This is a genomic window from Filimonas effusa, from assembly GCF_004118675.1.
In the GTDB taxonomy this organism is placed as follows: Bacteria; Bacteroidota; Bacteroidia; order Chitinophagales; family Chitinophagaceae; genus Filimonas; species Filimonas effusa.
This window is the reverse complement of sequence record NZ_SDHZ01000005.1, coordinates 115,344-173,014: the sequence shown is the minus strand read 5'-3', so window position 1 is coordinate 173,014 and position 57,671 is coordinate 115,344. Positions and strand designations below refer to the sequence as shown.

At 44.5% G+C, this 57,671-nt stretch carries 51 protein-coding genes (2 of these 51 cut by a window edge); 36 read left to right on the top strand and 15 right to left on the bottom strand.

Going from position 1 to position 57,671, the window contains the following annotated elements:
• The 3 genes from ESB13_RS22185 to ESB13_RS22175 all read right to left on the bottom strand — a co-directional run.
• Positions 1-930: the 5' portion of a Kelch repeat-containing protein gene (locus tag ESB13_RS22185; RefSeq protein ID WP_129005981.1), read on the bottom strand. Its footprint begins 144 nt before the window's first position; only the first 930 of its 1,074 coding nucleotides appear in the window; its start codon is at positions 928-930; its stop codon lies off the left edge, out of view.
• 87 nt (positions 931-1,017) lie between these two features.
• Positions 1,018-1,713 (bottom strand): LytR/AlgR family response regulator transcription factor, encoded by a 696-nt coding sequence (locus tag ESB13_RS22180; protein WP_129005979.1) that lies wholly within the window; start codon positions 1,711-1,713, stop codon positions 1,018-1,020.
• Positions 1,706-2,929, bottom strand: coding sequence for a sensor histidine kinase (locus ESB13_RS22175; protein ID WP_164974316.1), 1,224 nt, complete (start codon positions 2,927-2,929; stop codon positions 1,706-1,708). The genes ESB13_RS22180 and ESB13_RS22175 overlap by 8 nt, the downstream gene beginning before the upstream one ends.
• A gap of 222 nt (positions 2,930-3,151) precedes the next feature.
• On the opposite strand from ESB13_RS22175, the gene ESB13_RS22170 reads away from it, so the two are divergent.
• From ESB13_RS22170 to yidD, 5 genes are all read left to right on the top strand, one after another.
• A complete protein-coding gene (locus ESB13_RS22170; RefSeq protein ID WP_164974315.1) occupies positions 3,152-4,531 on the top strand; it encodes a DUF4270 family protein in 1,380 nt (459 codons plus the stop codon).
• A 14-nt stretch (positions 4,532-4,545) separates the two neighbouring features.
• The gene (locus ESB13_RS22165; protein ID WP_129005974.1) at positions 4,546-5,799 is read left to right on the top strand and encodes a hypothetical protein; all 1,254 of its coding nucleotides are present in this window, start codon (positions 4,546-4,548) and stop codon (positions 5,797-5,799) included.
• Between the two features lie 105 nt (positions 5,800-5,904).
• Positions 5,905-6,060 carry a 50S ribosomal protein L34 gene (gene rpmH / locus ESB13_RS22160; RefSeq protein ID WP_129005972.1) on the top strand — a complete coding sequence of 52 codons (156 nt, stop codon included), beginning with the start codon at positions 5,905-5,907 and terminating at the stop codon, positions 6,058-6,060.
• A gap of 116 nt (positions 6,061-6,176) precedes the next feature.
• Positions 6,177-6,638 carry a ribonuclease P protein component gene (locus ESB13_RS22155; protein WP_281275065.1) on the top strand — a complete coding sequence of 154 codons (462 nt, stop codon included), beginning with the start codon at positions 6,177-6,179 and terminating at the stop codon, positions 6,636-6,638.
• Positions 6,639-6,650: 12 nt separating this feature from the next.
• Complete coding sequence (gene yidD / locus ESB13_RS22150; RefSeq protein WP_129005968.1) at positions 6,651-6,893, top strand: membrane protein insertion efficiency factor YidD; 243 nt, start codon at positions 6,651-6,653, stop codon at positions 6,891-6,893.
• A gap of 102 nt (positions 6,894-6,995) precedes the next feature.
• Here the strand turns inward: yidD and ESB13_RS22145 are convergent, their stop codons facing one another.
• From ESB13_RS22145 to ESB13_RS22130, 4 genes are all read right to left on the bottom strand, one after another.
• Positions 6,996-7,604 (bottom strand): hypothetical protein, encoded by a 609-nt coding sequence (locus ESB13_RS22145; RefSeq protein ID WP_129005966.1) that lies wholly within the window; start codon positions 7,602-7,604, stop codon positions 6,996-6,998.
• Between the two features lie 103 nt (positions 7,605-7,707).
• Positions 7,708-8,313, bottom strand: a complete 606-nt coding sequence (locus ESB13_RS22140) for a superoxide dismutase (protein ID WP_129005964.1) — start codon at positions 8,311-8,313, stop codon at positions 7,708-7,710.
• A 139-nt stretch (positions 8,314-8,452) separates the two neighbouring features.
• Complete coding sequence (locus tag ESB13_RS22135; protein ID WP_220399747.1) at positions 8,453-8,899, bottom strand: nucleoside deaminase; 447 nt, start codon at positions 8,897-8,899, stop codon at positions 8,453-8,455.
• Between the two features lie 33 nt (positions 8,900-8,932).
• Positions 8,933-9,439, bottom strand: a complete 507-nt coding sequence (locus ESB13_RS22130) for a hypothetical protein (protein WP_129005962.1) — start codon at positions 9,437-9,439, stop codon at positions 8,933-8,935.
• Positions 9,440-9,581: 142 nt separating this feature from the next.
• Between ESB13_RS22130 and ESB13_RS22125 the strand changes: the two genes are divergently transcribed.
• Positions 9,582-9,977 carry a c-type cytochrome gene (locus ESB13_RS22125; RefSeq protein ID WP_164974314.1) on the top strand — a complete coding sequence of 132 codons (396 nt, stop codon included), beginning with the start codon at positions 9,582-9,584 and terminating at the stop codon, positions 9,975-9,977.
• A gap of 81 nt (positions 9,978-10,058) precedes the next feature.
• Here the strand turns inward: ESB13_RS22125 and dusB are convergent, their stop codons facing one another.
• Complete coding sequence (gene dusB / locus ESB13_RS22120) at positions 10,059-11,096, bottom strand: tRNA dihydrouridine synthase DusB (RefSeq protein ID WP_129005958.1); 1,038 nt, start codon at positions 11,094-11,096, stop codon at positions 10,059-10,061.
• A gap of 33 nt (positions 11,097-11,129) precedes the next feature.
• Between dusB and ESB13_RS22115 the strand changes: the two genes are divergently transcribed.
• Both ESB13_RS22115 and ESB13_RS22110 read left to right on the top strand, forming a co-directional pair.
• Entirely contained in the window at positions 11,130-12,074 is a 945-nt protein-coding gene (locus ESB13_RS22115; protein ID WP_129005956.1) for a CPBP family intramembrane glutamic endopeptidase, read from the top strand.
• On the top strand, positions 12,071-12,280 hold the full coding sequence (locus tag ESB13_RS22110; protein WP_129005954.1) for a putative signal transducing protein: 210 nt from the start codon (positions 12,071-12,073) through the stop codon (positions 12,278-12,280). Before ESB13_RS22115 ends, ESB13_RS22110 begins: the two co-directional genes overlap by 4 nt.
• Positions 12,281-12,319: 39 nt before the next feature.
• On the opposite strand, the gene ESB13_RS22105 is transcribed toward ESB13_RS22110, so the two are convergent.
• From ESB13_RS22105 to ESB13_RS22085, 5 genes are all read right to left on the bottom strand, one after another.
• Positions 12,320-12,781 (bottom strand): cytochrome d ubiquinol oxidase subunit II, encoded by a 462-nt coding sequence (locus ESB13_RS22105; RefSeq protein ID WP_129005952.1) that lies wholly within the window; start codon positions 12,779-12,781, stop codon positions 12,320-12,322.
• Between the two features lie 113 nt (positions 12,782-12,894).
• A complete protein-coding gene (locus tag ESB13_RS22100; protein ID WP_164974313.1) occupies positions 12,895-14,298 on the bottom strand; it encodes a TolC family protein in 1,404 nt (467 codons plus the stop codon).
• A gap of 10 nt (positions 14,299-14,308) precedes the next feature.
• Positions 14,309-15,667, bottom strand: a complete 1,359-nt coding sequence (locus ESB13_RS22095; RefSeq protein WP_129005948.1) for an HlyD family secretion protein — start codon at positions 15,665-15,667, stop codon at positions 14,309-14,311.
• Positions 15,668-15,669: 2 nt separating this feature from the next.
• Positions 15,670-17,268 carry a peptidase domain-containing ABC transporter gene (locus ESB13_RS22090; protein ID WP_164974312.1) on the bottom strand — a complete coding sequence of 533 codons (1,599 nt, stop codon included), beginning with the start codon at positions 17,266-17,268 and terminating at the stop codon, positions 15,670-15,672.
• A gap of 502 nt (positions 17,269-17,770) precedes the next feature.
• Positions 17,771-19,078, bottom strand: a complete 1,308-nt coding sequence (locus ESB13_RS22085) for an MFS transporter (RefSeq protein ID WP_129005945.1) — start codon at positions 19,076-19,078, stop codon at positions 17,771-17,773.
• A 102-nt stretch (positions 19,079-19,180) separates the two neighbouring features.
• Here ESB13_RS22085 and ESB13_RS22080 point away from each other — a divergent pair, with 102 nt between their 5' ends.
• The 6 genes from ESB13_RS22080 to ESB13_RS22055 all read left to right on the top strand — a co-directional run bounded on the left by ESB13_RS22080 (position 19,181) and on the right by ESB13_RS22055 (position 23,151).
• Positions 19,181-20,077: a LysR substrate-binding domain-containing protein gene (locus tag ESB13_RS22080; RefSeq protein ID WP_129005943.1), complete on the top strand. Its 897-nt coding sequence runs from the start codon at positions 19,181-19,183 to the stop codon at positions 20,075-20,077.
• A 292-nt stretch (positions 20,078-20,369) separates the two neighbouring features.
• Positions 20,370-20,993, top strand: coding sequence for a Crp/Fnr family transcriptional regulator (locus ESB13_RS22075; RefSeq protein WP_129005941.1), 624 nt, complete (start codon positions 20,370-20,372; stop codon positions 20,991-20,993).
• Positions 20,994-21,051: 58 nt separating this feature from the next.
• Positions 21,052-21,486, top strand: a complete 435-nt coding sequence (locus ESB13_RS22070) for an OsmC family protein (protein WP_129005939.1) — start codon at positions 21,052-21,054, stop codon at positions 21,484-21,486.
• 103 nt (positions 21,487-21,589) lie between these two features.
• On the top strand, positions 21,590-22,153 hold the full coding sequence (locus ESB13_RS22065) for a YeeE/YedE family protein (RefSeq protein WP_129005937.1): 564 nt from the start codon (positions 21,590-21,592) through the stop codon (positions 22,151-22,153).
• Between the two features lie 9 nt (positions 22,154-22,162).
• On the top strand, positions 22,163-22,663 hold the full coding sequence (locus tag ESB13_RS22060) for a DUF6691 family protein (RefSeq protein WP_129005935.1): 501 nt from the start codon (positions 22,163-22,165) through the stop codon (positions 22,661-22,663).
• A 44-nt stretch (positions 22,664-22,707) separates the two neighbouring features.
• Positions 22,708-23,151: a YqgE/AlgH family protein gene (locus ESB13_RS22055; protein ID WP_129005933.1), complete on the top strand. Its 444-nt coding sequence runs from the start codon at positions 22,708-22,710 to the stop codon at positions 23,149-23,151.
• 4 nt (positions 23,152-23,155) lie between these two features.
• On the opposite strand, the gene ESB13_RS22050 is transcribed toward ESB13_RS22055, so the two are convergent.
• Positions 23,156-23,887 (bottom strand): phosphopantetheine-binding protein, encoded by a 732-nt coding sequence (locus ESB13_RS22050; RefSeq protein ID WP_246022657.1) that lies wholly within the window; start codon positions 23,885-23,887, stop codon positions 23,156-23,158.
• Between ESB13_RS22050 and ESB13_RS22045 the strand changes: the two genes are divergently transcribed.
• The 18 genes from ESB13_RS22045 to ESB13_RS21960 all read left to right on the top strand — a co-directional run bounded on the left by ESB13_RS22045 (position 23,881) and on the right by ESB13_RS21960 (position 50,607).
• A complete protein-coding gene (locus tag ESB13_RS22045; protein WP_246022656.1) occupies positions 23,881-24,534 on the top strand; it encodes a trimeric intracellular cation channel family protein in 654 nt (217 codons plus the stop codon). The two genes, ESB13_RS22050 and ESB13_RS22045, sit on opposite strands and share 7 nt — an antisense overlap.
• Positions 24,535-24,801: 267 nt before the next feature.
• A complete protein-coding gene (locus ESB13_RS22040; protein WP_164974311.1) occupies positions 24,802-25,410 on the top strand; it encodes an RNA polymerase sigma factor in 609 nt (202 codons plus the stop codon).
• A gap of 78 nt (positions 25,411-25,488) precedes the next feature.
• On the top strand, positions 25,489-26,694 hold the full coding sequence (locus tag ESB13_RS22035) for a FecR family protein (RefSeq protein WP_129005929.1): 1,206 nt from the start codon (positions 25,489-25,491) through the stop codon (positions 26,692-26,694).
• A gap of 44 nt (positions 26,695-26,738) precedes the next feature.
• On the top strand, positions 26,739-30,056 hold the full coding sequence (locus ESB13_RS22030; RefSeq protein ID WP_129005927.1) for a SusC/RagA family TonB-linked outer membrane protein: 3,318 nt from the start codon (positions 26,739-26,741) through the stop codon (positions 30,054-30,056).
• A 12-nt stretch (positions 30,057-30,068) separates the two neighbouring features.
• On the top strand, positions 30,069-31,514 hold the full coding sequence (locus ESB13_RS22025; RefSeq protein WP_129005925.1) for a RagB/SusD family nutrient uptake outer membrane protein: 1,446 nt from the start codon (positions 30,069-30,071) through the stop codon (positions 31,512-31,514).
• A 19-nt stretch (positions 31,515-31,533) separates the two neighbouring features.
• Entirely contained in the window at positions 31,534-32,304 is a 771-nt protein-coding gene (locus tag ESB13_RS22020) for a DUF4843 domain-containing protein (protein WP_129005923.1), read from the top strand.
• Between the two features lie 9 nt (positions 32,305-32,313).
• Entirely contained in the window at positions 32,314-33,858 is a 1,545-nt protein-coding gene (locus ESB13_RS22015) for a PKD-like family lipoprotein (protein ID WP_129005921.1), read from the top strand.
• A gap of 529 nt (positions 33,859-34,387) precedes the next feature.
• Positions 34,388-35,140, top strand: coding sequence for a helix-turn-helix domain-containing protein (locus ESB13_RS22010; RefSeq protein ID WP_164974310.1), 753 nt, complete (start codon positions 34,388-34,390; stop codon positions 35,138-35,140).
• Positions 35,141-35,173: 33 nt separating this feature from the next.
• Complete coding sequence (locus ESB13_RS22005) at positions 35,174-36,142, top strand: hypothetical protein (protein ID WP_129005917.1); 969 nt, start codon at positions 35,174-35,176, stop codon at positions 36,140-36,142.
• Positions 36,143-36,263: 121 nt separating this feature from the next.
• Positions 36,264-37,571 carry a hypothetical protein gene (locus tag ESB13_RS22000; protein WP_129005915.1) on the top strand — a complete coding sequence of 436 codons (1,308 nt, stop codon included), beginning with the start codon at positions 36,264-36,266 and terminating at the stop codon, positions 37,569-37,571.
• Between the two features lie 46 nt (positions 37,572-37,617).
• Complete coding sequence (locus tag ESB13_RS21995) at positions 37,618-38,916, top strand: hypothetical protein (protein ID WP_129005913.1); 1,299 nt, start codon at positions 37,618-37,620, stop codon at positions 38,914-38,916.
• Between the two features lie 74 nt (positions 38,917-38,990).
• Positions 38,991-40,556, top strand: coding sequence for a T9SS type A sorting domain-containing protein (locus ESB13_RS21990; protein ID WP_164974309.1), 1,566 nt, complete (start codon positions 38,991-38,993; stop codon positions 40,554-40,556).
• A gap of 16 nt (positions 40,557-40,572) precedes the next feature.
• On the top strand, positions 40,573-42,549 hold the full coding sequence (locus ESB13_RS21985; protein WP_164974308.1) for a tail fiber domain-containing protein: 1,977 nt from the start codon (positions 40,573-40,575) through the stop codon (positions 42,547-42,549).
• Between the two features lie 31 nt (positions 42,550-42,580).
• Complete coding sequence (locus ESB13_RS21980; RefSeq protein ID WP_129005907.1) at positions 42,581-44,566, top strand: tail fiber domain-containing protein; 1,986 nt, start codon at positions 42,581-42,583, stop codon at positions 44,564-44,566.
• A 13-nt stretch (positions 44,567-44,579) separates the two neighbouring features.
• On the top strand, positions 44,580-46,538 hold the full coding sequence (locus ESB13_RS21975) for a tail fiber domain-containing protein (RefSeq protein WP_164974307.1): 1,959 nt from the start codon (positions 44,580-44,582) through the stop codon (positions 46,536-46,538).
• Between the two features lie 6 nt (positions 46,539-46,544).
• Positions 46,545-47,663: a type IX secretion system outer membrane channel protein PorV gene (gene porV / locus ESB13_RS21970; RefSeq protein WP_129005903.1), complete on the top strand. Its 1,119-nt coding sequence runs from the start codon at positions 46,545-46,547 to the stop codon at positions 47,661-47,663.
• 595 nt (positions 47,664-48,258) lie between these two features.
• Positions 48,259-48,798, top strand: a complete 540-nt coding sequence (locus ESB13_RS21965; protein ID WP_129005901.1) for a hypothetical protein — start codon at positions 48,259-48,261, stop codon at positions 48,796-48,798.
• Between the two features lie 234 nt (positions 48,799-49,032).
• Positions 49,033-50,607, top strand: a complete 1,575-nt coding sequence (locus tag ESB13_RS21960) for a Na+/H+ antiporter (protein ID WP_129005899.1) — start codon at positions 49,033-49,035, stop codon at positions 50,605-50,607.
• Positions 50,608-50,657: 50 nt separating this feature from the next.
• Here ESB13_RS21960 and ESB13_RS21955 read toward each other — a convergent pair whose 3' ends face one another.
• Complete coding sequence (locus tag ESB13_RS21955) at positions 50,658-51,629, bottom strand: SAM-dependent methyltransferase (RefSeq protein ID WP_129005898.1); 972 nt, start codon at positions 51,627-51,629, stop codon at positions 50,658-50,660.
• 249 nt (positions 51,630-51,878) lie between these two features.
• Here ESB13_RS21955 and ESB13_RS21950 point away from each other — a divergent pair, with 249 nt between their 5' ends.
• From ESB13_RS21950 to ESB13_RS21935, 4 genes are all read left to right on the top strand, one after another.
• On the top strand, positions 51,879-52,457 hold the full coding sequence (locus ESB13_RS21950) for an RNA polymerase sigma-70 factor (protein WP_129005896.1): 579 nt from the start codon (positions 51,879-51,881) through the stop codon (positions 52,455-52,457).
• An 88-nt stretch (positions 52,458-52,545) separates the two neighbouring features.
• Positions 52,546-53,628, top strand: a complete 1,083-nt coding sequence (locus tag ESB13_RS21945; RefSeq protein ID WP_164974306.1) for a FecR family protein — start codon at positions 52,546-52,548, stop codon at positions 53,626-53,628.
• A gap of 134 nt (positions 53,629-53,762) precedes the next feature.
• On the top strand, positions 53,763-57,113 hold the full coding sequence (locus tag ESB13_RS21940) for a TonB-dependent receptor (protein WP_164974305.1): 3,351 nt from the start codon (positions 53,763-53,765) through the stop codon (positions 57,111-57,113).
• Positions 57,114-57,124: 11 nt separating this feature from the next.
• Positions 57,125-57,671: the beginning of a RagB/SusD family nutrient uptake outer membrane protein gene (locus ESB13_RS21935; RefSeq protein ID WP_220399746.1), read on the top strand. It continues 902 nt past the right edge of the window; only the first 547 of its 1,449 coding nucleotides appear in the window; it begins with the start codon at positions 57,125-57,127; its stop codon lies beyond the right edge, outside the window.

The window sequence follows — 57,671 nt, the reverse complement described above, 5'->3', positions numbered from 1 at the left end:
TGTACGGATGACCCACCTGTCTAAAGCAAAGTCGTAGCGCCATGTTTGTGAGTTATAAGCACCTACAGATCCTGTAGTAACATAACCATAATCACCGATCACGAAACCTACGCCGAAAGTACGCGCGATACCAGTGCTTGATCCTGCGCTGCCGTAATCATCATCAAATGAATCGTCTTTCGCATTGTAGACCTTTTCTTTTTCAGTCCATTTTGTACCGTCAAACTCAAACATATCGGTAGATACGGAGCCGCCGGCGGAACCTCCCAAGATATAAGCTTTATTACCATGAACAAGGGCAATAGCGCCGGAACGTTTGTCGCCTCCTAAAGTAGGAAGATTGTTAGTCCATGTTTTGGTAGTGGTATCATACATGGCGAGGTCTTTCTGGTAAGCGCCGTTTTCGTCTAAACCGGTGGTGATATAACCTTTTCCGTTCAAACCAAATCCAACTGCGTTTTTACGGGCTGTGTTGGGATAGTCGGCACGTTGTGTCCAGGTCTGTCCATCAAATTCCCAGAAATCGCGGAGCAGGGTCGTTTTATTTGAGGATACGCCGGTTCCAACGAAACCTTTGTTACCGATGTTGAATCCAACGGCGTCTGAACGGTGTACACCCGGGAAGGTAGCTACCTGTGTCCAGTAATAGTTACCGCTTCCGTCGGTAGGTATATTGAATTTCCAGAAATCTTTCATGAACCCTTTTTCTACAAGGCCTGCAGCGTCTTTGGCATTGACATTGTAACCAGTACCAACATAGGCAGTCTCATTGATAACAAATGATACGGCAGCAGTTCTTGCAGCGCCGTCAAATTGTCCTCTTTTCACCCAGTTGCCTTCTTCAGAATCAGGGTTGGAAGAGCTTTTACTGCAAGAGCTCAACGCAAGCACCACACAGGCAGAACCTGCAATAAGCAATGAATTCTTCATACGAATCATATCTAGTTTTGAAATTTTGCGATTAAACACACTTTCACAAGTATAATGGGGCCAAAATAAAGGCTTTTTTGTTTAGCACTACGAGTTTTGATGTATAATTTCCTGTAAATTATTCTTAAAACCTATGCTGACAGGAATGTCTGTTTGCCCGATCACCACCCGGTTTTTACAAATTACATTGATCTTACTTACCGACACTATGTACGAGCGGTGAATGCGCGCAAACCGTTCCGGCGAGAACTTTGCTTCAAACGATTTCAGATTCTGCAGGGTATAAATAGGCTTGGGATTATCTTTCAGGTATATCTTGGAGTAGTCTTTCAGTCCTTCTATATACAATATATCTTCCAGGTCCACCTTTACTATTTTATATTCCGTTTTAATGAAAATGAACTCCTGGGCAGGTTTACCCTTCAGTGCTGCAAGATAGGTATGGGCTTTATTTACAGCCTGAAGAAAGCGGTTAAACGGTATGGGTTTTAACAGGTAGTCGAGTATATTCAAGTGATAGCCTTCAAGCGCATATTCCTGGTAAGCGGTTGTAAATATAACGGCAGGACGCTTGTTCAGGCTGCGCAGGAAATCTATTCCCGATATATCAGGCATTCTGATATCGAGGAACATGAGGTCTACTTCCTCATTCTCTACATACTGCAAAGCTTCCAGTGCATTGGTGAAGGAAGCCTTTAGTTGCAGGAATGGCACTTTATCTATAAAATCCTGCAGGATCTCGACCGCAAGCGGCTCATCGTCGATAATAATACACTTAATCATACAAGCCTTCTTTTAACTGAATAGTTAGTGATACACTATAAATATTATTCTCCTCCGTAATGTATAAGCTGTGCATTGGCTGAGGATAAAGTAATGCAAGCCGCTTTTTTACATTCTCCAGCCCTATACCGCCTACTTCCGCATGGTGCTGGTGAAATATTTTGTTAGATACCGCCAGTATTAGTTTTTGCTGCATCACCGTGATTTTTATTTCCACATAGCAGTTCTGGCTGTAACTGATGCCGTGTTTAAAAGCGTTTTCTACAAACGGGATCAGTAACATAGGCTCTATTGCATGTCCGGAGGGAGATCCTTCTATCGTGTAGTTAATGTTTACCGTAGCGGGTAGCCGCAACTTTTTGAGATCGATATAATTCTGCAGGTAATCGAGCTCCTTTTCCAGCGCCACCGTGTTGGTATTCGACTCATAGATCATATACCGCATCATCTGCGACAACTGTAATATTGCTTCCTGCGTTTCATCGGCTTTTCTGCGTGCCAGCGCATAAATGCTATTCAGGGAGTTAAAAAGGAAATGGGGATTTACCTGCGATTTTAAAAAGCCCAGTTCTGCATTCAACTTCTCCTTTTCTAATTCTTCACGCCGCTTTTCTGCTTTAAACCATTCAAGCGCTATTTTAATGAACCCGCTGGCCAGCAGTATTAACAGGGCCGAAAACAGGGCTTTCCGCAACGTCATGGAAAAGATAAATCCCGGTAACCCGGCAATGACAAATCTGGGACCCTCTCGTTCCCCGGGTGGTGGTGGATGGTTAAAACGCCCGGGCGGCATGCCTTCCCTGCGCTGCATGCGACTGTAGCGTTCCGCAAACCGGCGTGCTTCCTCTTTCGATTGTAACCTGTGTGGCGGCATGATAACAGGCCGGAAGCCACTTTCAGGTATACGCCTGAACGTATATAATTCTACAGTATGCTGCTCGGTAATAATCGTTAGCAGCCCCAGCAACGCCAGCAATATATAAGTTGTGATCCGCCCTTTCACAAAAAAACGCGGAATCAGGAAGTTCATGTGAAAATAAAACAGGCCTACCAGGAAGGTATTATTAATGCATTCCTTTACATAAAAGGCGGGATCAAGTACTCTTATATTGTACGACAGCAGCGGCAGCAGGAATACGATACACCAGATAATAACCTGGAAAATAATCCGCCAGTAAGGCATCTGTCTTATGCTTCGTAGAAATTTTTCTCGCATTGCGCATAAAATTAATGGCGAAGCCGCCGCCATTTTGCAACTTTATCAATGTATTAACGGCAATATTCTGTATCATGCAGCCCGAAAAAGACGTATTTGAGCCGAAAATCCTAATATTGTGCCCTATTTGTCGGAGGTTAACGGCATTTTAATATATTCTAACAATTCACTAACATGCGCAATAGTTATTATTGCCAACCCTTTCTAAAAAGGTGCAATCATATGCAGAAAAAAAGGCAATATGTTCCCGTTCTCTCAACATTACTGGCTGTTGGCGTATTATTCGCGGCTTCGTCGTGTAAAAAAGTGGATATTGATTTTGGCGGACAATATGTCCCTAATGAAAGCTCCAGGGTGGTAAAGGTTGATACCATCACTCCCGTGGTTTCTACTGTATATGCCGACTCGTTCTCTACTGCTGCAACAGGAACAATGTTGCTGGGCGCACATACCGATCCCTATTTTGGAAGATCTGTAGCTTCCAGCTATTTTGAATTTGCACCGCCAACAGGAACTACCTACGACGTGAATGCTGAATACGATTCTATCATCCTGGTGATAAAACCTGCATCCACAAGAGCTTATTATGGCGATACACTTACCGATCTGCATATAGGTGTACAGGAGCTTAATGAAGAGATCGTACCTGTAAGGCCCGGATCCACTACGTACAGCACTTTGTTCAATACTACTTCGTTCACGAAGAAAAGCGGTTTCCTTAATATTGGAAATACGCGTACAGCTGTTCGGGTGCAACCTTCTATTACCGATACCATTGTAGTACGTCTTAATGATCAGTTTGGTGCCAATTTGTTCAACTTATTAAAAACGAACAGCCAGAACATACAAAACAGTACCGCATTTATTAATGAAGTGCTGAAGGGAGTTTATATATCGGCAGGTGCGAATGATAACGTTATCCTGAACCTGAAAGATAGTGTGGATATGAGGCTCTACTATACCACACCCGGTCGTGAATCAATACATAGTTATGTTACCTTCACCCTCGCTAATAACGCGCATCATTTCAATCATATAGATATAGACCGCACCGGAACACCGCTGGGGAATGCCGGCTTTGGCAAAAACAAACAGGTGATTTCTTCTGAAGACCTTGGTAACAGGGCCTTTATGCAATATATCACAGGCTCTATGGTGAAAATTCAGTTTCCCACTGCAAAAGCATCCATCCTTAATGCGCCTGACTTCACGAGTATTTTGTCGGCTCACCTGGTCATACGCCCGTTAATCGGCTCGTATGAAAATACCTACAAGAAGCTGCCTGCATCTATAAGGCTTTCGACAACGAATATAAATAACCTGATTGGTTCCGATCTTACCTCCTCAAGCGGAAGCAGTATGCAAGTGCAAACAGGTAACCTGGTAGTCGACGACCGCAATCCTAAATCAACGGCCTACACCTACGATGTTACGAGTTATCTGTTGCAACAGATAAATCTCACGACCATAGACAATGGAAATGGGTTACTTATGTCGCCGCCTGCCAATACTACCAGCTTCGACAGGCTTGTTGTTGGAAATGCCAATAACACTGATGCCCGCATGGTGCTCACGATCTATTATCTGGCTGTAAACAAATAATGAGACTACTGTAAATGAAATACGTATCTAAAATATTATTGAGCGTACTGTTAATAAAGGCTGCTGCAGCATCTGCACAGAACAACAACTCTCCCTACTCCATTCTTGGTATAGGTGATATAGAGAACAGCTCCTTCGACAGGTCTACTGGTATGGGAGGCGCTGGTATAAGTCTTTATAGCGGCAGATCAATGTTCCATGCGAACCCGGCTTCTTACGGCAAGCTCGACGACCACTTTTTCTCTATGGAAATAAGCGGGCGTTTTAAAGCTACCAGTTACAGGGGTAATACGCTTGATGCCAATACAGAAGTTTCTACCGATATGCAAATGGGCAAACTTGCCCTCGCTATAAAAGTAAAACCATGGTGGGGATCAAGTGTTGGTCTCCTGCCTTATAGCAACAGCAGCTATTCCTTTTATGCCATTAAAGATATCGAAGGCAGTGGTGGTGAGGCTATGGACAGCTATAACAAAGGTTCAGGAGGTTTGAGAAAAGCTTACTGGGCCAATGGTTTCAGGCTTAACAGGAATTTCTCAGTGGGACTTGAAGCATCATTCCTCTTTGGATCGCTGACCCGCGAAGAAACCGTAAGTACCGCCAACATCAACGGTTCTACCATTACAACCAAGGTCGACAACTATATGAACGGCGGACAGGTTAAATTCGGTGCGCAATACGCAGCTAAACTGTCTGATAAATGGAGGTTGGGACTGGGTGGTATACTTACCAACAAATCGTCTCTGAATACAGAACAATATGTAAGCGTTACAGCGGGTACGTCTGCAATTGTGACCGACCGGATGAAAACAACAGCTCCTTTCGATCTGCCCCTTGCCTATGGCGGTGGCCTTTCGCTGAACTATAACCAGAAGTTTACAATAGCGGCTGATTATCAACGTCAAAACTGGGGAGAACTGAACCATACAGGGCTTAGCTACAAGCTGCAGAACAGCGACAGGTTCGCAATGGGTTTCGAATTTTCTCACAGGCTTCGTAATTCACCCATCGAAAGATTTTTTGTTCAGGCTGGCGCCTACATGGGCAACTCCTACCTGCAAATGTATTCTGAGCACCTTAAGAGCTACGGGGGTACCTTCGGCGTAGGACTTGCCAACAATAAAGGCAATCTTTTCTACCAACTTAGCGGCGAATATGGTATTCTGGGTACTACCAACCGTAACCTGATCAAGCAAAATGTGTCGATCCTCAATTTCACGATTATTTATCGTGATTTATGGTACACAAAAGTGAAAAAATACGATTAATATAAAATAATTGCCTTACCTTTGCCGTCCTTTCACCGGGTGGCAGTATGGTGACTGTCGCCGGAGTGTTGATATTACATTTTTGGGTTAGTAAAAAATTATTGCATGAAACGTACATTTCAACCACATACACGTCGTCGTAAAACTGTTCACGGTTTTCGTAAGCGTATGGAAACAGCTAACGGTCGCAAAGTATTAGCGAGCCGTCGCGCGAAAGGTCGTAAGAAACTGACAGTTTCCGACGAAAGAAAATTAAAATAAGCACCCACCGGAGCCGTTTATAACGGTGGCCGCAAAAGGTGTCTAAAACTGATAATTAAAGCTCCATCTTTGCAGGTGGGGCTTTTTTACATTGCAGTAAATAAAAAAGGTCAAATATTCAACAACGTTATACATATCGCAGAAACGACAAGCTGAAGAGCAGGAAGCTCATGGATGCTGTTTTTAAAGAAGGGCGTTCTTTCCTGGTGTTTCCTGTAAAAGTGTTTTTCTTTCAGCCAGGTCCTGAGATCCAGATGGCTGCACCTCTTCAGACCGGCGTTGGCGCCGGTTCCCGGCATTTCAAAAGAGCTGTTCACCGCAACCGTATCAAACGCTTGTTGCGCGAGGCTTACAGGCTTCAAAAGCCTGTGCTGGAGCAGTATCTGGTAGACCAAGGCCGGCAGTTGTCTGTTTTTATGCTGTATATCGACAAAACTTTACCTACCCAGGAGCAGCTGCACCAAAAAATGCCCCTGATAATGAAGCGTCTCATAAAAGAACTGAATACCGGACCTAAGGATGAAAGCCCCAATGCACAATCAGATAAAGGTGAGGATGGAAAGCAATTGCAAAGCTAAAAGTAAAGTCCAATGAAAGTATTGCTGAAATCTATTAGTCGTATTCTTGTTTACCCGTTCCTTTTCCTGATCCGTATTTATCAATATGTGATCTCCCCGGCTTTGGGGCCTAAATGCCGTTTTACTCCTACCTGTTCACAATATGCAGCCGAGGCGCTGAAAAAGCATGGTATTGTTAAGGGGATGGCGCTTTCTATCCGTCGTATTTCCCGTTGCCGTCCGGGCGGGGGAAGCGGTTACGATCCTGTTCCCTGAAGCTGTCTGCTTTTTGCTGTACCACTTAATTAAATTCATTCTCCCGCTATAGCGCTATCCGTCATTTGCGATAAAAAAAAGGAAGCATTGCTTCCCGTTTTTCTATTGAGTCATTTTTTTCAGTTTTTCAATTGTTTCCCTCACCTCGTTATTGGTAGAGAACTTATAGATCTCCAGTGGCTTGCCGTTAGCTGGCGGTTCAACGCCGGCGGCAGGAATACGACGGAAAGGTCCGAAAATACGGGCTCCGGCATTATCGGTTACTTTAACTAACTGATTGGGAGCTACCAGGTAATTATGGTTAGCAGCAGATACATTGGCGCCTTTTGTCAGTTGATCAAGGCTGTCTATCTTTTGTTTCAGGCTTTCCTGAGATATCACCTGTCCGCCGGCACTTTCTGTACCAGACTGCTGGAAGCTGCCAACAACTGTATCGGAACGCAAACTCAGGATGTAGTAACCTGGTTCAGCCGGTACATCGATGGTAGTTGATTTGCCGTCAGAAGTTTTTGCTGTGAGTGTGGTGGGCTTATTTCCTTTTAATTCTATTTCCTCTTCCGAATAGCCTGTGCCTTCCTTAACGGTGATGGTGTTATCCGTCTTTGCCACAGAAACAGAGCCCTTGACCATTACCAGTACTTTCTTTTCCGCTCCACCTCCACAGGCAGCAAGCAGTGCCAGTGGCAAGAGACCGAACAATGTTTTTTTCATCTTGAATCGTTATTTGTTAAGTATTAAGATTGAAATTAAAGAGCCTGGCATTCCACTGCCAGGCTCACAAATTAAAACCTATTTGAATATTAAGCCAATTTTTTTATTTGGCTGCTTCAAAACGTTCGGCGACTTTATTCCAGTTGATTACATTCCAGAATGCGGCCAGGTATTCGGGACGACGGTTCTGATATTTCAGGTAATAAGCGTGTTCCCAAACGTCAACACCCAGAACAGGCGTACCTTTTACTTCTGCAACATCCATTAAAGGATTGTCCTGGTTAGGTGTGGAAGAGACTTCCAGTTTGCCGTCTTTTACCAGTAACCATGCCCAGCCACTGCCGAAGCGGGTAGTACCTGCAGCATTGAACTTTTCTTTGAACGCGTCGAAAGAGCCAAAGGCTGCATCGATAGCATCAGCTAAGGCACCGCTGGGTTTACCACCTGCATTAGGAGCCAGGCTTTCCCAGAAGAAAGTGTGGTTCCAGTGACCACCGCCGTTGTTACGTACAGCAGGTGAAATTGAACCGGCATTTTTTACCAGTTCTTCAAGGCTCTTACTTTCATGCTCAGTGCCTGCAATTGCTTTATTCAGATTGTCGACATAAGCCTGATGATGTTTGCCATGGTGTATTTGCATGGTAGTGGTATCGATATGAGGTTCCAGAGCTTCATGCGCATAAGGAAGCGCGGGTAATGTGAAAGCCATAAGTGATCGTTTTTTAATTTTTGAAGAACGAAGATTAGTTGCAACAAATTTATTGCCAGATAAATAAGAATGCAAATTAACTTATACGCACCAGCCTGGAGTACGAAATGCGGAATTTCTGCCGCTATCTCTCCGCCAGCTATCGTCTTCTTGCTTTGAAAAAGGCGCGCATCAGCGATACTGCTTCTTCTTCCAATACCCCGCCTGTGAGCTGTGTTTTTGGATGAAAAGGCCATTTCTCGCCGGTAATATGTTTATACCCGTTCTTTTCATCAGCGGCGCCATATACAATACGTCCTATCTTGCTCCAGTACATAGCGCCGCAGCACATGAGGCAGGGCTCAACTGTAACATATAAGCACGCGTCAGGTAAGTATTTGGCTCCTATATAGTTGAAGGCCGAAGTCAGGGCGATGATCTCGGCATGTGCAGTAGGATCATTCAGCCGCTCTACCTGGTTGTGTCCCCGTGCAATGATCTTGTTATCGATTACTACTATTGCCCCTATGGGCACCTCTTCTGCTTCAAATGCATAAGAAGCTTCACGTAAGGCATGCTGCATGAAATATTCGTCGTCGTACATCATAAACAAGAATAATAAATTGTAACCTCTTCTCTACTATTGACCATCTATCATCAATTTTCCGATATAATGGGCGGCTCTTTGCGCTGCAAAATAATAAACGACAGCAATCACTACAACCTGTACGCACCAGGTAATGCCGAAGCCATACCAGAACGAACCTGGTGTACGACGGAGGAAGAATAACAATAGCATTCCGGCCATAAGCATTATCGCCTGTATCCAGCGGTAAACAGCAAATCGCTTTTGTATGTTTTTCATACGTGGCAATTCCGTTGTTTTTAGTTGCTGAGGATTCATATCTACTGCATATACATTGCTGATCCGCAAAGCGTCGCTCTCATTGTATACACGGAGTCCGGCAGCGCATTGCATTAAACCAAACAAGATCAGGGGAGCCGCCAGCCCTTTGCCAAATGGATTCCGCTGATATTGCCAGCAAACGATCGCAGCAGCGACAGCTATCAGCCCTATAGCTGCAAACCACCAGCCGGCCTGCTTTTGTGCTGTAAAGTATAACTCTATCTCTCCCTTTGTGATCATAGTGGTTGAAGCTTATTTACGCGTACGTGTTTTTTATTCGTTAAATAGCAGATTTCTATTATCTATCATGACATCTATCATAAAAGTAGCCACGTTTTGCAACAGGAACAGCATTAATTTAGCATCGCTAAAATATTCAGCCTTGAAAAGATATCTCATTGTTACCGCCCTCGCTGCGCTTACCGCAGCCTGCGGCTCGTCAGAAGAAGCAAAGTCTCCGGCGTCTGAAAAAAAAGAAACAAAACCGGCAGTAGATCTTAGCACTAATCCCGACTATCAGAAAGGTGTTAAACTGGTAGCCGGAAGCGACTGTCTTAGCTGCCATAGCATTAAGGCAACGCTGATAGGGCCGTCTTATAACAAGATTGCCGACAAGTATGAAAGTACGCCTGAAAATGTGACTACGCTCGCTACCAGGATAGTGAAAGGCAGCCAGGGCATCTGGGGGCAGGTTCCCATGACACCGCATCCCGTTGTAACCCAGGCCGATGCTGAGCAAATGGTAAAGTATATCCTGCTGCTCAAAACGCAGCAATAGCATAAGCAGAACTATAATAATATGAAGGCATTTGTACGTTTGCTAAAAAGCAGACGTACAAATAGTGCAGTTACTGCGGTTTTAGCAAGCGCATCCATCTCCTTCGGGAAAGGATGCTATGGTTCTTTTCTCCGGTATGAAACCGTTGTAACGAATAGCAATCTCTGCCAGCACCGCTTCAATTTCCTCTACGGTTTTCAGATTCACCAGCTGGTTACGGAATTCTTTGATATGGGGAAATCCTTTCAGGTAGTTGGTATAATGCCGGCGCATTTCAAGAATGCCGACCACTTCTCCCTTCCATTCAACTGATTTAAGCAAATGCTTGCGTATTACTTCTGTTCTTTGTTGAATAGTAGGAGCGGCAGCATGCTCGCCGGTTGCAATAAAATGTTTGATCTCGTTGAAGATCCAGGGGTAACCTATTGCTGCACGGCCTATCATAATGCCATCTACGCCATACCGGTTCTTATAGGCAACAGCTTTCTCCGCACTGTCAATATCTCCGTTGCCAAATATGGGTATTTGTATGCGCGGGTTATTTTTCACTTTGGCAATAAGCGACCAGTCGGCATGGCCTTTATACATCTGCGCTCTTGTTCGGCCATGGATGGAAAGCGCTTTAATGCCTGTATCCTGTAACCTTTCTGCAACCTCTTCAATGTTTAAACTGCTCTCATCCCAACCGAGGCGGGTTTTTACCGTCACCGGTTTGCTGGTTGACCGTACTACTGCCGCGGTAAGGCGCACCATCAGGTCTATATCCTTTAATACACCTGCCCCGGCTCCTTTACTTACCACTTTTTTAACGGGACAACCAAAGTTTATATCTACCAGGTCAGGATTGGTTGCGTCTACAATCCTGGCACTCAAAGCCATAGCTTCTTCGTCGCCGCCGAAGATCTGGATGCCCACGGGGCGTTCGTATTCAAAAATGTCTAATTTCTGCCTGCTTTTAATGGCGTCACGAATAAGCCCTTCGCTGCTGATGAACTCTGTGTACATCAGATCAGCGCCATTATCTTTGCACACTGCCCGGAATGGCGGATCACTAACATCCTCCATTGGCGCCAGTAACAGGGGAAAGTCCCCTAACTCAATTTGTCCGATACGTACCATAAATTTGCAAATTTACACCTTATAAGGCAAAGCATGTATTCAAGAACCGGCACTATCAATTATTCCGCTCAGTTTGGCTTTTTACTGGCAGCTTTTGGTTTTGGTATTGTTTTATCCTACATACTCCTGTTCCCACTGATAGCCTGGTTCCTGAATGTTCCCATGGAGGGAATAGCAGCTGCGCTGAAACAGCCTCAAAATGCTGATGTGTCTAAAGTGATGCAGGCCGCGGGAAGTTTACTTACCCTGGCCTTACCTGCGTTGTTATTTGCCAGTGTTACCTGGAAGCGTCCTTTTACTTACCTCGGCTTTTCCCGCTATGCCAGTGGCAAACAGGTATTTCTTGTTGTGATGATCGTATGTGCCTGCCTGCTGGTGGGGGGAACCCTTTCCTATCTTAATGAGATCATTCCTCTTCCCAACGGCTGGGCCGCAAAATTCAAGGCGATGGAAGACGCTTATGCAGAACTAATCATCACTGTTGCAGGTATGAAAACCCTACCGCAATTCCTGCTTTCCCTTGTTATTTTAGCCTTGTTGCCTGCACTTACAGAAGAACTCTTTTTCAGAGGCTGCCTGCAACAGGTGCTTATTGGCTGGACAAGAAATCCGTTTGTGGGCATACTTATAACCAGCATTATTTTCAGTGCTGTACATCAGTCTTTTTATGCATTCCTGCCACGCATTTTCCTGGGTATGGCTTTGGGGTATCTTTTTTATGACAGCCGTAATATCTGGTTAAGCATATGGGCGCATTTTTTTAATAATGCTTTTTCACTAACCCAATTGTATGCGCTCAGCCGTGCCGGCAAGCTCAACAATCAAAGTATGAACGACAGTTTCCCCTTGTATGTAGGGTTAATAGGTTTGGTTGCCGTTATTGGCTTATTCTATTCTTTCCGGAAAGAAAGTAATCGTATTTTAGCAATACGTAAAACGGCTGAACAACAGTATAACGATGTTAATGTAAATCCATGACACAAGCCTGGTTTCTTTTGTTCCGTACATCTGATTTTACCAAAGCCAGTATTATCAAGGGAATGCTGGAAGAAAACCGCATAAGGGTAGTACTGTTAAACAAACGCGACAGCAGCTATCTCAACTTCGGGGATGTTGAATTATATGTTCCCGCTCACCTGAAAGATATTGCCCGCCATCTTATGGACAATACGCTTATGAACTAAGCAAGGCTTTATTGACAAGGCACCAATAAAACTACCGGTTTAGTTATCGGGCAGATCCCGGCTTTCTCCTTCCGCCACTGGTGCTAAAGTTGCGGCTGCCGGTTTACTTACCAGGAAGAATATACAACTGCCGGCCCATGCCAGCCAGAACAAATAAAAAGCCAGATGAAACTGCTCCTTCAACAAACGGTGCGAGAAGGTATGCTGGAAATCATGGAAAGTAGCCCATAAACCGGCTATCGATATTGCCAGCAGGGCTGTTGCCGTATAGTTCGCTATCCTCGCAGGGAACTTCTTTTTAACAAGATACAGCACCAGTATCACTATCATTTGTAATGTAAAGAAGAACAGGAATGTCTTCCATCCTGATCGCAGGAACCGGTATTCTTTATAAAACAGTGCGATACCGGCTTTACCGATAAAGGAGATCTTGGAAACCAGATACGATTCTATACAACATAAGATAACCTGGCAGATGACCAGGAACGAAATTCTTGGCATGCTCTAATTTAGCAACATTCCCTAATCTGCGCACGAAACCAACATTATTATTTGTAAAATAACTGTTGTATCATATCCAGGGTATAGCTGGTAGTGGCAAAGAGCCCGGGGCATTACTGCAGCAGGCCTGCAGCCCATGATACTGCATAAGAAGCTTTCAGGTACTTGATCCGCAGCTCCGTTTGCTTTTGCAGGAGTTCTATCAGCTTGCTTTCGCGGCTGTTGATCATGAACAGGCTGCTTTCACCCTGCGAAAACTTCAGCTCCTCGTTACGCAGTAACGCACTGTAGTTGTTATACATACTGTTCGTTGTTCGCAACTGCTGTTGTAGTATCGCGTATTCATTGAAATAAGAGCGCACCTTGTTTGTTACCTGCCAGCGTTTGTTCTCAAACTGGAGATTTGTTTCCTTGATCTTCAGCTGTGCCTTCCGGTAGTCGCCGCGGCCTTCCCTTAAGAACAGCGGAAGTTTGAAGTCTATACCCCATTTATAATTATTCTCCAGCAAAGCGCCATTAAGACCTTTCAGGGCATAATAATCCCTGTTTAACAGGTTGGCTTTTACCGTAAGGTAAGGCAGCAGACTTTGAAATTTAAGCCTGCGTTCCACTTCAAGTGCGTCGAGCTTGAACTCATAACTTCTCAGGTCGGGATGCTGTAATACCGCCTGGCTGAGAATATTTTCTACCTGCCCTACTTCCTTATTAATAGCAAATTGCAGGGTATCGGGTCTATAGTGACTGGGTAACAGTACAGCGCTATCGTTGCCAAACCATAGGAAATTGGAAAGCTCCAATGCTGCGTTGTTAAGCTTCAGGAGGGCATCGGCCTGCTGCATTTCATAACTCTGGATCTGGGTATAGGCTTCAACCGTGTCCATCATAGCTTTGTCGCCATTGGCATATGCGTTGCGCAGCAGCTGAAGGCGCTTGTATCCGATGGAAATATAACGGTTGTAAATGCTATACAACTGGTAGGCTCCGGCCCACTGCCAGTAACTTGTATAGGCATCGAACAACAGGTCGTTCAACATACTGCGGCGTTCCTGTTCACTCTGGTCGCGATATATTTTAGCCTGGCGTAATACTGCCCTGCGCTTGTCCATCAGTAGTCCTTTCATCAGCGGAACTTCGAGCCCCAGGTAGCTGGTCTTCCCTTTCGTTACTTCCGATGTAATATAGTCGCCACCATTATTTTCGATACCTGTTTTTACATCAATGCCTATTGGCGTAGGGATCTTCAATTCAGGATTGGTATAATAATAATAGTTCTTGCCATCAAACGTCTTACGGCTGGCGTTAAGGCCGGCTGTAGGATCGAAACCACCTTTTGCGCTCAGTAATTCAGCTTCAGCCTTTTCTACCTGCAGACCTGCCTGGCGTGCCACAGGGTGATATTGTCTGATCCATTCTATAAACTGTTCAGGCGTTAACACTTCAGGCTGTTGCGCTTTTACAGCACCAGCATACATGATGGAACAAATAAGAAGGATTAAAACTGAATACTGCTTGCTCATACACTTCATCCTATTTCTCCTTTTTAGCCGCATAGCCTTTCTCTGTGGAAGGTTTGTAAAATTCGGGTGGGAATCCATTGATGTTACGCCATAGCTCATAATAAATAGGAACATCTTTCAGCAATGCGATACCACTGGCGCCGCCACCCATACGTAATAATTCAGGCCATTTCTTTTCATCCGGATCTTCTGTCACCAGCACCCTGAACTTGCCGTTATAACTTACCGAAGTTTCTACAGCGGCAACTTTGCCGCCAAAGGTACCATAACTGCTCGATGGCCAGCCGCTGAATACAATAGCAGGGAAACCGTCAAATACAAACCGGACTTTCTGTCCCAGATCTATCAACGGAAGGTCCATGGGTTCTACGAACATTTCAACCGCATATTGTACGTGGTTGGGAACTATTTCTACAACCATCTCACCTTCCTTTACCATTTCACCGAGACCCGCTTTACGCGCTTTCGTGATCTGGCCGCTCTGGGGGGCTTTTATGTAATACAGTTGGTTACGGATATCGTAGCTGGCATATACGTTCTGGAGCTTAGCTACATCAGCTTCGGTACTTGCTACGCTTGATAATGATGAAAACCTATCTCCTTCTGCCTTTGAAATTTTGTCGGTATATTCCTGTACGGTACTGTTCTTTTCTATTCGCAGCGCTATCAATTCCTGGCGGCTTTGCATCAATTTATTTTCAGAGCTTACCCTTTTGGCCAGCCCGTTCTGATAGCCCACTTTACGCTTTTCAAAATCGACCAGTGATATGGAGCCGCTATCGAGCATCAGCTGTGCCGCTGCTATCTGGCGTTTATACACACTTAACTCATTATCCACTGCAATTAAATCGGTGCTGTCACTGGTAACCTTCAGTTGTTGCTGTAATAATTTGTTGTCCAAAGACTGCAGCTTCAAGTCTCTTGCCATTGCCAGCGCTTTTGCCTGCGTTTCGGCTGTATTGGCTTTTCCTTTGTAACCTTCTATACTCTGCTGCTTGGCTACAATCTGTTGTTGCGTACGTTGCAACAGCTCCGGATCAAAATAGTCGACCTTTACCTCGCCGAGTTGCAGAATAGTATCTCCTTCCTTTACGAAATCGCCTTCTTTTACATTCCACTTTACAACGCGACCTGCAATAATGGTATTTACTTCCTGTGGGCGTTGTTCCTGTCTTAATGTGGTGACGGTTCCTTTAGCCCTGATATTCTGTGTCCAGGGCAGGAACATAACAATTATTAAAACAACCAGAACGCCTATCAGCCATTTACGGACATTATTTCTATGGCGGATCCTGTAAACTTTACTGAAAGCGCCCCATTTGCTGCTTTGTTCTTCTGCTTCTATATTCGCTTCTAAAAAATTAGTCATAGTTACACAGGGTTGTTTTGAATCATTCCTTTATCAAGATGTACTACTATGTTACAGTATTGCGACAATGTTTCGTCCTGTGATGCAATGAATACTGTAGCATTTTTATCGGCCTTTATCAGGTCTATCATGTTGCTGCGGCAGTGGCTGTCGAGATGCTCAAAAGGCTCTTCGAGGAGCAGCAAGCGATGTTTGCCCAGTAATGCCCTTACCAGCAGGATGTTCTGGCGTACATGATTGGTTAAGCGGTTGCCCGTAGGATCCAGGACCGTATCATAGCCTTCTTTATTGGAACGTACATACTGATCGAGGCCTGTTTTTGCTGCCAGATCTGTGATCTGCTCCATGCTTACTTCTGTACTGCCCAATGTGATATTTTCGAGTAAGGTACCCTGGAATATATCCTGGCTGCTAAGCAGCACACCGGTTTGCCTTCTCAGACTGTCGAGCCGGTAATTTCCTATAGGAATGTTGTCGATCAGCACGCTTCCACTGAATTTTTTAAAGTTACCTGTAAGTAACCGCAGCAGTGTAGACTTACCGGCTCCTGAATTTCCTGCAATATGAACGATACTGCCTGCAGGTACATTCAGTTTAATATCGCTTACTCCTGCGTTACCGTTAGGATAAGTAAAGCTGGTTTCATGGAATGAAACAGCAACGCCTTTGTCGATATTCTCCATTATCACATTACCTCCCTCTTCGATCTCGGCATTGGTAACCTTGTCCAGTTTTTCTACAGAAACCAATGCATCGTAAACCTTATCCAGGCTTAATATGATCTTTTCCACAGAGGTTATAATTGCAAGGATCACAATGTCGGCAGCAATAAACTGACCAATGTTGATCTGCTGGTTTACCAACAGTACTGCGCCAACCAGCAGCATCGCTGCTGTGATAACTACCTTAAAGCTGATAAGGCTCCAGAATTGTGTTAGCAATACGCGGAAGTATTTTGTGCGTGAATCGAGATAACCGCTTACCAGTTTATCCGTCTTTTCAATGTGCATGGACGTATTCTTCGAATACTTGAGTGTACGCACAACACGTGCTGTTTCTTCCATCCAGGCAGCAACATTATACTTGTAGTCGCTTGCTTTTAAGGCTGAAGCCAATCCCTGTGGTGAAGTAAGCCTTAATATGAGAATAACGATCAGCAGCAGCAAAGCGCCAAATGCAATGAACACAGGATGGTAGAACGATAAAAGCGCGACGCCGAATAACACCTGAATGACGGCAGCAGGTAAATCGAGCAATAGCTTCTCCAATCCCTTTTGTAACGATACTGTATCAAAAAAGCGATTTACCAGTTCGGGCAAATAGTATTGATCCATTTTTTCAATATTCAGCTTGGGTAACCTGTCGCTGAACTCAAAAGAATAACGGACAAAGATCTTCTGCTGCATTTTTTCTATTACCTGTAATTGCCTTACCTGTAACAGACCATTAAAGAATACCCCCAGTAAAACCATGATGATGAGTACTGCGATAGACGTTGAAAAGGAGCCTGCCATCACAAAACTGATAATGGTTTGCACACCCAGGGGAACAGAAAGCTGGAGTAAACCGGCCAGGATGGCCAGCATGTAAATAACAGACACGTCCTTCTTGTCTAACCTCACGATATTATAAAACCGAATAAAGGATTTTCCGATTGAAATCTTATCACTTGCCATACTACAATAAAAAAAAGTGTTCTGCAATAAAATGTAGATTTCCCAGAAGCCCAATTAGAATCTCATTAGAAAAAGAGTTAATGGGGTTTAACAGAGAAATATGTTAAAAAATCAGGCATAATATAAAGTTAATACACAGTTTTAAAATCCACTACGCCTTTTAATTTGAAAGAGCAGGGTCAGTAGAAGGTATGATAATTTTTATTTATGTTTTTAATGGAAGCGGTTTATTGCGGCCTGTACGCGGTATCCCGAACGATTAGCTTTCCTGTCGCTTTAGTATTATACGAAGTTTAAATTCATTCAGTTTGGGCCGGTGGAGAGCAGCACCTTTACAAAAAGAAAGAAGGACGATATCGAAGATACAGTCCTCCCTTCTTAAACCAACAGTCAGGAAATGCCAGACAAAAGTTCTTCAGGCAATGTCTTATGCCTTATTAAGCCGGCCTCTGAGCGCCAATACAAACGAAAGCCCGCTGAATAGGAGTAGCGCACCGAAGAAGCCATTCCAGTTGCCTTTGTCAATAAAAACGCCGCTGAAACTGCCAATGGTGCTGGATCCGACATAATAAAACAGCCAATATAATGCAGTTGCTGAAGTTCGTGCTGCAGGAGCCAATACAGTTACCTGCCTGCCTGCCATGGTTTGAGCGCTGAAAAATGATAGCGTGAAAAGTGCCAGTCCCGGAATGATGAGTATGAGATATGGCGTCATCATCAGCAATAATCCCGTTACAACGAGCAGAATGAACATACTTAACATATTCCGTGACGAGAACCTGTCGGACAGTTTGCCGGCCAGTATGTTTCCTGCAATACCAAAAGAATACATCAGGAAGATAGCTGCAATAAGGTAGTGGGGAAGGTGAAAAGGGGCGGCTTCGAGGCGGAAACCTAGATAGTTGTAAACACTTACAAAACAGCCGAGTAAGCATGCTGCGATCGCGTATAACCCCAGCAGTGTTTTGTTCATGAACAGCTGCTTCATTTGCCGGCGTTTATCCCGGAAAGGAACCCGGCAGGAATTGAAAAAACGGGAGGCGGGGAACTTGTAAACAAAGATCACGGCACATATGAGTCCTATGATGCCAATACTGAAAATGGCCCATTTCCATCCCACCCAGCCTGCTATTAGTGCTGCAATGATCCTGCCGGCCATGCCCCCGAAGGTATTGCCTGCGAGATAAAAACTGATAGCGGCTCCAATGGTGACAGCCGAAACTTCCTCGGCCAGATAAGCCAGGGCTACTGCCGATACTCCGGAAACACAAACTCCTTTCAGGAAAATGAATAACACCAGCAACGGATAGTTAGGCAGTAAGGGAGATAAGAGCGTAAGTGCGGCAGAGCTGAAAAGAGAAAACACCATTAAGCCTTTCCTTGAAAAATTATCTGCCATAAATGCAAAGAATAACAATCCGGTAGCCATTCCCAAGGTAGAAGAAGAAACCGTTAAGCTGCTGACGGCTGCAGAGCGTCCGAAATACGACGAAACCTGTGATAAAAGTGGTTGAAAAGCATATAACTGTGCAAATACAGATACGCCTGAAAGAAAAATACAGAACCGTATTCTGCGGTAACGGCTTTCACCCCTGCCCGTCTTTTCTTCTATGGGGGGTGCCGCTTCACTGTTTCCTATGACAGCAATCCTTTCTGTAAGCGCTTCTTCCGTTACTTCTGTAAATGATTGCTTCCTTCCTGAATAAATAGGTGTCCTTAAAGAACTTATTTTCATGCCGCTCTGGTAGACTTTGTAAACCGTAAAGTTCTCGTTTAAGTCTAAATTTGTAAAAGGGTATTTTTCTATTGAATCAATCGATAAAACCGATTTGCAATCATGGAACTTCGTCAGCTCAACTATTTCTTAAAAGCGAAAGAGTTACTCAATTTTACAGAAGCAGCCAACCATCTGCACATCAGCCAGAGTACGCTGTCACAACAGGTCAAGCAGCTGGAGGATGAGGTGGGAGTGCCTTTGTTCGACAGGATAGGCAAGCGGATCAGGCTTACTGAAGCGGGGCATTTATTTGCGGCCTATGCTGCGAGAACCGTAAATGCAGCGCGTGACGGGCTTCGCCTGCTGGATGATCTCAGCAACCTGAATACCGGTCACCTGGTAGTAGGGCTTACCTATGGGCTACGGGGGCTTGTCATTCCGTCGGTGAACAAGTTTGCGAAGCAGTTTCCGGGTATTACGATCCGTATATTTTTTGGGACCTCAGAAGAGATCCTGGAGAAACTACAAAACCAGGAACTGGATTTTGCGGTGTGTTTCCAGGACGATACGGATCTGCCTAACCTGGAATACCAGCTGTTATTTTATGCCACTATGTCCTTGATTGTGGCGGCTCATTCTCCTTTGGCGCAAAGAGAAAGTATTTCGCTTAAGGAAGTAGCCAAGCTGTCGCTGATCTTACCGGCCCAGGGATACAGTACGCGGAAGTTTGTAGATACGGTGTTTGCCCGTCAGCATCTGAAGCCGAATATCGCTATTGAAATAAACGATATTCCTACTTTGCTTGACCTGGCAAGAACCGGGAACTGGCATACTATTCTTACCCAGACTACTGTTCAGGCGCAGACGCCTGTTCCGGGGCAGCATTCGCTGAAAGCTGTTCCTATTGAAGGGAACAAGATGGTGAGGCAGGCAGTGATGATAACACTGGCAGGCATTTATAAGAAGAAGGCGGTAATTGCTTTTGAAACGCTTTTGCTGGAACTGGCTGTTAATTGACACCAGCTATCTGCTATCTCGTGTAGCAGCAACCTTGGCCGATCGCGCTTTTGTAATTTGTCCCCTCAATTAGACGAATATCTCCCCCGACATGTAAAAGACAAGGTTGGATATTGCAATTCATAGTTGTTAGTATCCCAATTGTTAGTGCATAGGCAATAATCAATAGAGGTTTAATTGAGGAGCCGCCTGTTCAGGTGGCTCTATATTTTTGCCGGGTATTCGATGTGTGAAACATTGAAACCTATATCTCCTGCCTGCGTTTATCCTGATCAAAGCGGTATCTTTAGAGATGGAAAGCCTGGAACAGATCGTTGAATTCAGATCATCTCCCGAACTGGTAGAAAAGCTGTACCAGTACAGCGTTATTAAGCATTATGAAGCCGGCAGCGTTATCCTTAATGAAAATGCTTCTATCCGCTCTATCCCTATTGTTACCAGCGGAATGATAAAGGTGATCCGTACTGAGCAGGACGGAAGGGAAATTCTCCTTTATTATATCAAGGCAGGAGAAAGCTGTATCATGTCGTTTCTGGGCGGGCTGCACAATGATACCAGCAAGGTAAAGGCTGAAGTGGAAGAAGAGGCAGAGATCCTTTTCCTGCCGGTAGACAAGATCGCCCTTCTCATAAAAGAATATCCCCAATGGCTGGATTATATCTTCCGTTTATACCATATGCGTTTTGAAGAGCTGTTGAATATTGTTAATGCCATTGCCTTTAAAAAAGTAGATGAACGTTTGTTGGCGTTGCTGCGTAAAAAGGCTGAACTTACCCAAAGCCGAACCATTTTCATTACACATGAGCAGCTGGCCAACGAACTGGGAACAGCGCGTGTAGTTGTATCCAGATTATTGAAGCAACTGGAAGAGAGCCAGGTGGTTCAGTTAGGCAGGAATAAAATAATGCTTGTGTAACAAAAGTGACTGTACAGGTTTTTTAATTGCTGCATTTTGCCGGCTCAAATATAAAACTATGGCACAGGAACATTTTTACGAAGTGAACATCACGTGGAAAGAAGGAAGGATTGGTGAATTATCAAGCCCTGTTCTAAGCAAGACAATTGAATGCGCTACGCCGCCTGAATTTCCCAACGGCGTTCCCGGCATCTGGTCGCCGGAACATTTATTTGTAGCAGCTATCAATAGTTGTTATATGGCCACTTTTCTGGCAATAGCTTCTAATTTCAAGCTGCCTGTCGACAGGTTTAATTGCAGAACAGTTGCTAAATTAGAGATGGTAGAAGGCAGGTACCTGGTTACGGAAGCGGAAATGTATCCCGATGTGAAGCTCACGGATCCGGAAGCGGATAAAGAAAAGGCGATGCGTGTATTGGAGAAAGCAAAGGCCGGCTGTCTTGTTACCAATTCCATGAAAACAAGTGTAAGCATGACAGCAACTGTCAATTGATGCATTCCGGGCAAGTGAATACAGGCTGCCGGTTATGCGGCGGCCTGTATTCACTTCCGGCGGTTATGGCAAAGTTGTTTTAGAAAGATTTGAATAGAAACCAATGATAGAATTATTGAAACAGCCCTGGCCCTGGTATATCACCGGGCCCCTGATAGGGCTTACCGTTCCGGCGCTTTTGCTTTTGGGCAACCGCTCCTTCGGTATCAGCGCTACATTACGGCATATCTGTGCTGCATGTGTTCCCGCAGGCATTCCGTTCTTTAAGTACAACTGGAAGGCAGAAACCTGGAATCTTGTATTTGTAATAGGGATAGCCCTGGGGGGTATTTTGGCGTCAACTTTCCTAGCAAATCCTGCACCCGTTGAAGTAAATCCTGCATTGTCGAACGAACTCGCCAGGTACGGTATCACCAATTATAACAACCTGGTACCGGGCGATATCATGAACTGGCAATCTCTGCTTACACTTAGAGGTGCGCTATTAATGATAGGAGGCGGCTTCCTTGTTGGCTTTGGAACACGATATGCCGGCGGTTGCACCAGCGGGCATGCTATTATGGGTATTTCAACGTTGCAATGGCCCTCACTGGTAGCTACTATCTGTTTTATGGCCGGGGGATTTATAGTCGCAAACCTGGTATTACCTTTTATTCTTTCCCTGTAAAATCAGGCTATGCTTAAACATAATATCGCTGATAATGATTTTGAAGTCCGTTCAACGGCTTCAGCTACTACTGATGCCGGAACTCCGGATCATAAATGGTTCCATTTTCTGAAATACCTTGTAACAGGAGTGCTGTTTGGGATTGTATTCGTGAAAGGAGAAGTGGTCAGTTGGTTCCGCATACAGGAAATGTTCCGCCTGCAGTCTTTTCATATGTATGGCGTTATCGGAAGCGCTATTGCCGTGGCAATGATTGCTGTCTGGTTTATTAAAAAGCTGGGAATAAAAACCATCAATGGCCAATCAATTAGTTTTACACCTAAGAAATTCAACAAAGGACAGGTTTACGGCGGACTGATATTCGGCTCTGGCTGGGCCCTTACAGGAGCATGCCCCGGACCTTTGTTTGCACAGATAGGAACAGGCGCTACGGTTATTGTGGTGGTGTTACTGAGCGCTATTGCCGGAACCTGGGTATATGGTCTGTTACGCGAAAAACTGCCGCATTAGCGGCCGTTGGTGTATTTGAAATACTATAAGCTAACTTAGCTCTTATGAATGCAGGAACTTTTTTACGTAGTACACAGTTGTTGGAAGGTGATTTCTTCGAAAATACAATCATATTCATCACTGAGTATAATGAAAAAGGAGCGATGGGCTTCGTGGTTAACAGGTTATTTCCACGTAGCCTAAATGAACTGCAGGCGTTTAACAAATGCCTTCCTTTCCCCTTATATGAGGGCGGCCCTGCAGATCAGGAGCATCTTTTCTTTATTCATAGAAGACCGGACCTGGTAGCTGATGGCGTTCCGGTTGCTGGCAATATTTTCATAGGAGGAAATTTTCAACAGGCAGTTACTCATATCAACAATGGGACTATAACGGAAAAAGATGTCAGGATTTTTATCGGTTATTGCGGATGGGATAAAGGCGAACTGGAAGCAGAAATAAAAGAAGGCAGCTGGCTGGCATCGGAGAACGAAGAACTGTTTCGATAAGGGATCAGTCCAGCCCCAGGTCATCACCAAATTTTTGATGAGGGGCTATTTCCCCGATTTCAAATCCTGCTTTATCCGCTATAATTTGATTGATCACTAATTCCATTTCTTTCCGGTTAACACCATTTGTTCTTTTAAGGGCTGCGTAGTTTAGTACCAGTACCTTTCCGGTAAATTCTCTCAATGTAGGTGCCGCTACTACGTTCCGGAATGGATTGAATAGCTGCGAAAGCAGCAGCATAACTACGATGCTTCCCAATGGTATTAACAAGCTCCACTTTGAAACGTCATAGAAATTAACGAGGATCAATGCCAGTGCCAGTCCACCCCCAATAGTCAGAAGCCCAAAGGATGTTAGTAGCTGTGACCAGGGGGCAGATAAATCGAGTGGAGGCATCTGCAGGTTTAGGTTAGCAGCAAATTCTTTATAGATCTTGCGGCGATTGTCTTTAGGGAACAGTTCCTCCGGTACATGGGCGGGAGTAATCGCTTTAGGAGACATGCCTGCTAATTCCCCCAATGCACGACGAAGCCGGTAGAAAAGTAGTTGCGAGGCGCATTGCCGGGATCCGATATTATTAAGATGACGTGCCACTGTGTCGTGAAGTTCTCCGACGGTAGTGCATTGTGATGCTTCCTCGTCGGGGATACTGATGTTGAAAGTTTTCTCAACTTCCATAACCAACTCTACGGAATCAAGTCCCATGGTATAAGTATTGATGCGAATGTATGGCAATTGACACTGTAATAAAATACCTTTGCGAAAAACGACAGGAGATGCCTTTTAGCGCCAGCTTTATCATTGAAATTCTGGGTACGATCAGTTTCACAGTTTCAGGGGTTTATTCTGCTTTGCAAAAAAGATTGGATATCCTCGGCGTGCTGGTAATTGCTTTTGTCACAGCCACAGGAGGAGGTACTATCCGCGACGTTCTCATTGGCGTTACTCCCGTAACCTGGATGCGCGATCTTACCTTGCCCTGCGTCATCTTGATAACCACGCCGGCTACCATTATTTTCAGAAAGAAAGTAAGAGACTACAAGATTACCTTATTTCTCTTTGATGCAATAGGACTTGGCTTGTTTACCATTATTGGATTACAGAAAGGATTATCTGTCTCGCTCCACCCCGCCGTATGTGTTGTATTAGGTACCGTTACCGGCTGCTTTGGTAGTGTTGTCAGAGATGTATTACTCAACCAGATCCCCACACTTTTCAGAACAGAAATTTATGCCACTCCCAGTATTGCCGGAGGAATATTATATTTCGTTTTACTGCCGGTAGTAGATAAAACAGTAGTAGAAGTTATTTGTATCATCTTCATTTCCGGCATCAGGATCATTGCCTTTACCCGCAAATGGCGGTTCCCGTCTTTTCTTTGACAGGCCAGAAACGCTAACCGGGAATGACAAATATTATCAATAAATTTATGGGGATACAATACACCATGGCATAACTCTTAAAGTGAATGCGTTATAAATATTATAAATATAAAATAAATACCAGGGGCTGTTTCCTGAATTAACTATTTGACAGTGCGGCCTGGGGCGGGATGTTGCAATCTTTCCGGTCTAAAGCACATCGTTGACCTTTTTTTGGTAATGGGTAGTAACTTAGTCTGCTCGTACCCCATAAATGTGCTATAAATTTTGAGTATAGTCTATAAAAATGAATCTGATCTGTTGCGTGCTGTTTCCTCCGGTAACGAGGAGGCTTTTGCAGGCTTATTCACACTATATAAAGATAAAGTATACGCCATAGCATTACGCATGACAGAATCCCAGATGCAGGCGGAAGATATTGTGCAGGATGTGTTTTTAAGGATATGGCTGCGCCGGGATACGCTTTCGGAGTTAAGTCATTTCAAATCGTACCTGTATACAGCTACCCGTAATCATGTGTACAATGCACTGAAAAAAATTGCAATGAATGATAAGCTCGGCGAATACCTGGAAAACAGCTTTCATATAGAAGATATCCTGCCTGATACAAAGATTACAGAAAGAGAATACCGGCGTTTTTTACAGCAGGCCCTTGATCAATTGCCCGAGCGGCAACGCCAGGTGTTCATTCTCATTAAGCAGCAGGGACAAAAACGGGAGGAGGCCGCAGCGCTTCTTAAGGTTTCTCCCGAAACTGTGAAATATCATCTTGCACAGGCAAACCGTTCGGTAAGAGCCTTTTTAATATCACGCTTCCTTGGCGATTCAGCACTTATGGTAGCTATGGTACTGATTGGTACCCATGGGAGCCGATAATTTTTTTTCTGGTTACTAACCCATTTTTCTTTTTGCGTTGTCTCATATTAATATTGTTCCTAAACGCGATATAATTGTATGCAGCAGAACCAATTGGAAGCTTTACTATGGGGATATTTTAATAAAACGCTTAATGAACAGCAACGGCAGGAGTTATTTGCACTTATCCGTAGCGGCCAGCATCAACAATATATAGAACAGTTTCTGCAACAATTATTGGAGCAGCAGCAGGATTATCCCGAACACCTCGATGAACGTACTTCAAACGAGATACTACAGGCTATTCAACAGTTAAAAAAAACGGATACCCGTCAAAAAAAGCCGGGAGGTAACATAAGAATGTACCGGTGGATGTATGCTGTAGCAGCTGCTATATTAGTTGTAGCCGCAGCTGTTGCTATATTCCGCCAGGGCAACCTGCCTGTTCAACGGTACGTGCAACAGGTGAATTCCGATATACCCGAAAGGAGATATGGGGCTATCCTTACTCTACCTCCCGGAAGGCAGGTAGTATTCGATAAACAGTTGAAGGATACTTCTTTTATAAGTAATGACGTAGAAATAAATATGAAGCACGGTGTACTCTACTTTAACAGGCGTTCCGTATCCGGTGATTTAAGTAACGTCCAATATACCGTAACAACACCGCGCGGACGTCAGTTCAGTCTTGTAATGCCCGATGGTACAAAAGTCTGGCTTAATGCGGCTTCTGCCGTTTCCTTCCAGGGTTTTGGCAATAATGCCAAACGCGCAGTGACTGTTGCCGGAGAAGCGTTCTTTGATGTGAATCCTGTGGCGCAAAATGCGTTTAGCGTACAAACAGGCAGTGGAATTGTTGTGCAGGTGCTGGGAACCTGCTTTAATATAAATGCCTACCTAAACGAACCTGCCCATGTTACCACGCTCATCAATGGAAAAATAAAACTGGTAAAAGGAGAAAGGAATGTTGTGATGCATCCCGGCGAGCAGGCGATTGCAAATAACAAAACGCCGGCGGGCCTCACTTTATTGAAAGGAGTGGATACCGCTGGTGCAGTGGCCTGGACAAAAGGTTTATTTAATTTCAAAGGAATAACCATTGAAGCGCTCGGCAGGCAAATTGAACGATGGTACAACATAAACGTTGAAGTGGATGCGGAGTCTTCTTTACATGAGATTAAACTGGGAGGCTCCCTGAGTCAGGATATTCCACTGGCCGATCTTATGACAGCCCTGGAAAGCTTTGGCATACATTCTAAAATTGTTAATAATCATTTACTGATATCCGCCGGCAAACCAAGGTAGTTTTCATTTCTCCCCCGATAAAATGATGGCTTAATCCTACTGCTATGAGGCCAATATTCTCTTTTATGTTGCTATGCTTTATGATCCACGTAAGATCGTTATCTCAAACGATTGATTTAACGGAATCTAATATGCCATTGGAACTTGTCCTTAACCAGGTAAAAACTCAGACAGGGTATTCTGTACTCTGGAATGAAATGCAGCTGCAAGGCCAGGCGCTCGTCTCTGTCCGCGCAAAAAAACTGTCCCTTAATGCCGTATTGGAACAAGTGCTTACGCCTTTGGGACTTACTTACCGGCTGATAGGGAAGCTTATCATTGTTACAGGGAAAACAAAAGTGCCGCCCAGAGATGCATCGGCCGCGCCGGCAAAAACCAGTGGATTTAGTATCTCGGGTATTATAATAAACGCATCCGGCGAACCTGTGGTAATGGCTTCTGTTCACATAACCGGAACGGGCATCCAGGCCGTCTCCGATAACAACGGCCGTTTTACTATTTATACAAAAAGGCAGGAACAACAGGTTAGTCTCCTCATTTCCTGCAATGGATATGCTGATAAAAGAATACAGGTCTCCGACAATCAGAAGGTTGTTGTTACACTACAGGACAAAATAGGTCTACTGCAAGATGTTGTCGTAGAAACCGGGTTGTTTAAAAAAAGAAAAGAAACTTATACCGGGGCGGCAGTGAGCATTGGGGCAGACGAGTTGAACAGGGCCGGTAACCGTAACCTTTTCCTGTCGTTGCATAACCTCAACCCGTCTCTCAACATTATCGAAAACAATACATGGGGATCAGATCCCAACTACTTGCCCGAATTACAGATCAGGGGTAATGCAAGTATTCCCAATGTAAATGAGCTGTCGAACGAAGCCAATACCGGCATGAACACGCCGTTGATCCTGGTAGATGGCTTTGAAACCTCTGTGCAGCGTGTAATAGATATGAGCCAGGAGCAGATAGTTTCCGTGACTATATTAAAGGATGCGGCAGCCACTGCTATCTACGGTTCGCAGGGTGCCAATGGAGTAATTGCCATTAAAACAAAACTGCCGGGCGAGAGCAACACTCCGGGTAAAACCAAAATAGCTGTTAAATACAATACCGTAATACAATCACCCGATATCAGCTCTTATAATATGATGAGGACACGCGATAAACTTTCGCTGGAGAGGAAGGCAGGAATGTACTCGTCGTCGTCTTCTTCCCAGGATATTAAATTGAAGAACTATTATAATTTTTTAATGCACGACATGACGCGTGGGGTAGAAACAGATTGGCTGGCCTTGCCACTCCGGAATGCTATCGGAAAAAAACTGAGTATGAGCTTTGATCACAAAGGCCCCCTATTCTCCTTTATAACAACATTACAGTTAAATGATGTGCAGGGTGTAATGAAAGCCTCTTCCCGCAAAAACCTGGGCGGTGATGTTAAAATAAATTTTCAACATGGTAAATGGCAACTATGGACACTGACACACTGGTCTTCCACCAACAGCAGAAACACACCCTATGGCAGCTTTAATACCTACGTTAAAATGAATCCCTACTGGGCACCTTTCGATGATAATGGGTTTCCATTGCGGCAGTTAGGCAATCCGGAAATGGCCCCTACTGGTTTTGCGGTTCCCGCCAATCCCTTATATGATGCTGCTTTATACGCTTTTAACCATGCTATCAACTATACATTCATTCAAAACCTGAAGTTGTGTTATAACCTGGATTCCTTTTTTACCTGTAAAGCACAGGTTGCAGCTAACAGGGGCTCAGAGTCGGGCAGCAGTTTAATGCCTTTCACCGGCACAAGGCGCTTTACATCCAATATATTTCGGGAAAGTGATTATAGCTATAACAGCAGTTGTTTGTTACAATATGATGCTGCTGTAAGTATTCATTATGATAATCATAAAGTAAAAAACCGTATAAATGCAGGCCTACAGGTAAGCGTAAGGCAACAGAGCAGCCATACGGATAGCGTAGCAGTGGTACGGCTACTCCTTCCTTCCATTGATTCCATAACTACTATCGTGCAAAGGTTGCAACAGGGCAGGCAGCTGGTAGAAGAATCTTTCGAACGTGCTGCTGCGTTTATTGCAACCGCTAATTATGCATACCGCAACCGGTACTTTGCAGATCTGTCTATTCGTGTAGATGGCAATTCACAGTTTGGTTTACATAACCGGTTCGCAGCTTTCTGGTCGGCGGGAATAGGTTGGAATCTGCATCAGGAACAGTTCTTCCGCCAATTTTCTGCCGTCAACAAATTCGTGTTGCGTTTTTCATATGGCCTTACCGGTGCATGCCGGTTTCAGCCTTACCAGTCTCTGAAAACTTACAAGTACTACAACAATGCATATTATGCCTGGCCCGGCAGTCGACTGATAACTTTAGGGAACGATGACTTGAAATGGCAGCAGCAAAAAAAATACAACGCCGGGATGGAGATGGTGTTATTCGGTAACAATCTTCAAATAACAGGCGATGTTTATCAGGAAACAACGGAAGGACTTATCTCTTTTATTAGCTTGCCCGCTTCGGGTGGATTTCCGGGGTACATAGGCAACGATGGAACAATCAGCAATAAAGGCCTGGAGTGCACAGTTGATTGGCAGTTCCTGCATAACAAAAGCAAAAATTACAGCTGGCGTATTGCCGCGGGGCTAACGCATAACCAGAATAAAATTATAGCCATTTCTCCGGCATTGGAGCAGGCACAGCAGAAAATGCAGCTTACGCCTTCAACTACACCGGTGCGTTTATACAAACAGGGATATGCTGTATATACCATGTGGCTCGTACCATCTATGGGAATTGATCCCGCTACCGGCAAGGAATGGTTCCGCAATAATAATGGCGATCCTGTATCGGGTTGGGATGGCACATACGTACAGCCAGCAGGAAGAGGCGAGCCGAAATTCAGAGGAAGTATAAGCTCTGTATTTACCTATGCCGGGCTGTCGGCTTCTCTTATCCTGCGGTACAGGTTGGGAGGCCAGCTGTACAATCAGACATTGATAGGCAAAGTAGAAAATGCGGGATTATATTATAATGTTGATGCCAGGGCTTTACAGGGCCGTTGGGAAAAGCCGGGTGATTACGCCGCCTTTAAAAGCCTGCTTGTTACTACACCTTCTTACGCCTCTTCGCGTTTTATGTTTAATGAAACTACTGTTGAAGCAGCCAGCCTGCATGTCATGTACAAAGCTTCGCACACACTTTCGGGAAAACTGGGTTGTAATGAATTGTCTTTTTCAATGACAGTTGATAACATTTTTTATGCATCGGATGTACACCGTGAAAGAGGGATTAATTATCCATTCTCCCGTCAGTTCACCTTTTCCATTGCCGCCTCCCTGTAAATACAATATACAATGAAGATGAGAATCACTGCTGTAGTTTACCTGTTGCTCACTTGCCTGAACCTGGTATCCTGTAAAAAATGGATGACCACGGAACCCAGGGTAGATGTAAGTGCCGATGTACAGTTTGCCTCCGAAGCCGGTTTCAAAAAAGCATTAACAGATGTCTATGGCAGGCTTACTGCAGCTTCACTCTATGGCCGCGCTATGAGCTATGGCGAAATGGAATTCCTGATGAATTCCTGGGATACCGCTGCCCCTTCCGTGGAAAAAAGTCTGGGAATGCGGGATTTCAGCAATACCGGAGTACAATCTGTTTTTAAGCGGGTTTTTGAAGGTTTATACGGGGCTATCGCTGCCATCAATGAAATACTGGCCCATATTGATGAACGGAAACAGGTATTCAGCACTGTTGAAATGTATAACACCATCCGGTCGGAATGCCTGGCACTCAGGGCTTTCTGTCATTTCGATGTGCTGCGTATTTTCGGGCCCGAACCCGGGAAAGCAGATAGCAGGCCGGTATTGCCTTACGTGACCAACTTAACCGCAGCCAGTCGCGTGCATATATCCTGTGATGCCTACATGAAGGCGTTGTTGTCCGACTTATCCGATGCTGCAGGGCTCTCAGAAAAAGTGGATCCGTTTATCCATTATTCACAGGCCCAGTTATCCGGCGGGCAAGCTGCCAGCTTACCGGGTGTGGCAGATGATTTTTTAACCTGCCGCTTTATCCGGATGAATTATTATGCCATTAAGGGATTACAGGCAAGAGCGTACTTGTGGGCGGGAGACAACACGTCTGCACTCGCCTGTGCAAGAGTAGTCGTGGATGCCAGGAACGATGATGGCCGCCACAAGTTTCCTTTGGGCACTGCGGCATCATTTGTTTTAGCCGATATGAATATGGTGACAGAGCAAATGTTTGGGTTATACGATGTGAATATCACTGATGCCTGGGGTGCCGTATTTGGAAACGGCAAACTAAAAAAAGGGACCAATGCAGCTATTGTTACCAGCCAGTTATATGGTAACACAGGTACAGATATCAGAGAGCGTCTGCTGTGGAAACAGGCGTCAAGTAATGCTTACACGGTTTTAAAATATGCATCCGCTCCGCAGCAGGGTACAGGTCGTTTGGGTCGTAACCTCATACCCTTGCTGCGGGTGAGTGAAATGTACCTGGTGGCAGCAGAAACAGCCCCGCCCGCAGAGGCCAACAGGATATGGAACCAGTTCAGGGCCGCCAGAAATCTGGCGCCCGACGTGCTGCCTGTTAACCAGGCCGATAAACAACGTGTGCTTGCCAGGGAATATCATAGGGAATTTTTTGCAGAGGGACAGTCGTTTTACGCTTACAAGCGGATAAGTGAAGATCATGCTGCTATCATCTGGAACGATCCGGCTGCTGCCATCGCTTACCAGGTACCGTTACCGGAATCAGAACAATATCCATAATTAAAAAAATGTGAATGCAATGGTTGTAAGACCCGTAATATCTGTGCTGTTGGCTGTGTTGATGCTTTCGTGCCGGCGTGAACAATATCATCTTTATAACGGTGCAGACTTTATTCAGTTTGGCCCCCCGGAACAATACCTGTATAATGTTAGCCGGCAAATGATGGATACTGCAAAAACTTATTCTTTTGCTTATTATGCTGCCAGTGTAGTATCTGATACCGTTTACTTCGATATATATATCCTGGGTGCAGTCGCGTCTGTTGACCGGCCGTTTTTACTAAAGCAGGTAATGGTGCCGGGAAGTAAGAACGCGCTGCCTGAGATACAGTACAGGAGTTTTGATGCCTCTTTAAAAACGGACTATATTATTAAAGCCGGGCAAACCCACGCCCGCGTTCCCATCATTGTATACCGTCATCCCTCTCTCAATAACGATGACGTTGTATTGCAATTTACAGTGATCGCCAACAATTGGTTTCTGCCTGGTGAGACTGCTTATACCTGGCGCCGGCTTGAGTTAAGTAATCAGCTGCGGCAGCCTGCTTCATGGGATAACTATGCGGTTCAGCTTTTATGGGGGAAATACAGCCAGGTAAAACACCGTTTTATGATTAGCCAGACAGGAGAAAGATGGGATCAGGATTTTATGTCGCAGTTCACGTGGCAAAATCAGAGCGGGGCAACCTTATTGCGTAATCAACTGAAAACGCTGCTCACCGCTTATAATGCCAGCCATCCCGACTTTCCGTTAACCGATGAGGATGGTGAACTTGTTGTGTTTCCATAACTGAATTACATGAGAAAAGAACAAATTATACTACCTGTAGCCTGTCTGTTCACAACGTTTCTGTTGCTGGTTTGTTTCCCGGCCTGTTTAAAAGATATGGGCAACTACCATTACCAGGCCCGTGAACAAGTAACAGTAGGGGGAATTCAAACGCTATACTCCGTTTTCCGGGGCGATAGTCTTTGTATCGATCCACAGATATTTTCCACTTCCCCGGATACAGCTTTTGCATATAGCTGGAGCTTGAATAAAAACATCCCGGCGGAGCCTGAAACAATGGACACTATTTCGCATTCAAGGCAATTGTGTTGCCGGGTGACACTGGGATCCGGCGTATGGACGCTGATTTTTTCGGCCACGAATACCAAAACACTGGCTGCCACAACCGTAAACCTGACGTTGCTGGTGAATACTAACTTCTCACAGGGATGGTATGTATTGAAAGATAATGGTGGCAGTACAGATATCGATTTCTTTCCTACACCGGAAACCATTGTGCCTTCGGGCAGAATAGAAGAGGTGTTGTATACAGTAAACGGACAGCATCTGGACGGGCAGGCGGCTTCTCTGGCGCTGATGCCTTCTTATAGTACAACTGTTAACGAAGCGTACTATAATACACGCGCATTGATGGCTTTGTCTGAAAACGATGCCGTGGTACTGGATTTGAATAACGGTTCCATTATTAATAAATATGACAGCCTTTTTTTTGAACCCCCGGTTGAACGAAAATTACAACGCGTATTTTATTCTCTTCATTCTTATTTCCTGGTGAACAATGGCAGGCTGCATACTTTATACAGCAGATCGATAAACACAGGAAAGTTCGGATATCAACAGTTGCTGGATAATAGAGGAACAGCGTATTCGCTTTCAAAATTCTATATGACATATTGGTCGCAGCGACCTGTTTTTTTTGATCAGAGGAATAGCTGCTTTGTTACGAGCGAAGGTACTGCTACTATGCTAACACCATTTTTAGATGACGCCAAGAGCGCAATGCCCGCCTGTGGTAACAATAAGTCGCTCCTATATCTGGGGTTAAAGGCGGCAGTTCCATATGAAGGCTGCGCTGTGTTTAGCGATAAAACCAACCCGGAATTAAAAATCATCACATCGATGAGGCTGTCGGGAATGTCGCAGCTATTACTTACCAATGACACGCTAACCCCTTCTTCGGCCGTTTACCATGCAAGCCTGTTTGCGATGCTTATGGGGGAGGAGAGTTTGCTTTATTTTGTCAAAGATCATGAACTATGGAACCGGTCTCTGCTTTCGAAACAGGAAAGCCGGCAATATTCATTTCCAACGGGTGAAGAACCCCTGTTTATACAACACCGCAAATACACGGGTACTACTAATTATACAAAGCTCAGCCATAATTTCATAATAGCGGCGTCTGCAAAGGATAATGTATACACCATTCGGATGTTTGGTAAATCTGCTGGTAACATACTGCCCATGCCGGCGGTTACATTACAGGGAAAGGGACGGCCGGTTGATGTGATTTTTGTTTCGCCGGATATAACACTTACTACACCTTTTTATAACTGAATATTTATAGTGAAGTATAAAGATTTAATCAGTAATCATTTTATTTTAATAATTATTAGTTGTTTTTTTTATACTTTTTGAATGAAAATCTAAAGACTATTGATGATGTATATTTTAGATTTGTAATATAGGTTGTTGCCTGCAGAAATAGTATTCTCACCCGTGCAGATGGCCCTCGCCCAGCCGCTGCCTTATATATAATTTCTGCTATTATAGTACCTGTTGTAAAGTCATTTTTTTGACATCTGTTGATTGGTTTTTTATATAAAATGATTTTTTTACTATAAATATGATTTGGTAGTTCTATGATCTTGTGTGTGTGATAAGTGATATATGATAGTCTCCGGGGCATCTGCCAACTTAAGCCTTCTTTATGTTTTCACTGGCACATACGCATTATTGTGTTGTATGATGTTATTTTCTATAGCTAACAATCTAATCCTGTGATATCGTGATGAATAAAAGTCTGACCTTAAGTTTGCCTCACGCAGCACTGAAAGGCTCATATTCCAAAAAAAACATCCTCATTATGGATAGCAACATCGCCAGAGGCAGTTATTTATCAAGACTGCTCGGCGATAGCTTTTCCGTAAGGCTTGCCAGAAATAGCTCGGTTGTTCCGGAGTTGACGACGGTTGTTCCGGATATCATTTTAATTGATATCGGCTTTTCCATGCCCGGAACTATCAATCAATTTATAAGTACTGTGCGTAACGATGCCAGGTTAAATCAGGCCATTATTGCAGTACTTACCGATACCGGTGCCGGGCCGCTTCTTTTATCGGCATTACAGGCCGGGGCAAACACTTATATTATTTACCCGGTAGCTTCAGAACTACTGCGTATAACCGTCGAAAAACTCGCCTCACTAAAAGATAGCTCTATGGAGGTAACTGCCGACTGGCTAACGCAGGCATCCGTTATTCAGATGGAAGAGGCTAAACCTCATTTATACGAAGATGCTTTTCGCAGGCGCTTCGAGGAAGTTGTCTCCAAATACATTGGAGATGAAATCCCTTCCGTTCAGAAAATCTCTTCCGAAATGGCGCAGAGCAGTGCCACACTGGTTCGATGGGTTAAAAAATTATACGGTGTTACTCCTAAAAAATACATTATGGATCACAAACTATATGTGGCCGAAATGATGTTAAGACACCGCTCGGGTAGCGTAAGGGATATCGCTTACAAGCTGGGATTTCATTCCGTTTCCTATTTCTGCTACCTGTTTAAAGAACGATATGGCAGCTCCCCTGGTAGCGTTCTCGGGAAACCACGGGAATAAACGTTTTATCCCTTTTTATAAACCAAACAAGTTATGAGTAAATTTCATGTAGGTATAACAGGAGAAAGCAGGCAACAAAAAAGAAGACGTTATTTGATTTTTTTTCTATTGCTGATAGCTTTATCTATCCTCTCGTTTTTATATACCAGCAGTAAAAAGAAAGAGCAGCGCCTGATTCATGAGCTGCAGTCGAAAATGGTGGAATCTGATCACATATTCAATGAAATCAGGGACAGCTTTAATTATGCCTTGCGCACTGGTGACTCAAGCTCGGTAAGGGCCGACTTTCTTACGCAGGCGCTACAGCAGCGTAACAAGGAGGTTGAGCAGGTAAGCGGCGAAATAAGCCGTTTGAACGGACCTGGTTATGCCGGTAAAACTACCATGGAAAATATTGCCGTATTAAAGACTACTATGGCAGGCCTAAAGGCTGAAATAGTAGTGCTGCTGGCCAGGATAGATTCGTTGCAACAGTCCCGTTTGCAGTACCACAATAATGCTACTGTAAGAGATACAATGTACCTGCCCACCGGTATGCCTTTCGCGTTTGCGCATGCCGATACATTAGCTCTTCCCGGAACCGCATCCGAAAAACAAGCAGGTCGTAAACTGGGTATTACCAATGTGCAACTCGTTGCCGATGATTCTATTGGCCAAAATCCAGTACCCGTTCGGCGTGGATTTTTATCCTATGCGCGCATTAGCCTGTCCTTTAATGCTACCGACAGTAGTACACTCCCCAGTTCCCGTCGCATTTTTGCCGTACTGGTAGGCCCTAAAGCAAATGAAAACGCCAACAAGGAGGTTAATAAAATATATACAGCTAACCTTACCCTGCCTTATAGTTACGCCAAACCCGTGACAGTTAAATATGAATGGAAACTAAACGAAGGGTTTAAAGCCGGTGATTATAAACTGGAGCTCTATGAAGCCGGGATAAAATTAGGAGAGGCCAGCGTTCGCGTTAAAAGAAGCATTCGTATGCAGCGATATATCCTTTAATGATATTTTAAACCTATAACGCGTTTTACGATACTTAATGCACGGAAACTGATATGGCTTTTTTTTCTTCTAAATTAATTTTGATAAATAATTAACTATTCTTCATAATTAAACGATCCCAATGAGAGAAGTTTACAAGGCTTTTGTGGAAAGGATGGCTTGTCCCAAATGGCTGCAAATGAGCGTACTGGCAATAGCATTATTATTGTCTGCTACAAAGATACAAGCCCAGATGAAAATTGGTGATAACCCTACTCGTATTAACAAATCATCGGTATTGGAACTGGAAAGTACCAACCAGGGTTTTCTGTTGCCGAGGATTGGCGACACCGCTGCAATTAACCTGCTAACCCCGCCCGATGCGACCATGATTTATTTCACGGACCCATCCAATACCAGCCATACCAATGCAGGTATTTATATCCGTAAAACAACTGGAGGTGTGCCAGCCTGGTTCAAACTTGCGTATAATGCGGAAGACCGTGGCTGGACTATGGGTGGCAATACCATTGATCCTTCGCTGTTTCCCAAGGCATTGCTGGGAACGTTGAACCAGCGCTCGGTAAACTTTATTACCAATAACCTGGTGCGTATGACAATCGACTCGGTCACCGGTAAAGTAACGGTAGTTGACAGTCTTACTGTGGGCGGAGCCCTGAATGTTGGCGGCAGAGTAATATTGGGTAACAAGTTGTCTGTAGCAGACTCCGCGATGTTTGCTGCAAAAGTAACCGCAGGTAAAAACCTGTCTGTAACCGATACACTGTTTTCAAAGGTCGCGAAGTTTACCGACAGCCTGTACCTTACTCATCTTAAAGGAGGTTCACTGTTAAATACCGTGCTGGTACAGGATACCGTAACAGGTACGGTAGAACGCCGTAATATGCCTGCCGATCTGTTCAAGGGTTGGACTATAGGTAACGTAGACACTTCTTCCTATCCCACAGCACTACAGCGTATCACCGGGCAAAACTTAAACAGGGATACACTGATTATTCATGGCGCAACTTTTACGGCGCCGGGTGTCATCACTACAGGCACACAGCCTATTGCGGGTACCAAGGTCTTGCGCGATTCTCTGCTCGTAGGCGGCGCCTCCACCGACTTACCCAATTCTACCTTACAGGTAGGAGGCAGTGTTTCCATGAATATACTCTCCGTAAGTGCCAGTACAACACTGAATGAAAAACATCATACCGTTGTGGCTGATGGGAACGTTGTCATCACATTGCCCAATCCCGTTAACGCCAAAGGACGGATTTATATCATTAAAGGTAGTAGCACTGTTAGTACCTCCGCACCGGTATCCATCGTAGGTACTGTAGACGGCACCGTTAAAACCGCGGGCGATGCATTATATATATATAACGCGGGCACTGTCCGTAAACTGCAATCCAATGGAGTAGACAGCTGGTTCCTGGTGAATTGATCCTTAATGATAACCGTTTATATTTTCTTATTTATAAAATAATTATATGCATAAAATTTGTCGTAATGCAATCCGCATCAAACGGATAGGGCTACTGTTGTTACCCACGATGTTGCTGGCTGTTATAGCTGCCAATGCGCAGCAGAAAATTGGTCTCAATCCAACTTCTATCAATAAATCTTCCGTGCTGGAACTGGAAAGTACGAAACAGGGTTTCCTGTTGCCGCGCCTGACCGATACCACAGCCATTAATGCGCTGACTCCGCCAAACGGAACTATGATTTATTATTCCGATGCTACACCTGCCAATGCCGGCATTTATATCCGCCGCACAGTAGGTTCAACACCAGGATGGTATAAGCTCGCTTATAATGCCGAAGACCGTTCATGGGCGATGTCTGGTAATACCATCAACCCGTCACTTTTCCCCAAGGCGCTCATGGGCACCATCAACCAGCGTTCGTTGAGTATTATTACTAATAACCTTGTTCGTATTGCTATAGACTCCGCTTCAGGTAAAGTATCTGTTACAGATAGTCTTGCGGTAGGTGGTGCTTTCTCTGCGGCGGGTTATGCCAAACTGGGCGGCAAATTGAGTGTAGCCGATTCAGCTTTGTTTGCTGGCCATATTAAAGCCTCCAAAAATGTATCTGTTACAGACACGTTGTTTTCAAAAGTGGCCAAATTCACCGACAGCCTTTATCTCACCAAGCTTAAAGGCCTTTCCAACTTAAACACGGTACTGGTCCACGATACCGTTACAGGAACGGTGGAACGTAGAAATATGCCTTCGGATGTCTTTAAAGGATGGGTCCTGGGTAATGTCGATACCTCCTCTTTCAGTACTGCGCTGGAGCGTATCACCGGCCAGGGGTTGAATAAAGATACCCTGTTGATCCATGGCGCTACGTTTACCGCTCCGGGTGTCATTACAACCGGCACCCAGCCCATAGCCGGTACCAAGGTGCTGAGAGATTCACTGTTGGTTGGCGGCCTTTCTACCGACAAACCCACCTCTACATTGCAGGTAGGGGGTAGTGTGTCGGTAAGTGTTCAAAGCGTTACAGCCAGCACTACGCTTAATCAAACACATCATACAGTTGTAGCAGACGGTAATATTACCGTCACACTTCCTGCTGCTGCTACTTCAAAAGGAAGGGTGTACGTGATTAAAGCAGTCAATGATATCAGTAAAGTGGATACAAACAAACCAGTGAATATTGTAGGTACTATTGATGGTGTGAGTGTCACCTCAGCTGCACCCATGACGCTGTTTATCCCGGGGGCTTACGTAAAGCTGCAGTCCAGTGGTGTAGCTGCAACCGGTTGGTATATTATTCCCTGATGAAAGACCAGATACAGTGGAGCGGGTATTTACCCGGCTCCCTGTATTCTTTGGCCTTAATACTATTAATGATTATGGCGGTACAAAGATATGTGCGTGCGATATTATCCCTTTTTGCGATGATGCTTGCTGAAAAAGATGTGTTCTGCCAGGATGTATATATTCCGCCCGGCGCTTCTGTTCATCTTTTCGTAAAAGATACCGTTTCCATCTTCGGAAATATGGAGGTCGCAGGTTACGCAGGCCAGGATAGTGCCCAGTTTCTATACTTTAGCGGCAATAGCTGGAAAAATGCCGCTACAGCCTCCTTCAGCGATAAAGGCATCATTGGATTCAAACGCCTGGGAAACGGCGGCGGACAAGCGCTCTACGGCGCTTACAGCGCATCTGCTCAGGCAGGTACCAGGATGCCTGTTTTATGGCTCAACAATACCGGTGGGTTGACGCTCGACAATGGATCCGATCTATCCATTCGTGAACTTCATTTTGTGCAAGGCATCTTATCTCTTAATGGCGCTTCTCTCGTAGTGCGTAACGGCCAGGCTGCTTCACCCGTATCGGGGTATCATCCTCTTGCCTTCGTTGCCACGGGAGGCGATGTCATGGGGGGCTTCCTTGAAATTCAGAACCTTACTGCCAACGGGAAAAATTATGTGTGGCCCATTGGTACACAGGCTGGAAGTTATACCCCGTTTTCTTTTATAAACAATGGCACCGCCGCCACGGTAAAAACACGCGTCTTTAATAATGTGTACGAGCAGGGCCTTAGTGGTGCCAGCATCAATAACAGGTCTACCGGCACTACCTGGATGGTCAATAGTTCAGCTAATCTTACCGGGCGTTTTACCTTACAGCATCTTACTGCCAATGAAGGTCCTATCTATGCTACGAATCATAACGGTACTTTCGTTGGCCGTTTCCAGGATGTAAGTGCCACCTGGGATAAAGCCGGCATGCTGAACGCCCCCGTTTCTCCCGGCAGCCTTACCACCGGCAGTCCTGTAGCGGAAGCGGCCACCACCTATACCGATTTAACCTCGGTACCTGCCGGCACTACCTTGTTTGCCGGACTCGTAGCAGGTGAAGAAGTCACCTGTACGCAACAAGTGATGAAGATTGAAGGCACCCGTTTGTCGCCGCTGAATGTGAAGCTAGACTGGGTGATGCAAAATCTCAATAATCTGTCGCGTATGGTTATTGAAAAAGATGTTTATAATACCAATAACTGGATTACAGTAGATAGTATTACACCGGTGGGTGGCATAACGGCTTATACGTTTACCGATACCGCAGCTTACAGCAATACCAGCGCCGGATACCGCCTGAGGCTACTTTGTACACTGGGTGGTTATGTGTACTCCAATAGTGCCATCGTAGCACCACCGGCATATGCAAGAGATCCGGTATTGATGTATCCTAACCCTGCAATCATTAACATTAATGTGGCTATACCCGATTATGTGAATTATGTGACATTGGCAGTGTACGATCTTACAGGGCACATGCTCATTAAAAAGTTAATTACAGGGCCGGTCACCAAACTGGATGTATCTGCTTTACCTGCCGGTTCTTATAACATCTTCCTGGTAACGAAAGATAACAAGACAACCGGTAACCTGCGATTTATAAAGGTGAATTAAACCTATGTCGATGATAATGGAACGAACTGTTTTGAAATGGGGCTTACAACGGCTGATACAGGCAATAATTTTATTGCAGTGTTTGCCCGTTGTAAGCAACGGGCAGGTGAAACTGGGTAATAATACAACAAATCGTGATTCTTCTGCAGCGCTGGAAATTGAGAGCGATAAACTGACGTTGTTACTGCCGAGAATCAACGATACGAATACCATAGTATCAACCGTAAAGGATGGATCATTGATATATTTCAATAACCCCGGATATTCCTTTGCAAAAGGTTTGTATGTAAGATCGGATGCCAAATGGAACTGGATGCTGCCCCGTTCCTCTGCCTGGTCAACGGCAGGCAATAGCGGCGTCAACAGTGGTTCTTATTTCCTCGGAACACTTGACGCTTTGCCACTGGTTTTTAAAACAAATAATACCACCCGTATGATTATCGACACCAATGGTTATGTAGGCCTTGGTGCCGGCCAGCCCAAGGCCAGACTGCACAACCAGGGCAGTACGATATTGGGGCCTCAGTATTTTGGTAATTTTCCTATTAGTGATATGCTGGGAACTGCTGCTTCCACTGTAGATGTGTATTCGGTGTTTATTATTGCTCAAACAACTGGCTTTGTAAATATTCAGATACCCGACCCTACTATCAGAACGCCGGGACGTGTGATTTATATCGTTAATACCGGTAGTGCGACTATTTACGGCACATCCAAGACTAATCCAGGTATGGCCAGCCCTATGATATGGGGTGGTTCAAGCTGGAGACAGCCTTTCGATTTTCTGGCGAATTCCACTTTTGTAGACTATGTTTATACTTCAAGCAGGCCAAACCCTTCTTTAGGGCTTGGATATAATGCCTCTCCCAATGTAACCGGTGACATGAATATTGCCCTCGGAGTTGAATGCTTTAGTGATCTTACTACCGGATATTCCAATGTGGGGATACTCCGTTCAACCATTGGTCCAAGTTACTATGGCAATGTTGTTATAGCGCCGAACTCTTCATTGGTTGGCAATAACCGTATAGCAATAGGCAACAGGGCCTTGCATAACAATAGAGGAACCGATAATATTGGTATAGGCGATTACACATTAAATAAAATTAGTGGCTCGGACTCTTACAGCCAGAATATAGCCATAGGTCATCGAAGTTTGAATCTCAATGTCGCAAGCGTAGGCGGAGGTAGTAATTCCGCTTTAGGCTACCTGGCTGCGGGCCTTTGGGATTGGAATGGATACTCCCCTATCGGTAACAACATAGTTGCAATTGGCAGGGGCGCCGGAATCAGCCGGACTTCACCTGCTTTCACTGCTGTAGGCGCTAATGCGTTGGCAAATTCTCCGGCAGCTGCTCTGGCTCAAAACGAGTCAGCTGCGCTTGGCTTTTCGGCTTTTAACACTGATAGTTCTATATCCACCAATAACGGTAGCAATCCGGTAACAAAATCTCTTGCTATAGGTGCGTTGGCACAGGTTACAGGTAGTAATCCGGCGATAGTATTAGGTTCTGCACGAACCGGCTATCTGAGTAATGTAGGCATAGGCACCTACAACCCCCAATATAAAGTGCATGTAAATGGAACGGTATATTGTTCCGCTATTACCACTACTTCTGACCGGCGGTTGAAAAAGGACATTTATCCAGTTCAAAATGCCCTGGAGAAAATAAAAGGTGTAAACGGGGTTTCCTATCGCTGGCAAACAGATCTCGCCGGGAAACTAAAATTGTATGCTGATAGCTCGCTGCATCTGGGATTCATAGCGCAGGATATTGAAAAGGTATTGCCTGAACTGGTACATACTGCTTCGGACAGTATGCATCTGAAAACCGTAGCTTATGCAGAGGTTATTCCGGTAATTACAGAAGCCATAAAACAGCAGCAGCCACTGATTAACGAATTACAGCAAAAACAGGTGGTTCTAAAGGTCAGGTTGCGCAGGTTGCAACAGGAATTGGATGAGCTGGAGAACCGCGCCGGAGTAAAATAGTATAGCTCTGTTTTTAACATAAGAAGCTCATATGGTTATTGAAAATAAAATTAAAAGATTTCCAGTAGTACATATTGCTGCAGATGTAGTTAAAACCCTGCGTCTGATATTGCTGGTATTGATTCTGTCCAAAGCAGGTTATGCCCAGCAATTGAAGATAGGCGATAATTACACAAAACTGGATTCCTCTGCGGCGCTGGAAATAGAGAGCCAGCGGCTTGTCTTGTTACTGCCGCGCATTAACGATACAGCCAAAGTAGTTACAACGGTAAAAGACGGGGCGCTGCTATTTTACCAACCTTCAACAGGGTTAAACAAAGGACCCTATGTTCGCGCTGGTGCAAGGTGGGAACTGCTTCCTCCTTTTGGTGCGGGAGCAAATTGGTATACAACTGGAAATGCAGGTACCGTTGGAAACCAGAATTTTGTAGGTACTACTGATGGGCGTCCGCTACTTTTTAAAACAGGCAATACCACGCGCATGTTTATCGATAGTACCAGTTCTGGTTTTTTAGGCATTGGCACCACAACACCTTCCGGTAATCTTGATAATCGTGGAGCTACTATCCTGGGAGCCAAAATGATGAACGGTTTTCCGTCTTCAGGCTCCTATTCTTTAGGAAGCAGTATTAATACGGTAGACAGCTTTACCTTGTTCTGTATTCCTCAAACTGTGAATGGTGTAAGTATTACATTACCCACACCTACCAGGTCTTCCGCAGACGGTCGTATTATTACAATCGCTAATACAGGAACGGTGCCTTTTAATGTACGGTCGTTTTCACTTGGAGTTGATAAAGCCATCTCTTTTATCTGGGCATCATCTAATTGGCGGATGTTTGGAGATGGAATTCAAAATCAGACTTTCACCGTTCCAAACAAATATGTTGCGCCTTCTACGGTAGGCTTTATGGCTGGGGCGGCCGACAATACTGTTGCTCAGGACAATATTGCCATTGGCCAAAACGCCTTGAATAAAAACATTTATGGAACCAGGAATATTGCCATCGGTTTCTCAAGCATCAGTGCAAATACTGCTTCTTTTTCTAATGTTGGAATTGGAACTGAATCTCTTAGGTCATCTACTTCGGGTAACCGTAACGTTGCCATTGGATACAGAACTCTAACCAACACCTCCACAAGCGGCAACTGTGCCATTGGCGCCTGGGCACTTGATCAAAATACAACAGGGGCTGGCAATACCGCTGTAGGCACCAGCGCTTTGAGCACGAATACCACGGGTAGCGGAAACACAGCCTTAGGCACCGCGACAATGGATTGGGCAGAAATTACCGCTAATTTTAATACGGCACTCGGTTATATTGCCGGTCGTTATGTAAAATCATCCTATAACACAATTGCAGGGGTTGAAGCTTGCACGCAACTGAATGCAGGCGCTGGCTACAATACCGCCTTTGGGTATAATAGCGGTAATTACGACGCTGGCACCTACTCCGATAAAAGTGTAAAAAATGCCACTGCCATCGGCCCGCGTGCACAATTTCTTCAAAGTAACACTATAATCTTTGGCTCGGAAGCTTCTACTTACCTTACAAATGTAGGAGTAGGTATTTACAATCCTAGTTTTAAACTCCATATCAACGGAGCCATCGCCAGTCAAGGTGCTATTTTAACCCCCTCGGACCTGCGTCTGAAAAAGAATATCCAGCCTCTGGAAAATGCCCTGCAAAAAATATTGGCATTACGCGGCGTCACTTACCGGTGGAATCCTGACGTAACTAAAAGGCTGCAACTCCGTACCGATTCCCTGGTGCATTATGGCTATATAGCGCAGGAGGTGGAACTGGTATTGCCATACGCAGTTATAACCGCAACAGATTCCTTTCAAACTAAAACGATTGAATACACAGCGCTGGTTCCTGTGATAACCGCAGCTATAAAGCAGCAGCAAACACAACTCCAAAACCTTACCCGGGATCAGGCTGACGCCGAAGATCAACTGAAAAAAATGCAGGCGCAAGTAAACCGCATATTGCAAACTGTACATGAAAAATGAATTTTTTACTGATATGAAACTTCAGACCTTTCCATTTTTATCCAGCCTGATCTGGCTTACAGGGTGCTGCTGCCTGCTGCTGATGTGGCCGTTGCCACGCCTGACCGCGCAGCAGCTGAAACTGGGGAATAATATCACCCGGTACGATTCGTCTGCGGCATTGGAAATAGAGAGCCAGCGGCAAACTTTATTACTGCCACGTATCCCGGATACCACCAAGGTTGTAAAAACGGTGAAAGACGGCTCCATCATCTATTTCCAAAATATCCCCGGCGCAGGGGTCAATAAAGGATTGTATTTCCGCAACAACGGCAAATGGAACTGGCTGGCGCCATCAGGGATGCAATGGGCATTACCCGGAAACTCCGGGTTAGATACCGGCAGCTTCATGGGTACTACCGATATACGGCCACTGGTATTTAAAACAAACAATATTACCCGGCTTTTTATGGATAGTGCTACCGGGTATGTAGGTTTCAAAACCAGTACGCCTTTCGCTACCCTGCATAACCAGGGAACTACATTACTGGGGGTAAACCCTTCGGTTTTTACAGTCAGCACCAATGGCTTGTTGGGTGCAGCCGCAAATTCGGTTGATAGCTTTACCATGATATCAGTAAACACAACTGTGGATAATCAATATGTGGCGCTTCCCGATCCATCCGATACAACGCCGGGGCGTATCATGTTTCTGCTCAGCGGCCCGTCAAGCAGACCATTTTACTCCGGCTATAATGCATCCAGTGCCGGTATTAATATGTTTGTCTGGAATGGACATGCCTGGGCGCCTATTGGCGATGGCGTAGGAGCCAATAATATGCTGCCGCCGGGAAAAGCAAGTCAATACGGCTTCAACATCCTGGCTGGTTCGCCTGTCCAGCCTCAGGAAGAAAATGTGGCTATTGGTTATGATGCAATGTGGAATATCGCCAGCACCGGTGGCTTCCTGAATGCTGCTATAGGAACAAGGGCGGGCAGGGGAATCACCACGCAGGATTATAATATTGCCATTGGCCACGATGCCATGACAAGGGCCATTAACTCCGGATCGCAGATTGCCATAGGCGATAGCGCTATGTGCGTTAGTACCGGCGATAGCTGTATCGCACTTGGTGCAGGTGCACTGTCTTCTAATACTTCCGGTTCATTTAATACGGCTGTAGGTACAGATGCCCTTCGGTCTGTGACTACGGGTTCCAGCAATACTGCCGTGGGTTACCAGACGCTTGCTAACCTCGGCGGAAACTCTTCCTATAATTCTGCTGCCGGATACAGGGCCGCCTATAATTTAACCAGCGGCGATAAAAATACAGCCGTAGGCGCCTATGCATTGGCTGGTGTTACTTCCGGCTCATTTAACACCGCTCTGGGTTATTGTGCAGGTTATACAGACAGCATACAGAATTCTGCCACCAATATCACAAATGCTACGGCCATCGGTGCTTTTGCTCAGATTCAGTACAGTAATACCATTATCCTGGGATCCACTAACCCTACCTACGCCTCCAATGTAGGTATTGGAATTTATAAACCACTTTATAAGTTACATGTAGCAGGTAATATCAATGCCACCTCTACCACTAATCTCAGTTCCGATGGCCGCCTGAAAAAAGATATTCAGCCTATTAAGGGCGCGCTTAACACCATAGATGCGCTGCGGCCGGTTTCTTTTAAATGGAACGGAAAGGCAATGGCCAGGCAGCACATGCCCACCGACAAAAAGGTGCATTACGGCTTTATTGCACAGGAGCTGGAAAAGGTACTGACACAGGTAGTGACTACCGCCAATGATGATATGCATTCCAAAGCGTTAGCCTATAACGAAATTATTCCGGTACTGGCCGAAGCGGTTAAAGAACGGCAGCAACTTATTGAGCGGCTGACAGAAGAAAATACCGCACTGGAACAACAGCTACTGCTGGTAGAGGAACTGAAAAACAAAGCAATGAAAATTTTAGCGTCTAAAAAATAAAAGATAATGTGTGTAAGATCCCTTTTTTTAGCACTGCTCCTTGGTGGGCAGGTGTATGCGCAGGAAGTACTAACCGTACCCACCGCTGTTCCCTTTCTTCGTATATCGCCCGACCCGCGCGCAGCAGGTATGGCCGATATATCCATACCTATGGACCCTGATCCCAACAGTTGTTTTATGAACCAGGCCAAGCTGGCTTTCAGCCCGCAGAAAATGGGAATCGGGCTCTCCTATACGCCCTGGTTCTCGGCATATAACTCCGGCCAATACCTGGCCGCCGCTTCTTTTTTTACGCACCTCAACGACCGCGACGCCCTCGCTTTCTCGGTACGTTATTTCAATACCGGTACCATTACAGGCACCGATGAAGTTGGAACCATAATCAGCTCTTATAAACCCAGGGATTTTTCCGTAGATGCAGCCTATGGTTTGCAACTCAATGATTATATCAGTGCCTCTACAGCGCTACGTTTTGTTTACTCCAGGCTCGTAAGCGGCGTCTATAACGGCACTGCTTTTAAAGCGGGTAAAACAGTTGCGGGCGACCTTTCTCTCTATGGCGACTTCAGGGATGAATATGGAGTGGGATGGACGGGCGGCTTCATGCTCTCCAACCTGGGCGGAAAAATAAGTTATACCGATAACGCAGAAGGAAAAGAATTTCTTCCCGCCACCTTTGCCCTGGGCGCAGGATATACCTTCCTGCTGGGCGAAGACAATGCCTTGCTGCTGGCAGCTCAATATGAAAAACTGCTGGTGCCGGCTATTCCTTCCAATCCGGACGATTTAACTGCTTATCACGAAATGCCTGTAATGAAAAGCTGGGTAAAAGGATTCTCCAATAATACCGATCGCTTTGCGTTAGGCGCGCAGTTCGACTTCAGGCGCTTGCTATATGTACGCGCAGGCTATAGTCATGAACCGCGTATTGAAAGCTACCGTAATGGTTTCTCCGCCGGTATAGGACTGCGATTACCGGTGTTCAACATAAACGTATCCTACCTCGCGCCTTCACAAGGTAAGGCAGGCATCAACCCCATGAATAATACCCTTCGCTTTGGCGTGGTATTCAACTTCGAAGAAGCTGTGGCCGGCGTAGACCCCAGGCATATACGCCAGTTGTAACGGTAAAGTGGCAAAAAAAACATAGCAAAGAATCAATGACATTACCCAGGTGACGATCGCCCAACAGGTTAGGGTAAATGAATCAGCTGAACGCCTTTTGCCGTTTTCCTGACATATTACGCGCAAAAAGTGATATTCATTTACCCGCCTGTTTATGACCTTTGTACTGATTGGTCTCATGCCAATTAAAGGATATTGACGCCCGGATGTTCTCATCTGGGCTTTTTTATCCCCTGCCCCTTCCTGATCTTTTTTTTGCTTTCGATATCAATTGTTTTAATAATATTTTTTTCTGTAGCAATATTGATACTTTAAGATAAATAACTGATATAAATATGTATATGTCATTTTTATTTTTATGTAGGCATTGGTTTGAAAAGTGCCTTGAGGTTTTGGGGTTAAACTGCTGCTTTTTTTAAAGCGGCAGTAGATTTTTAATCAAACTATTTCCTATGATACTACTTCTCATCCTTCTGGCAACAGCAGTAATAAGTCAGATCTTTTTCTACAGGCTGATGAAAAACTCTAAGTCCGACAGGGAGCTGTTTGGAGAAGAATTGGATGATTAAACACAAAAAGAAGAGACTGTTAGTTTATGAGAATGATCTTTTTTACATTGTTGTCTGTCTTCATTGCCAATAACTTGTTGGCACAACATAAGGTGAGCCTTTACATAAATGCAGGACTGGCGGTTCCCGTTGGTCAGCTGGCTTCTACCAACCAGGTAGGGGGTGGAATGAGTGTATTGGCTGCAAAATCGCTGAACAATCATTTGAGCATAGTCGCAGAACCCAGCATCATGAGCATGGTGGGCACACAGCAACATGGTATCAAATACGTATCCCGCCAGCTCTTCTCATTTACCGCCGGTGCCAGGTACTATATGAATCTGCTGCCGGGAAAGGTATTATGGTATTCGCAATTAAAAGCAGGGATCCACACCGACAAAGGTTATGCAGGCCCGTCGTTTGAAGGGGGACTAGGCTGCCTCATGTATCCAACTACCACCCGGCTCGATTTGTCTTTGCGTTACCAGGAAAACCTGCAGAAAAAGGAATTGTACCATACAAGATTTTTTTCGCTGAAAGTGGGCTATTTATTACGGTTCAAACACATTCGCAGGCAGAAAGCGTAAAGATATCTCTGTTTGTTTGTTACCAGGGAGGCAGGCAAATGGAGAGTAAACAGTAGGTTTTTTATACAAAAGAGAAACAGCTTTGTGTCTACTTAGCTGTTTTTTTATTGCTTGTTATTTTTCATCTTGGGTGAACAGCTATTATTATAGATTTTATCAATAAATTTATCATTATACAGCACGCATATGCACGGGCGTGGTATGAAAATGTGACTAAACTAATCTGTTTTTAAAATGCTGGATCATTTCCCTTTTTACCTGGCGCTGATAGTGCTGATCGTTCTTTTGATAATGCTGGCCAACAGGATAAAAGTAGCTTATCCTGTATTGCTGGTATTGGCTGGCTTGCTGATCAGTTTTGTGCCGGGTATCCCGCAGCTTAAAATAGACCCGGAGTTAATTTTCATTATTTTTCTTCCTCCTTTGCTATATGAGGCAGCCTGGGCCATTTCGTGGAAAGAACTTTGGTTTTGGCGGAGAATTATAGGCAGCTTTGCATTCGTAGTCGTTTTCCTGACTGCGATATCGGTAGCGGTTATAGCCAATAACTTTATTCCGGGGTTTTCGCTGGCGCTGGGTTTTTTGCTGGGGGGCATTGTTTCTCCTCCGGATGCAGTAAGCGCCAGTGCGATTCTGAAATTTGTAAAAGTACCTAAAAGAACATCTTCTATCCTAGAAGGTGAAAGCCTGTTGAATGATGCGTCTTCCCTGATTATTTTCCGCTTTGCGATGATAGCGGTAGCTACCGGCCAGTTTGTGTGGCATGAAGCTGCCTTAACATTCTGCTGGATGGTAGCTGGTGGTGTAGCTATAGGGCTGCTGGTGGGGCTGACCTTTCTGAAGCTGCATAAATGGCTGCCAACCGATGTAAATATGGATATCATCCTTACACTGGTTACGCCTCACGCCATCTATATCGTAGCAGAGGAATGTCATAGTTCAGGTGTACTCGCGGTGGTAAGTGGTGGCCTTTTCCTTTCTTATCACAGGCATTCTTTTTTAAGTAGCTCTGCACGTTTAAGAGGAGGAAATGTATGGCAAAGCCTGGTCTTTATCCTGAATGGACTCGTGTTTTTATTAATTGGACTTGACCTGCCTGAAATTGTAGCGGGGGTCCAAAAAGAGGGTATGAGCATATATGAAGCATCAGGCTATGGTCTTTTAATATCGGGCGTGCTCATTGTTGGAAGAATGATGGCCGCCTTTGGTGCCCTGGTCTTTACCAAAATAGCCAGCCATTTCATTACTGTTGCCGATAAAAATCCTGGAGTGAGAGCCCCGTTCGTGATAGGATGGACAGGTATGCGTGGTGTTGTTTCCCTGGCAGCTGCCTTATCTATTCCTGTAACGTTTGATAATGGAACTCCTTTCCCGCAAAGAGATCTGATATTATATATCACTTTTGTAGTGATACTGGTGACATTGGTTTTACAGGGGTTAACGCTTCCCGCTGTTATCAGGAAAGTAAAACTTCCTGAATTTCATGATCATCTTCCGGAAGACGAAACCGGAAAATTGCTCCGTGAAGAGTTGGCAAAAGCATCCCTGGCGTATTTAAATGAGCATCATAAAGCAGAACTAGGTTCCAATCTTCTGCTGCAACAGTTTGCAAATAAGTGGGAGCTTCAGCTAAACGCTGAAGAAGGAGCTGATATTCATGAAAGTATAAAACCAATCTATATTGGTGTTCTCGAAAAGCAACGTCATCTGTTACTGAATATGAACAGAAAGGAGCAGCGTATTGATGAGGAGATCATTCGCAGATTCCTTCACCGGATAGATCTTGAAGAGGAAAAAATTAAAGCATAATTCAGGGAAGGCTGTACTCAAGGCACGCTCATGACTTAATTACTTTATTTTTAACTTTCAATAATCCGAAAGCCAGGTATTGGCTGCAGGCTATATTTGCAATTCAGGCTTCTATCACCTTCACTAAAATACACTTTTACTTTTTCCGGGATATTCAAAGAGCTGTCATTCCAGGTTAAATAATTGCCGTCATTAACCCGGATATCGGTGGCGTAATAAAGTTGTTCATTTGCCAACAGGCTTACCTGGATTTGCCGGTCGGGGAAAACCCAGCTCTTGCCCGGCGAGTTGTTTATAATGGAATGTATCAGTGGTTTATTAAAACGAAACAGTTCGGCCAATATCTCCGGTTCTTTGTCTTTATGAAGCCATCTGCAAAGGGACACTGTGATTTCTTCAGGTAGGAAAATAGTGTCTTCAGGCAACTGTTTTGCCAGGTTAAGCATAATGGCTACCTGGGGTTCGGTTTTAAGGGCGGTATACATTGTTTCACTGATGACAATATCTATATCGGGTGAGGGTACTTCCCATACCGAGGCGTCACATTGATGAATATCTTTTATGTAATTGTGCAGATCCAGCAGGTCAATAACCTGCTTTACTATTTCAATGCTTTCGGAGTTGATCTCAAGAAAAGTAAACTGAACTTCTTCAGGCTTAAACATCATCATAACCGGCAAGGCGAGCGTTGCAAATGGCCCGGTTCCTGCATATAAAACATGAATTGTTTTTTGGTGCTGCTTCAAAGCCTCAGAAACCGAGTTATAAAGCGCTCTTGAAAAACGTTGTGTTCTTAATACTTCCCGTGAACATCTTGCTGCCCAGAAAGTGCCTATGGCATTTCCATGAGCCGTTTTAATGTGTTTCCTTGCGTCCTCACCAGCTAAAGAGAAATTGGAAAATAGAAGATCGGAGCAGGCCATTACTGCGGGAGCCAACTGGTCGTGAAAGTCTTCTGGTCTGAGGATGGCTTTGCTGAATTGCAATAATGATGTCCTCAACTCTTCTTTTGTATTTAACAAGGGTGTTTTTTATGTAATATAGTCTATTATGTAATTACATTATAATTTCAGATACACCGGTGAGTTCCGTGTTGGCATGCGCAGCAACGATTTAGTGTATTTGGTTGGGCTGATAGCCGGCAGGTTGGAACTGCCTGCGCTGAAAAAAGAACAATTGTTAGCTATAAATTGCTTTACAATCTCTTTAATTTCATAGCTTTGTTTTACGCACAATAAAAATGGCCCCGTACTTGGCCTGGGAAGACTAGAATGCTTGACTGTCTGAAAACGATACAAATAGCCATTTCAAATGGCGATGAGCAGGCTTTTGCGAAGCTGTACCAACAGTTTCATAAAAGGCTCTGGTCGTTCTGTAAATCTATTATACGCTCTTCAGAAAGCGCCGAAGAGATAGTGGAAGACGTTTTCGTTAAGTTATGGTGCAACAGGGCGAATCTCGTTAATATTGAAGACCTGACTGTTTACCTTTACGTGGCGGTAAAAAACCGGGCGCTGAATACACTTTCCAAAAAGGCGCAGGAGCTGGTGACTTCGCCGTTCGACTTCCTGGAAATAGAACTGGATGGTAATGTTACGCCTTATGATGTGCTGATCAATGCTGAAATGGTGGGTTGTATGCGTAAAGCGATCGATGAACTACCACCCCGTTGCAAGATGATCTTTAAGCTGATCCGTGAAGACGGCCTTAAATATAAAGAAGTTGCTGACATCCTTAATATCTCTGTAAATACCATCGATGCGCAAATGGCGATCGCTGTAAAGCGAATTTGTCTTGCTCTGAAGATCCCGAAACCCCAATTGGTTTTTGTACCGCAAAAAAAATCTTGATTTTTTTTAGTAGATCATTTAAGAATTGCTGTCTTACCTATTACAGCACTGCATCTTAATGGATAAAACCAATAGAATCTGGTATATAATGGCCCGCTGCCTGAGCGGAGAAGCTTCTGTGGCGGAACGCGAAGAGCTGATGCAATGTATTAGTGAAGATATAACCGTACAGCAGCAATACGAGATCATGTCCGGGCTGTGGCAGGAAGATATACGTGAACAGCCATTGCGTGATGAAGACGTGTCGGAAGAGGAGCAGAAAAACGTGAGCAGGATATTACAAATGGCTGAAGTACAGCAGGCCATGGAAAAGGAGGATGAAGGGGGGGAGCTGATTGAGCGCACACTAGTGCGCAGGCCATCCCGTGTTAAGCGGATTATATTTATAACAAGCGGCATTGCCGCAACAATTCTGGGAATTTGGTTGTTTGGTAAGGAAACTACTGTTGCGCCGCCTGCAGACAATACGCAGGTAATAGTGGCGCAGAAAGGAACCCGTACGCAAACAATTTTACCGGACGGCTCCGTTGTTTGGCTAAATGCGGGTTCAAAGATCACGTACCGGGCAGATTTCGAGGGGCCTATGCGCGAAGTAAAACTGGAAGGCGAAGCTTACTTTGATGTAAAAAAAGAAAAAGCAAAGCCATTCATCGTTCATGCAAACGGCATTAATATAAAAGTCCTGGGAACAGCTTTTAACGTGAAATCCTATCCCTCTGACAAAACTGTAGAAACAACATTGATCCGGGGTCTGGTGCAATTGAGTCGTGAAGGCAATACCACCGTGAAGCCAATATATCTGCATCCCGACGAAAAGATCATTGTCAACAGAACTTTACCGGTTAAAGGTAATAATGCTGTTGTTGCGCAGGTGGAGAGCAGGTTTGAATTAGTGCAGCTGGATACTTCTGCAGGAAAAGATTATATAGAAACGGCGTGGATGAATAACCGCCTTGCATTTCATGGAGATTCATTCGAGGTATTGGCGCAAAAATTGGAGCGTTGGTACAACGTAACGATCATTTTTGAAGATGAGGAAGTGAAGCAATTAAACTTCAACGGTTCTTTTGAGAATGAAACTGTTGGGCAGGCATTTAAAGCGTTGGCTGTAGCAACGTCTTTTACTTTTAAAATCAAAGGTCATGAAATATATGTTGGTTCAGCAAAATAACCTGCATCCTACCTAGGCACAATAAAAAACGGAGAATGTTGGCGCATCCCCCGTTTAACAGGTTAAATTTTAGAGTGATTGTTTCCAATACCAGCCTTGGCGGGCTGGCATCTTTTAACCATAACAATAAAAGTATGAAATCTTTCTTAACGGAAAGCGAGCGGCCGTTAGTATTCAAAGCTTTGCTTATTATGAAAATGACTACTGCGCTTATTCTCTTCTTTACCATGTACGCTTCAGCTGAAGGCTTCAGCCAAAAGAAAATAAGTCTTAATCTCAAAAGGACGGAAATTGCCACTGTTCTCTCTACAATTGAGCAACAAACAGATTACAGGTTCTTATATAACAACAACATCAGGGGTATCACACAAAAGGTGAATCTCAATGTTGCCGACGCTGATATTAAAACTGTGCTGGATGAGCTCTTTTCCAGCAGCAGGCTTTCCTATCATTTCATGGAGAACAATTTAATTGTTATTCGTGAAGGCGAATTGTCTTTGCAGGCAGCGGCGCCAATGGCTGTGATCAGGGGTAAAGTAATGTCGGACAGCGGGACGCCACTTGCCGATGTATCGGTGATGATCAAGGGCTCAGGGAAAGGTACTGCTACCAACAGCGAAGGCGAGTTCTCCATCAATGCGAATAAAGGGGATGTGCTTTTGATTTCCTATATCGGTTACGAAACAAAAGAAGTAACCGTAGGTGATCAATCCAGCCTAAGTATTGTACTTACTCAAACCAATCAGCAGTTGGCAGATGTAGTTGTAGTAGGTTATGGTCGTCAGAGGAAGAGTGATGTAACAGGTTCGGTAACTACTGTAACTGCGAAAGATATCTCTTACCAGGCTTCTGCCAACCCTGCCCAGGCTTTACAGGGCAAGGTAGCGGGCTTACAGGTAACCACATTGGGAACGCCGGGTAGCCAACCTACCATCCGTGTTCGTGGTGTAGGATCTGCCAGCTCAAATGTCGACCCTTTGTATGTAGTAGATGGTGTGTTGACGAATGACATTACTTTCCTCGGTAATAATGATATTGAATCTATCAGCGTATTGAAAGACGCGTCCGCTTCGGCTATCTACGGTATCCGTGCAGGAAATGGCGTTATCATCATTACTACTAAAAGAGGTAAAAATGGACAGCCCCGCGTTAGCTATGCCGGATATGGCGGCATACAAAAACCGGTGAAAATGGTAAAACTGGCAACCGGTAGCGAATATATCCAGCTACTGAATGAAAAAGATGCTATTGATGCAGCCAGGTCCGGAGGTACACCACCCGTTCCAAGAAACCCGGCTAATTATCCCTCTTCTACCAACTGGTACGACGAAATATTGAGAAGTAATGCGCTTATCCAAAGTCATGAAGTGAACTTCTCCGGAGGTACGGAAAAAACACAGTACGCACTAGGTTCGGGGTATTTTAAACAGGAAGGCCTTGCAAAAACAAACGATTATCAAAGGATTAACGTAAGAACCAATGTAGACAGTAAGGTTACCAACTTTCTTAAGGTGGGCATTAACGCAAACATCTCAGGCTTTACATCTAATAACTTACCTGATAATATGTTCATGTCTGCTTATACGGCGCCATCTGCTTTGCCGGTGAAAAACAGCGATGGTACCTATAGTGATATGACTCAATTCGGTGCTTTTGCAAACCCGGTAGCTAAATTGGAATATAACCGGGATCAAACAAGAGGCATAAGAATGGTAGGCGGTGTATATGCTGAACTATACCTGGCGAAAGGACTAACATTTAAATCTGCTTACGGCATCGATGGTACCTATAGTCAAAATAGAATATATGTACCCAGGTATGTCATATCCTCCGTACAAAGAGATACGACACAAAAATTAACCAAAAAAGTGGAAGACCCATTTAGCTATTATTGGGATAATACTTTGACATATGATTTCGCTATTGCAAACGATCATCGCTTTACCGTATTATTGGGAACAAACATCCAGCAGGAAAGAGGACATTCTCTAACAGCTTCAAGACTTGGAGTGCCCGACCTTGGCTCAAAGAGCTGGTACCTGAACCTGGGAGACCCAACAACGCAAACCAGCGATGAAAGTGTTACCCTTTACAGAGCCGCTTCCGTTTTTGGCAGGCTCAACTATTCATTTAAAAACAGGTACCTGTTAACAGCAACATTAAGACGTGATGCTGCCAGTATATTTCCTCTGAATAACCGCGTAGACTATTTCCCTTCAGTGGGCTTAGGTTGGGTTGTGTCTCAGGAAGAATTTATGGCTGATCAAAACATCTTTAACTTTCTTAAAGTGCGCGGAAGCTGGGGGCGAATGGGTAATAGCAAAATCCCGGCAACTGTTGTAACCGCTGTGTCAACAGGCGGCGCATATTCACAACCAGGACAAGTTGGTGCAGGTGTGGACCAGGTGGGCCCCACAAACCTGCTTTGGGAAACCGCAGATGAAATTGATATCGCAATAGAAGGTGCAGCACTTAAAAGCAGGTTGACTTTCGAAATCGATTATTATAATAAGAAAACCAATAACTCAATCTTTAATGTAACGGTACTTAGCCCGGTAGGTGCTTCAAATACCAGGTACCTCGATAACAATGCAGGTATAAGAAACCAGGGTGTTGAATTGAACCTTGGCTGGAAAGATAAAGCAGGCGAGTTCAATTATAGCATCAACGGAAACTTCTCTTATAATAAAAACCGGGTGGAATCTTTAAGGCCTGGAACCATTGGCATCTATAGCGGAGCTGTAAACTTCATTACTACTACTTATACAACGGTAGGTCATCCGATTGGTGAATTTTATGGACGTCAGGTGATTGGCATCTTCCAGAATCAAAGCGAGATCAATGGTTATAAAACTGCTACCGGTACTACTATACAGCCGGATGCACAACCCGGCGACTTCAAGTTTGCAGATGTAAATGGTGATGGCAAGATTACAGACGCTGATCGTACTTTCCTTGGTAGTGCCATTCCTACCTACAATTTCGGATTTAGCTTGTATGGAGCATATAAAGGCTTCGACCTTACTATAGACTTATATGGACAGGGAGGTAATAAGGTCTACAATGCAAGAAGGTTCAGACAATTAGGTAACGAAAACTATGACCAGATTTTTTATGAAAAACGTTGGCATGGGGAAGGTACTTCTTATGATTATCCTTCTGCAGATTTGGCTACTAACGCTAATAAATTGTCAAATTCATGGTACGTTGAATCTGGTAACTTCGTGAAAGTAAGAAACTTACAGATCGGTTATACGTTCTCCGAAAAAGTAACTTCCAGAATGAAGCTGGCTGGATTACGTATTTATGCAAACGCAACTAATCCATTTAACTTCTTTAAGTACACTGGATTTAATCCGGAAGTAACAATCATAGATAATAAGAAAGCGGCCAACGAAAGGTTCGATGCTACCTCGCAGGGCATAGATTACAACGTATATCCAATGTTCGCGACTTTCAATTTTGGTGTAAACGTTAACCTGTAAAATTAGTTGCCATGAAAAAGTTTATTATTCATTCTGCATATTTAATGTTATTGTCGTCATTGCTTTTCTCTTGTAAAAAATATCTCGATAATAATACAGAGGGTAAGATCCCTCCAAGTGATTTCTTTAAAACAGCCGATGATGCAAGGCAGTCTATAATAGCTATCTACGCGAAAATGCGCAAATGGGAAATGACAGCCTTTGCCTACATTTCTATACAAGAGATCCCATCTGATCAGTCTATTAAAGGAGGCGCCCAGGGCGATGCGTCTTTCTTAAATAACTATGACAGGTTTGCCTACACGTCTACCGAAGGGCAGATCAATGACTATTGGATCGGAAGATACCAGCTTATCAATTTATGTAACCAGGCTATCAGTAACATCCCTGCTATTACCATGGACGAAACCTTAAAAGCTCGTTTGATTGGTGAGGCTAAATTTGCAAGAGCAACTTTTTACTTCGATCTGGTTCGTGCATTCGGTGATGTTCCTATGCCTGTTTCTGTTGAAAATGCTGCAGTTGCTGCGCTTACAAGAACCCCCGCAGTTGAAGTAT

Coding starts and splice junctions, on each gene's coding strand:
- ESB13_RS22180 (WP_129005979.1), bottom strand. CDS start 1,713: ATGATTAAGTGTATTATTATCGACGATGAGCCGCTTGCGGTCGAGATC.
- ESB13_RS22175 (WP_164974316.1), bottom strand. CDS start 2,929: ATGCGAGAAAAATTTCTACGAAGCATAAGACAGATGCCTTACTGGCGG.
- ESB13_RS22170 (WP_164974315.1), top strand. CDS start 3,152: ATGCAGAAAAAAAGGCAATATGTTCCCGTTCTCTCAACATTACTGGCT.
- ESB13_RS22165 (WP_129005974.1), top strand. CDS start 4,546: ATGAAATACGTATCTAAAATATTATTGAGCGTACTGTTAATAAAGGCT.
- rpmH (WP_129005972.1), top strand. CDS start 5,905: ATGAAACGTACATTTCAACCACATACACGTCGTCGTAAAACTGTTCAC.
- yidD (WP_129005968.1), top strand. CDS start 6,651: ATGAAAGTATTGCTGAAATCTATTAGTCGTATTCTTGTTTACCCGTTC.
- ESB13_RS22145 (WP_129005966.1), bottom strand. CDS start 7,604: ATGAAAAAAACATTGTTCGGTCTCTTGCCACTGGCACTGCTTGCTGCC.
- ESB13_RS22140 (WP_129005964.1), bottom strand. CDS start 8,313: ATGGCTTTCACATTACCCGCGCTTCCTTATGCGCATGAAGCTCTGGAA.
- ESB13_RS22135 (WP_220399747.1), bottom strand. CDS start 8,899: ATGATGTACGACGACGAATATTTCATGCAGCATGCCTTACGTGAAGCT.
- ESB13_RS22130 (WP_129005962.1), bottom strand. CDS start 9,439: ATGATCACAAAGGGAGAGATAGAGTTATACTTTACAGCACAAAAGCAG.
- dusB (WP_129005958.1), bottom strand. CDS start 11,096: ATGGTACGTATCGGACAAATTGAGTTAGGGGACTTTCCCCTGTTACTG.
- ESB13_RS22115 (WP_129005956.1), top strand. CDS start 11,130: ATGTATTCAAGAACCGGCACTATCAATTATTCCGCTCAGTTTGGCTTT.
- ESB13_RS22110 (WP_129005954.1), top strand. CDS start 12,071: ATGACACAAGCCTGGTTTCTTTTGTTCCGTACATCTGATTTTACCAAA.
- ESB13_RS22105 (WP_129005952.1), bottom strand. CDS start 12,781: ATGCCAAGAATTTCGTTCCTGGTCATCTGCCAGGTTATCTTATGTTGT.
- ESB13_RS22100 (WP_164974313.1), bottom strand. CDS start 14,298: ATGAGCAAGCAGTATTCAGTTTTAATCCTTCTTATTTGTTCCATCATG.
- ESB13_RS22095 (WP_129005948.1), bottom strand. CDS start 15,667: ATGACTAATTTTTTAGAAGCGAATATAGAAGCAGAAGAACAAAGCAGC.
- ESB13_RS22085 (WP_129005945.1), bottom strand. CDS start 19,078: ATGAAAATAAGTTCTTTAAGGACACCTATTTATTCAGGAAGGAAGCAA.
- ESB13_RS22080 (WP_129005943.1), top strand. CDS start 19,181: ATGGAACTTCGTCAGCTCAACTATTTCTTAAAAGCGAAAGAGTTACTC.
- ESB13_RS22075 (WP_129005941.1), top strand. CDS start 20,370: ATGGAAAGCCTGGAACAGATCGTTGAATTCAGATCATCTCCCGAACTG.
- ESB13_RS22070 (WP_129005939.1), top strand. CDS start 21,052: ATGGCACAGGAACATTTTTACGAAGTGAACATCACGTGGAAAGAAGGA.
- ESB13_RS22065 (WP_129005937.1), top strand. CDS start 21,590: ATGATAGAATTATTGAAACAGCCCTGGCCCTGGTATATCACCGGGCCC.
- ESB13_RS22060 (WP_129005935.1), top strand. CDS start 22,163: ATGCTTAAACATAATATCGCTGATAATGATTTTGAAGTCCGTTCAACG.
- ESB13_RS22055 (WP_129005933.1), top strand. CDS start 22,708: ATGAATGCAGGAACTTTTTTACGTAGTACACAGTTGTTGGAAGGTGAT.
- ESB13_RS22045 (WP_246022656.1), top strand. CDS start 23,881: ATGGCAATTGACACTGTAATAAAATACCTTTGCGAAAAACGACAGGAG.
- ESB13_RS22035 (WP_129005929.1), top strand. CDS start 25,489: ATGCAGCAGAACCAATTGGAAGCTTTACTATGGGGATATTTTAATAAA.
- ESB13_RS22030 (WP_129005927.1), top strand. CDS start 26,739: ATGAGGCCAATATTCTCTTTTATGTTGCTATGCTTTATGATCCACGTA.
- ESB13_RS22025 (WP_129005925.1), top strand. CDS start 30,069: ATGAAGATGAGAATCACTGCTGTAGTTTACCTGTTGCTCACTTGCCTG.
- ESB13_RS22020 (WP_129005923.1), top strand. CDS start 31,534: ATGGTTGTAAGACCCGTAATATCTGTGCTGTTGGCTGTGTTGATGCTT.
- ESB13_RS22015 (WP_129005921.1), top strand. CDS start 32,314: ATGAGAAAAGAACAAATTATACTACCTGTAGCCTGTCTGTTCACAACG.
- ESB13_RS22010 (WP_164974310.1), top strand. CDS start 34,388: ATGGATAGCAACATCGCCAGAGGCAGTTATTTATCAAGACTGCTCGGC.
- ESB13_RS22005 (WP_129005917.1), top strand. CDS start 35,174: ATGAGTAAATTTCATGTAGGTATAACAGGAGAAAGCAGGCAACAAAAA.
- ESB13_RS22000 (WP_129005915.1), top strand. CDS start 36,264: ATGAGAGAAGTTTACAAGGCTTTTGTGGAAAGGATGGCTTGTCCCAAA.
- ESB13_RS21995 (WP_129005913.1), top strand. CDS start 37,618: ATGCATAAAATTTGTCGTAATGCAATCCGCATCAAACGGATAGGGCTA.
- ESB13_RS21990 (WP_164974309.1), top strand. CDS start 38,991: ATGGCGGTACAAAGATATGTGCGTGCGATATTATCCCTTTTTGCGATG.
- ESB13_RS21985 (WP_164974308.1), top strand. CDS start 40,573: ATGGAACGAACTGTTTTGAAATGGGGCTTACAACGGCTGATACAGGCA.
- ESB13_RS21980 (WP_129005907.1), top strand. CDS start 42,581: ATGGTTATTGAAAATAAAATTAAAAGATTTCCAGTAGTACATATTGCT.
- ESB13_RS21975 (WP_164974307.1), top strand. CDS start 44,580: ATGAAACTTCAGACCTTTCCATTTTTATCCAGCCTGATCTGGCTTACA.
- porV (WP_129005903.1), top strand. CDS start 46,545: ATGTGTGTAAGATCCCTTTTTTTAGCACTGCTCCTTGGTGGGCAGGTG.
- ESB13_RS21965 (WP_129005901.1), top strand. CDS start 48,259: ATGAGAATGATCTTTTTTACATTGTTGTCTGTCTTCATTGCCAATAAC.
- ESB13_RS21960 (WP_129005899.1), top strand. CDS start 49,033: ATGCTGGATCATTTCCCTTTTTACCTGGCGCTGATAGTGCTGATCGTT.
- ESB13_RS21950 (WP_129005896.1), top strand. CDS start 51,879: ATGCTTGACTGTCTGAAAACGATACAAATAGCCATTTCAAATGGCGAT.
- ESB13_RS21945 (WP_164974306.1), top strand. CDS start 52,546: ATGGCCCGCTGCCTGAGCGGAGAAGCTTCTGTGGCGGAACGCGAAGAG.
- ESB13_RS21940 (WP_164974305.1), top strand. CDS start 53,763: ATGAAATCTTTCTTAACGGAAAGCGAGCGGCCGTTAGTATTCAAAGCT.